We start from the raw sequence: 56,602 nt of genomic DNA on the forward strand, positions 1-56,602 counted from the left end.
TTTATCGAATCTGGCACTTACAAACATGTGCTTGTCGTTGGTGTAGAAAAGCTTTCTCGCATTACCGACTGGGATGACCGCAACACAGCTGTTTTGTTTGGAGATGGAGCAGGTGCTGCTGTACTAGGAACAGTCAGCGAAGGCAAGGGAATTCTATCATTTGAGCTTGGAGCCGATGGAAGAGGCGGGAAGCACTTGTACTTAGATGAAAAAGATCATACAATCATGAATGGAAGAGAAGTATTTAAATTTGCTGTGAGACAAATGGGCGAGTCAAGCGTAAACGTGATTGAAAAAGCTGGACTATCAAAAGAAGACGTAGACTTCTTGATTCCGCATCAAGCAAACATTCGCATTATGGAAGCAGCACGCGAACGCTTAGAGCTGCCAGTTGAAAAAATGTCGAAAACAGTCCATAAATATGGAAACACATCAGCAGCATCCATTCCAATTTCACTATGTGAAGAAATCGAAGCCGGAAAAATTCATGACGGCGATGTGATTGTAATGGTTGGTTTTGGTGGAGGATTAACGTGGGGCGCAATCGCTATGCGATGGGGCCGATAAAAGAGTGGGGTGCACAAATTAATGGATAAGAAACGAGTAGTTGTTACAGGATTAGGTGCTTTGACACCTCTTGGCAACGATGTAGAGACAACATGGAAAAATGCTGTAGCAGGTGTATCAGGTGTTGGCCCGATCACACGTGTTGATTCAAGTGAATATACAGCAAAAGTAGCTGCAGAACTAAAAGATTTTAACATCGAAGATTACATGGAGAAAAAAGAAGCGAGAAAGATGGCACGCTTCACACAATATGCAGTCGTTGCTGCTCAAAAGGCTTTAGAAGATTCACGCCTCGAAATTACAGATGAAAACGCACCTCGTGTTGGGGTATGGGTTGGATCTGGTATTGGCGGACTTGAAACATTCGAAGAGCAATTCGAAGTGTATTCAAATAAAGGAGCAAGACGCGTAAGCCCGTTCTTCGTTCCAATGATGATTCCGGATATGGCGACAGGTCAAATTTCGATTGCACTTGGCGCAAAAGGGGTTAACTCTTGTACAGTGACAGCATGTGCGACAGGAACAAACTCCATTGGTGATGCCTTTAAAGTCATTCAGCGCGGAGATGCAGATGCGATGATTACAGGTGGTACAGAAGCACCATTAACGAAAATGTCGTTTGCTGGTTTCTGTGCAAACAAAGCCCTTTCGACAAATCCTGATCCAGAGACAGCAAGTCGTCCATTTGATAAAAACCGTGACGGATTTGTTATGGGTGAGGGAGCGGGAATTGTTGTTCTTGAAGAATTAGAGCATGCGTTAAAACGTGGTGCGACCATTTATGCAGAAATTGTTGGCTACGGTTCAACTGGAGATGCATACCATATCACAGCACCTGCTCCAAACGGAGAAGGCGGCGTACGTGCAATGAAAGAAGCAATTCGTGATGCAGGTTTAACAGTGGAAGAAATTGATTATATCAATGCCCACGGAACAAGCACACCGTACAATGATAAATTTGAAACAATGGCGATTAAAGAAGTGTTCGGAGAGCATGCGAATCAGCTTGCGATCAGCTCGACAAAATCAATGACAGGTCATTTACTTGGCGCAGCAGGCGGAGTTGAAGCGATTTTCTCTGTTCTGGCGATTAAAGACAGTGTCATTCCGCCAACGATTAACCTTGAAACACCAGATGAAGAATGTGATCTTGATTATGTAGCAAATGAAGCACGTTCAAAAGAAGTACAAGTTGCTTTGAGCAACTCACTTGGTTTTGGCGGGCACAATGCGACAATTATCTTCAAAAAATACGAAGCATAATATGTCTTAAGAAGGCGGCGATCTATAAACAGATCGCCGCCTTTTTGCATATGATGAAAATGGAGGTGTTCAGCGGTATGGGTCTGATTAATACACAATATCTCATCCAACAATCATCATCATTTCAGGAGCTGGCGGCACGTTTTGTCCCTTATTTTAAAGGAGTGGAGAAAAAAGAAGGATCATCTATTCTCGCCCATTTACAACATCACGGAATGGTGCGATCATGGAACGCCTGCCAGGAAATGATCGACAAGCTCAAAGAAAAAGGGTATTTCAAGCTTGTGATGAAAGAATACAAAGCGTTGCAAAAAAAGTGGGGAGGTCCTGATGTCCCTGTCTTTATTTTGCCTGTTAATGAGAGCAGCAAAGAGATCAGAGAACAATTTTACTTTCAATCTGGCATGGCATTTGATGACAAAATCTTTCTTTTTTTATCCCCGCATACACCGAAGGAGCGAATCGGTACGTTGCTGACGCATGAATATCACCATGTATGCAGGTTGCATTTTCTCACGAAAGAAGAAAAAGATTTTACATTCCTTGATACAATCATGATGGAGGGGCTCGCTGAATATGCTGTGTATCATAGATATGGAGAAAGCTATACAGCAAAGTGGACGACTTTATATGACGAATCGCAGCTGCAGCGCATGTACAAGAAATGGGTATCCAGTCACCTTTATCAGAAAGTGCAGGACGACGAAAGGCTGATACAGAATCTCCTTTATGGAAAGGGGAACTACCCCAAAATGCTTGGCTATGCCACTGGATTTTATATCGTGAAAAAGTATTTCGATGAGCACCGAATTAGCGAGGAGTCTATGATTGCGGAGCCAGCGGAAACGTTTTTAAAGGCGATAGAATCATAAAGACAAACATTCACAAAAAAAGTGACATATTACAATTTTACTAAATACTTCTTGATTTCGTCATGCTGATGTAATAATATACAAATATAAATTTTGATAATTCTTTTTATTCTAAAAAGACGGAATTTTTAGATTCGGTTCATTTGATCTATGGAGAAAGGGGCGAATGCATGAGCACACTGCTTGAAGTGCAAAACTTAAAAACCTATTTTTTTCGAAAAAAGGAACCAATACCTGCTGTTGATGGCGTTGATTTTAGTATCAAAAAGGGGGAAACAGTCGCATTAGTCGGTGAGTCTGGGTCTGGTAAAAGTATTACGTCTTTATCCATCATGGGTCTGATTAATGGGACTGGTGGGAAGATAATGGATGGTTCCATTAAGCTTGATGGAAAAGACCTTGTTACATATAGTGAAAAGGAATTGTGCAATATTCGCGGTAATGATGTATCCATGATCTTTCAGGAACCCATGACCTCACTTAATCCCGTCTTAACCATCGGGGAACAAATAACAGAAATCCTCATTTACCACAAAAAACTTTCAAAAAAAGAAGCGACCAAAAAAGCGATTGATTTGCTAAAGCTTGTAGGCTTTTCTAGGCCAGAACAAATCATCAAAGATTACCCGCACCGTTTATCCGGCGGTATGCGTCAACGAGTCATGATCGCCATTGCGCTAAGCTGTGATCCGAAGCTCCTCATTGCGGATGAGCCGACTACTGCGCTCGATGTGACCATACAAGCCCAGGTGCTGACCTTAATGAAAGATTTATGTTCGACCTTTGGTACGTCTATACTTCTCATTACGCATGATTTAGGTGTTGTGTCGGAAGTAGCAGACCGCGTCATTGTCATGTACTGCGGACAGGTTGTTGAAAATGGAACCGTTGACGAGTTGTTTGATCAGCCGCTTCATCCATACACAGAAGGACTGCTTGAATCCATTCCGGTCATTGACGGAGACATTCAGCCATTAACGGCGATAAAAGGAAATGTCCCTGCGCCAGATCAGCTTCCCGCAGGATGCCGTTTTGCGCCTAGATGCCCGAAAGCCATGGAACGATGCATAGGTGAATTGCCCAAACTGACAACCTTTGAAAATGGTAGAAGCGTCAGGTGTTTCTTATATGAGGAGGCAAGCCAAACATGACCCTTGCTGAAAATCAACCATACATGACAGAACGATCTGAGAAAGAAACCATCCTAGAATTAAAAAATATACGAAAACACTTTCCGATTAAAGCTGGAGTGCTGCAAAAGACAGTAGGAGCAGTCAAAGCGGTTGACGGCATCGACTTAAACATTTATAAAGGCGAAACGTTAGGCATCGTTGGAGAGTCTGGATGCGGTAAATCCACATTAGGACGGACGATGATTCGTTTATATGAGCCAACAGAAGGACAAATTCTATTTAAAGGGCAAGATATCTCTCATGTATCTGAATCAAAACTAAGACAATCAACAAGGAAAAACATCCAAATGGTTTTTCAAGATCCCTTTGCATCACTCAACCCTAGAAAAACACTTCGAAGTATCATCAAAGAACCCTACAAAACACATCACTTATATTCCTTAAAAGAAAGAAATGAAAAAGTAGAACAGCTTTTATCCAAAGTCGGTCTTCACCCAAGTTTTGCGAATCGATACCCGCACGAATTCTCCGGCGGACAAAGGCAGCGTATCGGTATCGCTCGTGCACTTGCCATGAATCCTGAAATGATCATAGCAGATGAACCTGTTTCAGCGCTTGACGTCTCCATTCAGGCGCAGGTCATCAATTTGATGGAAGAGCTTCAGGAAGAGTTTGACCTTACTTATCTCTTTATCTCCCACGATCTCAGTGTGGTCCGCCATATTAGTGATCGAGTAGGCGTCATGTATCTCGGCAAAATGATGGAACTTGCGGATAAGCACAGCCTTTACGATGATCCGCTTCATCCGTACACGCAGGCGCTTTTATCCTCCGTTCCAGTCACCCGTAAAAAAGGTCAGGTGAAAAGGGAACAGATTATGCTGCAAGGGGATTTACCAAGCCCTGCAAATCCGCCAAAAGGCTGTGTGTTTCACACAAGATGCCCGCATGCGAAAGAAGTCTGTAAAGAAAAAGTACCACAATTTCAAGAATTAAAAACGAACCACTTTGTGGCATGCCACCTCTACGACGCTTGATCACGCTTGTATGATCTCATCTTTGAGAGGGGGGATGAAACGGGCTTCTGTCATCATTTTTTAAAAAAGATAGGGGGAATTGTCTATGAAAGGTAGAAAGAGAAAGTCCATTTTGGTCAGTTTGCTGCTGATCTTTACATTGATCCTTGCTGCTTGTTCTGGTGGAAATAAAACGTCTGGAGACAGTGAAAAGAAATCGACAGGTAAACCTGTACAAGGCGGTGATCTTGTCATTGGTTCGATTGCGGAGCCTACATTATTTAACTCACTTTACTCAACAGACGTGGCAAGTTCTGATATTGAAGAGAGAATCTATAGCTTTTTACTGCAAACAGATGGAAAGCTTAACCCACAGCTGGCGTTGGCAGAAGATATTAAAGAATCCGATGACGGCAAACAGTTTGATGTGACCATTAGAAAAGGCGTGAAGTTTCATGATGGAGAAGAACTGACTGCTGATGATGTTGTGTTTACATACAGCATTCCGATCAATAAGGATTACAATGGTGAGCGTGGATCAGGCTTTGAAGTATTAGAGTCTGTCAAAAAAACAGGGGACTATTCGGTCGAATTTAAGCTGAATAAAAAAGATCCATATTTTTATAATGTCACGCTAGGAAGCTATGGCATTTTACCAAAGCATATTTTAGGTGATGTCCCTATAAAGGATCTTGGTGAAAATGAATTTAACCGAAAAAATCCAATCGGCTCCGGCCCATTTAAATTTGCTGAGTGGAAAGAAGGGGACTATGTCAAACTAGAAGCTTTTGATGATTATTGGGATGGACGCCCATACCTTGATACAGTCACCATTAAAACGATTCCTGATCAAAATGCAGCCATGGCTCAGCTATCTGCAGGTGATATTGATTTCTTTGCAGTGCCTGGAGCAGAACTGCAAACAGCTGAAAAAGTCAGTAACATCAAAATCGAATCTGATCTAGGGCTAAATTATTCATATATTGGCTGGAATCAGAAAAACGAACTGTTCAAAAGTAAAAAAGTCCGTCAAGCTCTTACCCATGCCATTGATCGTCAAACGATTGTCGATCAAGTGTTAGATGGAGACGGGAAAGTAGCCAATATCCCAGAAAGCCCGCTGTCATGGAACTACCCTAAAAATGAAAATGTCCCAGTATTTGAATTTGATCAAGAAAAAGCGAAAAAGATGCTGAAGGAAGAAGGCTGGGAGGATACAGATGGAGATGGTTATCTTGATAAGGACGGTAAGAAGTTCTCCTTCGTCTTGAAGACGAACCAAGGAAACAAAGTCCGTGAAGATATTGCTGTCGTTGTCCAGCAGCAGCTCAAAGAAATTGGCATTGAAGCAAAACCGCAAATTGTAGAATTTAGTGCATTAATCGAACAAACAACCCCGCCAAAATGGGATTATGATGCGTTATTACTCGGCTGGAGCTTAGCGACATTCCCTGACCAATACAGCATTTTCCATTCAAGTCAGTCTGAAAAAGGCTTAAATAACATTTGGTATAAAAATGAAGAAGTCGATAAACTGCTAGTTGATGCCAAAAACTTGAGTGATCGAAAAGAGTATTCAAAGGCGTATGAAAAAATTTATGAGCTGATTGCAGAAGACCAGCCGTATACGTTCCTTTATTATGCCAACTCACATCGCGCGATGCCATCTAATCTACAAGGCTACTCTTACCACCCGAAAGATGAATATTACAAAATTGAAAAATGGTGGATTGAAAAGTAGTCTACTAGTGAAGAAGGGGAGGGGTCTCCCCTTTTTTCACCATAGTATGGCCATCAGATGAAAAAGGAGTTGTGCACATGGTTACATATATCATTAGAAGGACACTTCTTTCCATCCCGATTTTGTTTGGTATTACGATTTTGTCCTTTGCGATTATGAAAGCAGCACCAGGCGATCCGATGTCACTCATGATGGACCCGACCATTAGTGCCGCAGACCGGGAAGCCTTTATTGATAAGTACGGCTTGAACGATCCTGAATATGTGCAATATATGAAATGGCTCGGTAATATGCTTCAAGGTGACTTTGGCACATCCATTGTAAAAAAAGGAACGCCCGTGGCTGATTTGATTTTTGCCCGGCTGCCAAATACCCTCATCCTCATGATCTTTTCTACATTAGTTGCCCTGATCATTGCCATCCCATTTGGTGTTCTTTCAGCAAAACGTCCGTATACAAAACTTGACTATGGTATTACGGTTACATCATTTATCGGACTGGCTATTCCGAATTTCTGGTTTGGTTTGATCCTTATAATGGTGTTATCAGTGAATTTAGGATGGTTTCCGACCGGGGGTGTCTCTACCTTAAATGCAGATTTTAATCTATTTGACCGGCTTCATCATATTATTTTACCTGCCTTTGTTTTAGCAACGGCTGATATGGCCGGCCTTACACGTTATACAAGGTCAAGTATGCTCGATGTGATGCGGCAGGATTACATTCGTACGGCGCGAGCGAAAGGTTTTAGAGAGAACAAAGTCATCTTCAAACATGGATTGAGAAACGGTCTGATGCCTGTTATTACGATCTTTGGACTCATGATTCCATCCTTTATTGGCGGCGCGGTCGTGGTGGAACAAATCTTCACATGGCCAGGGCTTGGGAAACTGTTTATCGATTCTGCTTTTTCAAGAGATTATCCCGTCATTATGGCGATGACTGTTATCTCTGCTGTGCTCGTGGTCGTTGGAAACTTAATAGCGGATATTCTCTATGCGATCGTTGATCCGCGTATTGAATATTAGAAGGGAGCTGAAGCACAATTGGCACAACCTAATATGGGAACACCTTCTGTTGATCTCAAATTAAAAGAAGGCCTTCCGCCAAAACCAGAGACGATGCTTCGTTTATTTTGCGAGAAATTTTTCAAAAATAAATTGGCGGTTGCCGGCTCCGCTATTTTATTGGTCATTATCTTTTCCGCTATTTTCGCCCCGGTGATCGCACCTTACGCACCGGAACAGCAAGACTTATTGAAACGGCTACAGCCTCCAAGTGCAGAGCATTTTATGGGAACCGACAAGTTTGGCCGAGATATTTTTTCAAGGGTGCTATACGGAGCGAGGGTGTCTCTATTAGTTGGCTTTGTCTCAGTAGTCGGAGCCATCACCATTGGTACCGTCATTGGGGCGGTAGCGGGATACTTTAAAGGCTTTGTCGATTCTGTGCTCATGAGAATGGTGGATGTGGTATTGTCTATTCCAGATATTTTTCTCTTGATCACGCTAGTGACAATTTTTAAACCGGGTATTGATAAATTGATTTTAATCTTTGCGCTGACTGGCTGGACAACAACCGCCAGGCTGATCCGCAGTGAATTCTTGTCACTTCGCACAAGAGAATTCGTACTCGCAGCAAGAACGATCGGAACGAAAAACCATGTCATCATCTTTTCGCATATTTTACCGAACTGTATCGGCCCTATTATTGTGTCTGCTACATTAAAAGTCGGTTCTGTTATTTTAGCTGAGTCGACACTTAGCTATCTAGGGTTCGGCATCCAGCCTCCAACGGCGAGCTGGGGAAACATGCTTCAAGATGCACAAAATTTCTCCATTATGGTGCAAGCATGGTGGTATCCACTGTTCCCGGGTTTACTGATTCTACTTACCGTTTTATGCTTTAACTTCTTAGGTGATGGACTGAGAGATGCCCTTGATCCTAAAAAGCTAAAATAAGGCTCTGTTTTATAGAAGATCGTGAAAGGACTCTGCGAGACATTCTCCTTTTCCCAGGAAATAAAGTCGTCCTTCCGTCAGGACGAAGTTTTAATAAAGTTGGAATAATTTCTCTATCCCTTGCCCATACTGTGGACAACAGTTTTTAAAAAGTGAGGGATTGGTTATGTTATTTCTTCATGACGTATGGGTGAATTGGTTTGAAGGGGAAGAGAATGGCTATAATGTGTGCCATTTTCATGAGTGGCGCAAGGAGGACAGCGTGGAGCTGTTAGATCAAGTACCTTTACTCAAGGTGCAGAGTCCTTTGTTTGATTACATAGAGAATGATCTATCAGAGCTGCCGAAGACGCTGCTAGAGTCTGTATTTGAGAAATCATATATTCGAAAAAATCATGAACGCCGTAAATTAGAGTATTGCTTTGTGGTCACGGACGGGATTAGAATCATCGCTGTGGATACGATTGGTTATTCCATCCCTGTGAGAAAGAGCCGATTGATTCCAAGACAGGAGCAATTGGTGTATGAAATGGTGAAAGATGTGAAGGCAGAGGAGTATGAATTCACAACAGATAGCCTTGAATCGACGAAAGAATATCACATCCTATCATTACCACCGCAGCATATCAGCGGATTAACGAGAAAAGAAAGACAGCTGAAGCAGCTGATGTTTATGGCGCTAGATCAACTAAAGGGGCTTCAAAATCGGGCAGAAATTGCCTATTGGTATACAGAATGGAATCCGCGCATGTACAACCAGATCAAACGAATGTCTTTCGAGGAAATTTGGAACATGCTTTATAACGAAACCATTGATGGATGGTCAGAAAACCATTTAGCCTTTTGTGAAAAAATGATTAAAGGACAGCCATTTTTTGAAAAACTTTGGGAAATGGAAAACGAATCAAAAGTGAATTAGAAAAAGCTTGCAGCTGAATATGCTGCAAGCTTGTTTTATTTGCGTTTCCGGCCAAGACCCATCGCATTCTCCATTTTTTTCAGCATTTTGTTTGCTGCACGGTTAGCCTTTTCAGCACCTTCATCTAAAATGCGGTCAAGCTCATCTGACTCAATGAGTTCATAATAGCGATCTTGAATCGGTTTTAAAGCATCCACGACAACGTTCGCAAGATCTCCCTTAAATTCACCATAACCTTTGCCTTCGTATTTTTGTTCAAGCTCTGCAATCGATACGTTCCCTAATACAGAATAAATCGTCAGCAAGTTGGCAATTCCAGGTTTGTTTTCTTTGTCATATTTGACGATGCCTTCTGAATCAGTCACAGCACTTTTGATTTTCTTTTCAAGCTGTTTTGGCTCATCTAATAAGGTAATGAAGGATTTTTGGTTCGGGTCAGATTTGCTCATCTTTTTCGTTGGGTCAGTTAAAGACATAATCCGAGCGCCTTCTTTTGGAATTTTGACTTCAGGTACAGTGAAGATGTCATTGTACTTTCGGTTAAAGCGTTCAGCAAGCGTTCTCGTTAATTCAAGATGCTGCTTTTGATCTTCTCCTACAGGAACTAAGTCCGTACCGTATAACAAAATATCGCCAGCCATTAATGGCGGATACGTTAATAGTCCTGAAACGACCGCTTCCTTACCAGCAGATTTGTCCTTAAATTGAGTCATTCTTTCTAATTCCCCAATATAAGCGACACATTGTAGCATCCATCCTGCCTGGGCGTGGGCAGGTACCTCTGATTGGATAAACAATGTTGCCTTCTCTGGATCAAGTCCCACTGCCAAATAAAGAGCGGCTAAGCTTCTAATATTTTGTCGAAGGGCTAAACGATCCTGACTCACCGTAATGGCATGCTGATCGACTACACAAAAGTAGCCATTGTAATCATGCTGGAGATCGACAAATTGCTTCATTGCTCCAATGTAGTTCCCCAATGTCACAGAACCGCTAGGCTGAATGCCTGAGAAAATCGTCTTTTTTGTCATACTAAAACCTCTTTTCTTCAATATAAAAAGGCCCACCCATCACTTTTCAACAGAAAAGGGACGAATGAACCGTGGTACCACCCTTGTTATTTCAAATCAGAAATCACTCAAGACGTTGATATCGGAGACTGCTCCGTCTAAGCCTACTCACTCTATCAAGTGTTCGGTTAGCTGCTCCAAAGCCCATTCCATACATGCCATTATCTGCTTGCACCGACCGCAGACTCTCTGTAAATGGTGAATATATGTACTCTTCTTTTTCATCGCAACAGTATGTCTATCTATTATAAAGGATGACCATGAAAAAGTCACGAAGCCTATTTGTGACCTTCTCATCATGTCGTTTGACACTTAAAATTTTAGATAAAAAAGTAACTATCTGTCAGAATTTTTTAAAAAAGGATGATTAATTATATGTATAAAACATTATTCCTGCTGAATTTGTTAAATTGTTTTAATCAATTTACGCTTTAATTTGTTGAAGTGATTGAGACTTTAGTTTATAAAAATCAATCTTTATCCCCATTTACGTTTTTAAAAAATATGTGAAATTGATATTGCAATAAATTATTCTATTCATTATAATGAATTTGTTCACACGTTTGTGCTAGGCTCTTTACATAGTGAAAATTCAGAAAAAACAAAAGAAATAGAAAGTGATTTATTAAGGGACTTTTTTACGCTATTTCTTAAATCTGAATCTCATCTTCTATCGAGACCTTTGAACTAAAAACATATTATAAGGGGGAATACAGTTGAAAAAGCGTTGGTCTGTTGTTACTTTAATGCTTATTTTCACACTTGTATTAAGCGCCTGTGGTTTCAGCGGAAACAAATCAGGCGACAGCACGAGCAGTTCTGGAGAGGCTAAAACAACATTAAATGTGAATATCTCCACTGAGCCTTTTTCTCTACATCCGGGATTGGCAAATGATTCAACTTCAGGAAGTGTCATCCGTCAGACTTTTGAGGGATTAACAAGAATTAACGCTGAAGGTAAGCCAGAAAACGCAATGGCTTCTGATATCAAAACAAGTGATGATGGTAAAACTTATACATTCACACTTCGTGATGCAAAATGGTCTAATGGTGACCCTGTCACAGCACAAGACTTCGAATATGCTTGGAAATGGGCATTAGATCCTAAAAATGAATCTCAATATGCTTATCAGCTTTACTATATTAAAGGTGCTGAAGCTGCTAACAAAGGGGAAGCAAAAGTTTCTGATGTTGGCATTAAAGCAAAAGACGACAAAACGCTTGTAGTTGAGCTAGAGAACCCAACACCGTTCTTTACTGAACTAACTGCATTCTATACGTATATGCCAGTCAACAAAAAAGTGGCTGAAAAGAATAAAAACTGGTACACAAATGCTGGTGAAAACTACGTATCTAACGGACCATTCGTTCTTTCTAAATGGAAGCATGGCGGTTCTATCACACTTGAAAAGAACAATGAATACTGGGATAAAGACACTGTGAAATTGAAAAAGATTAACATGTCTATGATCAAAGATACAAACACTGAACTTAGCATGTTCAAAAAAGGCGAACTTGACTGGGCTGGTTCTCCAACTGGAAGCCTTCCAACTGAGTCTTTAAAAACGTTGAAAAAAGAAGGCGGTCTTGAAATTCAAACGATCGCTGGTATCTATAACTACAAATTCAATACAAAAGTAAAACCTTTAAACAATGCGAACATCCGTAAAGCCCTTGCATACTCAATCAACCGTCAAGCGATCGTTGACAAAATTACGCAAGGTGAACAAGTTCCAGCGATGGCAATCGTTCCTCCAACAATGGAAGGATTCACGGATAACAAAACTGGTTACTTCAAAGATCATGATGTAGCGACTGCAAAAGAACTTCTTGAAAAAGGTGCGAAAGAATTAGGTTATAAGTCAGTTTCTGATCTTCCAACATTGAAATTGTCTTACAACACAGATGAAGGCCACCAAAAGATTGCACAAGCAATTCAAGAAATGTGGAAAAAAGATTTAGGTGTTAACGTTGAACTTGATAACTCTGAGTGGAACGTATACATCGATAAAATCCACAGTGGAGACTACCAAATCGGACGTATGGGGTGGTTAGGTGACTTCAACGATCCAGTGAACTTCCTTGAGCTTTACAAAGATAAAGACGGTGGAAACAATGACACTGGATGGGAAAGCAAAGAGTACAAACAATTATTGAATGATTCTGCAAAAGAAACAGACAAAACAAAGCGTGAAGAAATGCTGAAAAAAGCAGAAAAAATCATCATCGACGATATGCCTGTAGCGCCAATTTACTTCTACACTCAGCTTTGGGTACAAGATCCAAAACTTAAAGGTGTGGTTGTATCTGGACTTGGTGATGTTCAATACAAATGGGCACATTTCGAAAAGTAAGAGTTATAGTGTAAGAGATCTACGGCAAGGATCTTAAGGTATATGGAGGATGTCTCTCCATATACCTTTCTTGCTGATTAGAGAAATTGTTGTAAAATCATGGAGGTGCAATTCCGTTGCTTAAATATATCGGTAAGCGATTAATATATATTTTAATCACACTGTTTGTTATTGTAACTGCAACTTTCTTTCTCATGCAGGCAGCACCTGGTGGTCCATTCTCTGGAGAGAAGAAACTTCCTGCTGAAATTGAAGCAAACCTAAACGAGCACTACGGGTTGGACAAACCCTTATTTGTTCAATACGTGAGCTACCTAGGTTCCGTTGCAAAATTAGATTTTGGTCCCTCATTTAAATATAAAGGACAAACTGTTAATGACTTAATCAGTTCTGGATTCCCCGTTTCCTTTACCCTCGGAATTGAGGCAATTCTCCTCGCATTAGCATTTGGTGTATTGTTTGGGGTCCTTGCAGCGCTCTATCATAACAAGTGGCAAGACTATACGATTGCCATTTTAACGATCTTTGGAATCTCAGTTCCAAGTTTCATCTTAGCGGCGCTATTACAATATGTATTTGCATCTGAGGCAAGCTTTTTAGCGATCTTCCCAGTTGCAGGATGGGAGTCTTGGGCAAGCACCGTACTACCTTCTATTGCACTTTCCTTCATGCCAATGGCATTTATCGCTAGACTTGCACGGTCAAGTATGCTTGAAGTATTAAATAGTGACTACATTAGAACGGCTAGAGCAAAAGGATTAACAAAATCAGCTGTGACGATCAAACACGCCATTCGAAACGCATTGTTACCTGTAATTACTTACATGGGACCAATGGCAGCTTCAGTGTTAACAGGTAGTTTTGTCGTGGAGAAGATTTTTGGTATTCCTGGTCTAGGCTCTCACTTTGTTACAAGCATTACAAACCGTGATTACACCGTCATCATGGGTGTCACAGTCTTCTACAGTATTATTCTATTAGTCAGTATTCTAGTTGTTGACGTCCTCTACGGTATTATTGATCCTAGAATTAAACTGACGAAGGCGAAGAAAGGGGTCTAACACATGGAAGAGATGAGAAAAGATTTATTTGTGCCTGCGACAGCTGACGCAGCAGAATCTGAAAAAATTTCTAAACCTAGTCTATCTTTATGGAAGGATGCCATGCTTCGCTTCCGTGCAAATAAACTTGCAATGGTTGGACTCGCAATCATTTTCATTATTGTGATTCTGGCCATTTTCGTTCCAATGTTTTCGAAATATGATTATTCAACGACAGATTTGCTTAATGCAGATCAGCCACCATCAAAAGAGCATTGGTTTGGTACAGATGATTTAGGTCGAGATATGTTTGTTCGTACATGGGTAGGGGCAAGAATTTCAATCTTCATCGGTCTTGCTGCAGCGCTTCTTGACGTAATCATCGGGATCATCTGGGGAAGTATTGCTGCGTTTAAAGGCGGCCGTACAGATGAAGTGATGATGCGTATCGCAGACGTTTTATGGGCAATTCCAACACTATTAATGGTTATTTTAATGATGGTTGTTCTACCAAAAGGATTATTAACAATTATCCTTGCTATGACAGTCGTAGGCTGGATTAACATGGCACGTATCGTTCGAGGGCAGGTTTTACAATTAAAGAGCCAAGAATACGTTCTTGCAGCACAAACATTAGGTGCGAAAACATCTAGACTTTTATTTAAACACTTGATTCCAAACTCAATGGGACCCATTCTTGTCACAATGACATTAACGATTCCTTCTGCTATTTTCACAGAAGCATTCTTAAGCTATCTAGGGCTTGGTGTACCGGCTCCATTAGCTAGCTGGGGAACAATGGCTTCTGACGGAATTCCGGCCATGACGTATTATCCATGGAGATTATGGTTCCCAGCCGCATTTATCTGTATTACAATGTTTGGTTTTAACGTGGTTGGAGACGGACTAAGAGACGCTTTAGATCCGAAGTTGCGTAAATAAGGAGTGATTAGGATGGAACGTGAACGTATTCTAGAGGTGAAAGACCTTGCAATCTCATTTAAAACATATGGTGGAGAGGTTCAAGCCATTCGTGGTGTGAACTTCCACTTAAATAAAGGCGAGACACTTGCTATTGTAGGTGAATCTGGTTCTGGTAAAAGTGTAACATCACAGGCCATCATGCGATTAATCCCGATGCCGCCAGGTTATTTCAAGCGCGGAGAGATTTTATTTGATGGGCAGGATATTGTCAAGAAAACGGAAAAGCAAATGCAAACTATTCGAGGAAAAGACATTTCGATGATCTTCCAAGATCCGATGACTTCTTTGAACCCAACCATGAAGGTCGGGAAACAAATTACAGAAGTACTTTTCAAGCACGAACAAATCTCAAAAGAAGCGGCTGAAAAAAGAGCCATTGAACTTTTAGAGCTTGTTGGGATTCCAATGCCTGAAAAAAGAATCAAACAATATCCGCATGAATTTAGTGGCGGGATGAGACAAAGGGTTGTCATCGCGATGGCACTTGCAGCCGATCCAAAGCTATTGATTGCTGATGAGCCAACGACTGCACTTGATGTAACCATTCAGGCGCAAATCTTAGAATTAATGAAAGAAATTCAGCAAAAAGTCGAAACATCTATTATCTTTATTACCCATGATCTAGGTGTTGTGGCCAATGTTGCTGATCGTGTAGCCGTTATGTATGCTGGACAGATTGTGGAGACAGGGACTGTTGATGAAATTTTCTACAATCCGAAACATCCATATACATGGGGACTTTTAGCATCTATGCCAAGCCTAGACACAGATGGAGGAGCTGAAGGGAAACTAACGGCAATTCCAGGAACACCACCAGATTTAACAAACCCGCCGAAAGGAGATGCATTTGCACTCCGGAGCGATTATGCAATGAAAATTGACTTTGAACAAGAACCACCAATGTTCAAAGTATCAGATACGCATTATGTGAAATCATGGCTACTTCATCCGAATGCCCCTAAAGTTGAACCGCCTGCTTCCGTAAAGGCGAGAATGCGTGAACTAGAAGGTAGCTACGAAAAACCTGTATTAGTAAAAGAGGGTGAATAGCATGGCAGAAAAACTGTTAGAAATTAAAAATTTAAAGCAACATTTTCATACCGCAAGAGGGACTGTAAAAGCAGTTGATGGTGTCTCATTTGATATTTATAAAGGGGAAACACTTGGACTTGTAGGTGAATCTGGATGTGGAAAGTCGACAACCGGCCGTTCGATCATTAGACTTTATGATGCGACAGATGGCGAAGTTCTCTATAAAGGAGAAAGCGTACACGGAAAGAAATCAAGACAAAAAATGCTTGAATTTAACCGTCAAATGCAGATGATTTTCCAAGACCCATATGCTTCACTTAACCCTAGAATGACAGTGCTTGATATCATTGCAGAAGGTATTGACATTCATGGTCTTGCGAAAACAAAACAAGCACGTAAAGAGCGTGTGTATCAATTGCTTGAAACGGTTGGTTTGAATAAAGAGCATGCGAATAGATACCCACATGAATTTTCAGGCGGTCAAAGGCAGCGTATTGGAATAGCTCGTGCGTTAGCTGTTGAGCCGGATTTCATCATTGCCGATGAGCCAATCTCTGCATTAGATGTGTCGATCCAAGCGCAGGTCGTCAACTTAATGAAAGAACTGCAAGAAGAAAAGGGTTTAACGTATTTATTCATTGCGCATGACCTTTCCATGGTGAAATATATCAGCGATCGTATCGGTGTGATGTATTTTGGAAAATTGGTTGAGCTAGCACCAGCGAATGAATTATATGAAAACCCGCTTCATCCATATACAAAATCATTACTATCTGCGATTCCGCTTCCAGATCCTGATTATGAGCGTACCCGCAAACGAATTAAATACGATCCATCTGTTCATAAAGGAACAAATACGGAATTTCGTGAAGTTAAGCCAGGTCACTTTGTCAGCTGTACTGAGGAAGAATTCAAAGAGATCAAGGCAAAACAATAAGATAAGAAAAGAAGCACTGCGAGGTCAGTGCTTCTTTTTTTATTTTACAAAAAAACAAGATGATGGTAATTTTTATGTAAGATGAGTAAAGCAGGAGGAAATCAAATGTTGTTATGGAAGACCTTTCGCTATTCATGTCTTCACTTTTTTATCGTCACGATGCTTTTTTCAATGTCTTTTTTAACGGAACCAAACGGAGGAAATTGGATGATCGCATTTTTAGTGATCATTTGCATCATTTCGTTTCCGGTTGAATTTGCTGTGTATCGGCGGACGAATAAACAGAAGGAAGAAGTCCGGCGTATGAAGTACATTTACTTCATCATGTTTCAGATCGCCATGACACTTCTTTTATTTGCTTGCTTTCAAATGCTCATGAATCGTTCGATATAAAACTTTTTTGCTTTCTCTTGAAAAAAAGTGAAACCACCAATGGCATTGCTGCGTCTTACTAGTACAGGCGTTTAAATAGCAGGAAATCGGGAATAGATAAGGAAGTGGTTCTTAACTATATCATAAGGAGCGGATCCATGAATTGGTATGAAAAGCTCAGTGAATACTTCCCGATAGAAGAAATGAAGTCAAAAGAGCATATGGAAGCTTTATTAAAGGAAAGAAGTGATATTTATCATAAAGAAGAAGGGCCTCATCATGTGATGATGTACGCTGAATTTGATTCTTTCATCTTTATTGATTATTTATTTGTTTCCAAGGATGCAAGAGGTGAAGGCCTCGGCACAAAGCTCATTCATAAGCTGAAGGAAAAAAGAAAACCGATCTTGCTTGAGGTCGAGCCTGTAGATGAAGATGATGCAGATACTGCAAAACGCCTAAAGTTTTATCAGAGAGAGCACTTCAAGCATGCTGAATCAATTGGTTATAAACGCAGGTCACTTGCAACGAATGAAGTGAACCGCATGGAGATTCTTTATTGGTCGCCTCGTACAGATAATGAGGAAGAAATGATGGAGGCCATGAGAAAGACGTACGAAGGAATCCATACGTATAAAGACGAAGAATGGTATGGACAATCGTATGAGGATGTTGACGATGTGCTGAAGGTCATTGAAAATAAAAAACAAAAAAATATTTTCGATCACTTCGACTAAATGAGAATGTTCAGACATCAAACATCAGCACAAAAAGAATGAAATTGTCTAGTTTTTGTCACAAAAATTGCAAGAAAATCTGTTCACACTTACTTTTTTATAGTATAATCACTATAAAGATTACTTATTTAGAACAATTTTAATTTAAGAATACAGATCAATATTCATTCTACAAATTGAGGAGTGAAGATTTATGGTAACATTATACACATCACCAAGCTGTACATCATGTAGAAAAGCAAGAGCGTGGTTAGAAGAGCACAATATTCCATACCAAGAGAGAAATATCTTTTCTGAGCCTCTTTCAATCGATGAAATCAAAGAAATTCTTCGTATGACGGAAGATGGTACAGATGAAATTATCTCAACACGTTCTAAAGTATTCCAAAAACTAAATGTAAATGTTGAGACAATGCCGCTTCAACAATTGTATAAACTAATCAATGAGCACCCTGGTCTTCTAAGACGTCCAATTATTTTGGATGAAAAAAGACTGCAAGTTGGGTACAACGAAGATGAAATTAGACGTTTCCTTCCTAGAACGGTTCGTACATTCCAACTTCGAGAAGCTCAGCGACTTGCTAACTAATAGACAACACGAAAAGCTGCCGATCATTTGGCAGCTTTTTTTATTTATTTTCAGCTGTTTGTTCGTAAAAGAGACTGGCTAAAATAACGGTTGCGATGGTTAAAAAAGGAAGCAACAATTCAAGGGTTGTGTGCTGCGCCATAAATTCATTCAGTTTTACATCACGGACAATCATTTCTCCGCCAGTAAAAGCTAAAAGGGCACTCCCTCCGTATAAAAGAATCGGAAACTTGGTTAGTGCTGCATGAATCAGCTTACTCCCCCAAATAATAATCGGGACTGAAATCATTAAGCCAAAGGCAGTGAGCACCATGTTCCCCTTAGCTGCCCCTGCAACAGCGATCACATTATCAAGTGACATAAAAAGATCTGCAATCACGATGGTCTGAACAGCACGCCAAAGGGAGCCGCTGCTTTTAATCCGAATGGATTCTTTCTTTTGTTCAATTAACAAATTGTATCCTATATAAAGGAGAAAGAGACCGCCGATAAATTGCAAATAGGGGATGGTCAATAAATAAACGGCAGCACCAGTCATCGTGATTCTCATCAGCACTGCCAAAAGTGTGCCGATCCATATGGCTTTGTTTCGTTTTTCATTTGATAAGCTTCGACTGGCCATCGCAATGATTAATGCATTATCTCCGCCTAATATGAGGTCTATGCCAATAATCATCAGTAAGGATACGATCCACTCTGTTTCCATCCAGTTCACCTCATTTCACTAAAATAGCTCGTACAACCAATATATGAGGACAATTCAAATATATGTTTCTGTAAGTTTTCTCTGCAAAAAATGCGTTTTTATTTCTTTTATTCATGTTTTATCATAAAATAGACAGTACGAAGCAATACCTCATTTCATTAAATGGTTAACATGTAGACGGAACGGGTAAAGTGTAGTAAAGTACTATTAATTGGGAGCTTGTATGTCCCTTCAACATCTTATATAGAAGGGAAGGTTGGCAAAATGGAAATTGAAAGAATAAATGAACATACAGTCAAATTTTATATTTCCTACGGTGATATTGAAGATCGCGGTTTTGACCGTGAAGAGATTTGGTATAATCGTGAGCGCAGTGAAGAGCTGTTCTGGGAAGTGATGGACGAAGTGCACGAAGAAGAAGAATTTGCAGTAGAGGGACCACTTTGGATTCAAGTACAGGCACTTGATAAAGGTCTTGAAATTGTCGTGACAAAAGCCCAACTTTCTAAAGATGGACAAAAGCTCGAATTGCCGATTCCAGAAGATAAAAAAGATCAAACAGATGAAGAAAGTTTAGATGCTCTGCTTGATGATTTTCATAAAGAAGAGCAAGATCAAGAAGATCATAATGAGAAGGACAAAAAACTTCAACTTCAGTTCGTATTGAAAATGGATGACTTTGAAGATTTGATTGCACTTTCTCAATTAAATATGCAGGATTTTACGACAAGTTTATATTCGTTTGAAAACCGTTATTATCTATATGTTGACTTCCACGAGGATTTGTCAGATGAGCAGGTGGAGAATAAGCTTAGTATTCTGCTTGAATATGCTCATGAATCAGTGGTAAGCATCTACAGACTGCAAGAATACGGTCAGCTGATTGTCAAAGAGAATGCGCTTGAAACGATTCAACAGCACTTCTCGTAACAACCAAAAGTCGATTTCTATAGAGGAATCGACTTTTTTATCTGAATGAAAAAGTAAATAAAGTGATCGGCAAGGAGAAAATGAAATGAGAAATGTAGTCAAAGTTCTATTTTTTCTTATCATTACGATAGGTGCTTATTTGATTATCCAAATTTTTGCCGGTGATCTAGCGGTAAGTGTATTAAGTTCCGTCAGTGTTCTATTCACTTTATCGATTATCTTCATCGGGTTTGTCATTTTCTTAGAAAACAGAAATCCCTCTCAAACGATTACGTGGCTTGTGCTGCTTGGGAGCTTTCCGCTTTTTGGGTTTTTGTTTTATATTTTCTTTGGACGCAATATTAAAAAGCGCAGACTTTTTGAAAAGAAAGCGGTACTAGACGAACAGCTTGTCCAGGAAGATGAACGTATCCACAGAGAAGCAATTGAAAAAATGACTCATATGGGTGACCATCAGCAGCTCTTATTTAAGCTGGCCCACAGACTTGGACATACCCCTATTACGTATCGCACATCCTCTAAAGTTCTGACCAATGGAGAAGAAACGTTCTCTCATATTTTTGAAGAGATCAAAAAAGCAACACATCACATTCATCTAGAATATTATATTCTCCGTCATGATGATCTGGGACAAGAATTAAAGGACATTTTAATCGAGAAAGCAAAAAATGGTGTGATTGTCCGCTTTTTATATGATGATGTAGGCAGCCTAAAACTCTCCCGTCAATATATTGCTGACTTAGAAAAGGCTGGCGTGCAGATCGTTCCGTTTTTACCAGTGAGACTGCCCTTATTAAATAATAAAATCAATTTCCGAAATCACCGGAAAATCGTGGTGATTGATGGAGAAGTAGGATTTGTCGGCGGACTTAACATTGGGGACGAATATATGGGCAGAAGCAGACAATATGGATTTTGGCGTGATACCCACCTGATGATTAAAGGTGAGGCCGTTCGTGATTTGCAGCAGATTTTTATGCAGGATTGGTATTACATGACCAATGAAAGATGCTCGGGTGTGGATTATTTTAAAGATTTCAGCCATATGGAGAGTCGAGCAGAAGGCGTACAAATGATTGCGGGTGGTCCTGATAAACAGTGGGAAGTCATTAAAAATCTCTTTTTCTCCATGATTATCTCCGCCAAAAAATCAATTTGGATTGCTTCACCTTATTTTGTACCTGATGATGATATTTTGTCCGCACTGAAAATTGCTGCGTTGAGCGGAGTCGATGTACGAATCATTGCGCCGAAAAATCCAGATAAACGCATCGTATTTCATGCGTCCCGTTCATACTTCCCCGAACTTTTAGAAGCAGGTGCGAAGGTATATGAATATGATCAAGGCTTTATGCATAGTAAGTTTATCATTGTGGATAGTGAGCTAGCATCAATTGGTACAGCAAATATGGATATGAGAAGTTTTCATCTGAACTTTGAAGTGAATGCTTTTCTTTATAAAACAAAAAGCACAGAGAAGCTGGTCAACGACTTCTTAGGTGATTTAGAGCAGTCACATGAAATTGTTCCAGAAGAATTTGCGAAGAGGCCTTTAAGGGTGAGGCTGTTTGAATCAACAGCAAGATTATTATCACCTCTTTTATAAAAATTGTATTTTCCCCCTTTTCTAAAAGGGGGATTTTTTATTTTACTAAGGGAAAGTAGGTTGAAATCGTGTTTTGATACGATAAAAGTTCAGTTTCGATATTCGCTTCCTGATGAGAGAAAAAGCTATAATACGGTCATCAAAGAGCAAGGGGCGAAATATATGAATGCAGCGATCATGGAGAATGGCAAGCTGATTCGCATCACACAACATCTGACTAAAAGGCGGCTAGAGCATGTAAGAGCTACGTGCAAATTTTACTGTCCTGAATGTAGGCAGGAGGTTCTATTAAAGCTAGGTGAGCATCGTGTCCATCATTTTGCACATAAACAGCTCTCGGCATGCCCATTAGCGTCCACCGGTGAAACAGCTTATCATCAGGCAGGGAAAATGGCTCTTAAGGATTGGCTCACGCAGCTTGGATATGAGCCGTTACTAGAGAAATATGTTTCAAACATTCAGCAGCGCCCTGATGTGACCGTTGCTATAGAAAATAAAAGCTATGCCATCGAATTTCAATGTGCAAATATTTCGTGGAAAGAGCTACATAAACGAACGGAAGGTCTCCGTGCTGCGGGGCTCTATCCTATATGGGTCATAGGGGCGAATCGTTTAAAACGAATGGCTGGCCAGCTCTTTTCATTCTCCTCCATTCATTGGGGAATTTTAAGGCAGTCAAAGAATAGGAATCTCATTTTTTATTGCCCAATCCAAAATAGATTCATCCACCTGGATCAACTTCTCGTGTTTCAGCCAACGAAAATATGTGCCTCAATGACCGTTAGACCACCTTCAGCTTATTGCCAACTATCAGCACTCTTGTCTGTTTCCTCGAGCAATCATTTATTGCATAAAGAGTGGCTCAAGTGTATTCGGCAATTTAGGGAGCGACCACCCCGCATTTTAGCAAATGAAAGCAAGCGTTTAAGAACCATTTTTTATGAGCATCATCAAACAGCATGGCCATTTCTACCGACAGAATTATTTATCCCCCTGACAGAAGCATATATCTTTTCAAGCCCTGTTTATGTGTGGCAAGGATGTCTTTATGATTGGATGGTTCGAACAGGAAGGGAACAAGTGACCATTCATCTTCTTTTAAAAGAAATTGAGCGGTGTGTACAGAATAAAGAAGTGAAGCTCCGATATGCCAATGTCACAATAGAAGAAATCAAAGAGGTGATCATTTCATATGTACAGGCGCTTGTGAATCTAGGGTTTTTATACATGACGAAAGAGGGTAATTATCAAGTAACGTCGAATCAAAAGCCTATACGAACAGCAGATGAAGCGATAAAACGAGATGCTTTCTTATTTCATTAGCATGTTTCATGCCCACTTTGATCATGATAAGAAAAAGGTGGTGCTGCTATTGAATAGAAAGAAACGCTTTTTTCTCATTTTTTTAGTTTGTTTGGTATTTATTTCTGCATATGATTTGACAAATATAGTTCAAAACAAAGAAGATAAATACAACACCAATTTCTTTCACTTTCCGAAAGGTTGGTTCAACACAACTCACGCAAGGGGGATTCATATGACTTCACAAAATAACAACAATCATTTACCAGACAGAAGCGAAGTAAAAGAAGAAAACAAATGGCGCCTTGAAGATATTTTTGAAAGTGTCGATTCTTGGAATAAGGAATTCGAAGCTGTAAAAAAAGAAATTCCGAAGCTCGCCCAATTCAAAGGCAAGCTGGCCCATTCTGCTGATGTCTTGTATGAAGCCCTAACATTTCAGGATCAACTTTCTGAAAAGCTTGGCAAGCTTTATACATATGCGCACATGAAATACGATGAAGATACAACAAATTCATCATTTCAAGCTTTAAATGATAAAGCATCCAATTTATTTACACAGCTGTCTAGTACATCTGCCTATATTGTTCCGGAAATTTTATCTATTCAAGAAGATAAGCTGCAGCAATTTATTTTAGAAAAAGAAGAATTAAAACTTTATTCTCACGCTCTCGAAGAAATTAACAAAGAGCGTCCGCATATTTTAAGTGAGGAGCAAGAAGCTTTATTAGCTGAAGCCTCTGAACCCTTATCAACATCGTCCACTACGTTTAGTATGTTTAATAATGCAGATATTTCGTTCCCTTCTGTTAAGGATGAAAATGGAGAAGAAAAGAAAATTACTCATGGCAACTTCATTACCTTTTTAAACAGTGATGATCGTGAAGTGAGAAAGAATGCTTTTAAAGCCGTTTATAAAACGTATGATCAATATAAGAATACTTTGGCGTCTACACTCAGTGGTTCGATTAAAAAGGATAATTTTTATGCGAAAGTACGTCATTACAAATCGGCAAGAGAAGCAGCGTTATCACGCAATAGTATTCCAGAAGAAGTGTATGACAATCTAATTGATACAGTTCATCAATATTTACCGTTATTGCACCGCTACATTGAATTGCGTAAAAAGGTATTAAAGCTTGATGAAGTGCACAATTATGACTTGTATACACCATTAGTAAAAGATGCTGGAATGAAGCTGACCTACGACGAAGCAAAGGATTATATGCTGAAAGGATTAGCGCCATTAGGAGAAGAATATGTTTCAGTATTAAAAGAGGGACTCGATAACCGCTGGGTAGACGTTTATGAGAATAAAGGGAAACGAAGCGGCGCGTATTCTTCTGGAAGCTATGGTACGAACCCTTATATCTTAATGAACTGGCAAAATAATATTGATAATTTATTTACGCTGGCTCATGAATTTGGTCACTCTGTTCATAGCTACTATACAAGAAAGCACCAGCCATATCCGTACGGAAACTACAGCATTTTTGTAGCGGAAGTGGCTTCGACAACGAATGAAGCATTACTAGGCGAATACCTACTCAATCATTTAGACGACAAAAAGCAGCGCTTGTATGTGCTTAATCACTTGTTAGAAGGATTTAGAGGGACGGTATTTAGACAAACGATGTTTGCAGAGTTCGAGCATCTGATTCATGTGAAAGCGCAAGAAGGGGAGGCATTAACGCCAGAGTTTATGACGAACCTGTATTACGACCTGAATAAGAAGTATTTTGGCGACGGTATGGTTGTGGATAAGGAAATAGGATTAGAATGGACGAGAATTCCGCATTTCTATTACAACTATTATGTGTATCAATATGCGACAGGCTATAGTGCAGCTCAGGCATTAAGTAAACAGATTTTAGAAGAAGGGAAACCTGCGGTGGAGCGCTATACAGACTTCCTTAAAGCAGGAAGCTCTGACTATCCAATTAACGTGCTGAAAAAAGCTGGTGTAGATATGGCATCAAAAGAACCAATTGAGGCAGCATGTCAATTGTTTGAAGAAAAATTAAAGGAAATGGAAGAGCTCATCTCAAAAACTGGTGAGTAACGAGAAGACTTCTGTCAGACGTGTGAGTGCAAACTCACCTTTTGGCAGGAGTTTTTTCTTGAAATAAAAAAGACCAGATTGTTGACAAAGGGCTAAAATGAACTTGATTTTAGCCCTTTGACTTCTTTTTAGCGTGATAGAAAACCTTTGCACGCAGGACTGACACCGAATGCGAGGGTTTGCCTACACGCTAGACCTCGTCTATATGAACGAGGTTTGTACATTCAATGATTACGCTTTAAAACCTTTGAAGGTTTTTCGGTGATTCATTCGATAGAGTGTAAAGAGAATGGAAGCGAATAGGAGTGGAGATGTCAGGTAAAGAGGCAGCATCTTCATTAAGCCTAATATATTTAAACAGAAACATAAGCCAATGGCAACAAGTCCAATGGTTGTGCTGCGCATGCAGATCCCCCCATTTTTTTGTTACTTTCACTATATGAAAGTGACAGTCCTCTTATGTTTTGTGACAAAAATATGAACATATAGTATATCGGTTGTCATAAGTCGACAAAATTTGATATACTAAAGATGTGAAATTAATCACATACAAACATTACCCCTTTGTTTGACCGTGAAAAATTTCTCCCATCCCCTTTGTTGTCGTTAAGACATAGTGAAACCGCGCTTATCCCGGCGCGGTTTCTTCGTACTTATAAATAGAACAAGTGTTCTTTTGAGGGTGAAGAAAAAACATGGGTCAGCACCCATGTTCATTCTCACAGCGGTAGACATCAAGATCTGAATGATTGTCTCCTTCTGTATAACGCCAAAACATTTCCTGATGTACTTGTACACGTTCTACCTTTTTAGCGAATGCGAGCTTTTTCATCTCGCGTTCAACTTCTTCAAGGGTCAGGTCATATACAACGGCAATTTCTTTTGCTGATGCAAATTGAAAGTAAGCGATAAACCATTCAATTGGCGGTCGTTCTGAAGGTGTTGGTTTTTCGCCAATCATTTCAAAGAGAATTTCCTCGTAAATATCATAAGAATATGCACCTGAAATCTTTAATCCTTCTTCACCATTTATCGTATTAAAAAAGGCGAAAGTGGGAAGCTCAGACACATCCATTTCAGCTGCGATTTTCATATCACATTGGAGCGCTTTGACAGCACTTTGAGAATGGATATCTCGCTGGAACTCTTCAATGTCCAGTCCAGCCGTTTTTGCATTTTCTAGCAAGACTTGTTCACTGGTGACGTCCTGCTGATGGCAAAAAAGGGATTCTTGAATGAGTCGTAAAAATTTCATTCCGCATTTTCTGCCCTGAAGTTCAGCTGCTTTTAATGCAAGAGAGGCGAGATATGGTGATGTCACAATTTGTTCAGACAACATTTGTTCTTTTTTGGTCTGAGTTTTCGTGGCAAATTTTCCCCACGCTTCGGTCAGTAAATGTTTTTTTCGTTTCCGGTTCAAAGCATTAATACTAGAACTTGTGACCGTTCGTAAAGTGAAGAAACGGCCATATTTCATTTTCAACTTTTTAATTGATGGCTCTAATAACCAGCAGTCCGGGCTGAGAGGATCAATGAATACATAGATTTCAATCGGCTTTTGAGGATGTCCGTGACAATGTGAGAAATATTGCTCATGCGGATTGCAGCTCAAGATCGTCCGTCCTTTTCAGGTATTTGGTTGACCATGTGACGAGCCGTCAAAGACAGTCGCTCAAATAAAAAGTCACGAATATCGCCGGTTAGTCCTACTTGATCCATTGCATCCTCCATGCATTCAAGCCATGCGTCCGCTCGCTCCTCAGTAATCGGAAAAGGGAGATGTCTCGCCCGTAGCATTGGGTGACCATGCTCCTCAGTATAAAGCGGCGGTCCGCCTAAATATTGAGTTAAGAACTGTTTTTGTTTTCTTGCTGTTTCTTTTAAGTCATCCGGGAAAATAGGATGAAGCAAAGGATGACACTTTACATTTTCATAAAAAGTATCAACAAGTTGCGATAGAAGTTCCTCTCCAACCGCTTCGTAAGGTGCGTTAAACGATTGTACCATGTTGACTACTCCTTTAACTCGTAGCTAATAGGATGGCTCACCCTATTGCGAATTTCATGTATTTCAAAAGTGATATTCAGTTTGTTCTATTTTGTTGTTTCTATTCTTGTATACTTATTTTAACAACCTCTACTCAATTCCACAAACAAACCGCTTTGGTCCTTTGGGAATAGTGAGGGAGACAGGTTCCGTGTTCAATTGACCATATCATAACACATTCAGTCAAAAAAGGGTGAAAAGCGACATACAAAAAACCGAAGAGGTTATTCTCTTCGGTTTAGGCGAAATATTGAGCTGTGATTTTCTTTACATAATTTTGTGTTTCTTTAAATGGAGGAATGCCTCCGTACTTATCTACATTCCCTGAGCCTGCGTTATAAGCGGCTAAGGCGAGTGAGACATTTCCATTATATTTTTGCAGCATTTGTTTTAAATACTTCGTTCCGCCTTCAATGTTTTGGGCTGCATCAAAGGCATTGTTCACGCCAAGAGATTTAGCAGTAGATGGCATAAGCTGCATCAGTCCAAGTGCACCTGCATGGCTGACAGCATTCGTGCGATAGCCGGATTCTTGCTTGATCACTGCGTGGATCAGCTTTTCTGGAACTCCGTGCTTTTGAGCCATTTGTGACACGATCTGATTAATCTCTTTTGATGAAGAGCCTGAAACAGCTTTTTGAAGCGGCGGTGTATAGCTATTGTTTAAGACGTTTCCAATGCCATTTGCCGTATTCAATTGATCGTCATTTGCATAAAGAGACTGAGATTGAAGCTGTTCACTGCCTGCTATCGCAGATAGATATGGATTCGTGCGTGCATATTGCGTGTTCGGAGACGTTGATGGGTCCGACCCCATGAAAGCAGAAATGGAAAGCGGGAGACGAGATAATTCTGATCCGCCTAAAAAATCTTGCAGCAGCGACTGGAATGAAGCCTCAGCGCTTGATTCTTGTCCAGCTGTGAGTTGTGTTTGTCCACTATCCGATTGTAACGTTTTGAGTGCTTGCAGCTGCATAAAGGATTGAAGTTGATTGACGTTCATCATGTTCCTCCTTCAAGGAATTTATCTATTCTTTTATTTTCATTTTTTCTTCATAAAAACGAACGACTTTGTTTTTCGTGTGTCTTGGTGGGATCTGAAATTGCTGAAGCAATGCTGTGAAAGCAGCTTGTCCAATGTCTAAATCATTCACTTCAAATTCAAGTTCATAGTCCTCTACTGTTAAATATCGGCTGTGATCCAAAACAATTAAGCCTTCTTTGATCATTTTTTCTGCTCTTGACGTTTCCAGTGAACCAAAATACACGATTTGATCCTTTTGAATGTGAAGGTGTACTAACCTGTCTGCCACTTCACCTTCTGGCAGTTGGAAATGTTCAAGACTAGCGGGAGGATCGATCGTTTGGTGGGTTTCCAAAAGACCGATCTCATGCGGTTCCTTTAATGTGAGGACCCACTGCCCACCTTTTTCTCTCATTCGTAATGCAGCGAATTTGGATTTTATATCAAATTGAGGTGTATCAAAATAATAGTTGGTTTGAGTGAGGAAGTCCTCGTCCTTTAATTGAAAATATTCTTTTAGCTGTTCAAATTCTTCTTTCATTAATAATTGTTTTAGTTCTATCTCAATTTCCTGTGCCATTTTGACATCAACCTTTCATTTAGAGGAAATATGATTATTGTACATGAAAAGCTTCTTTTTTTCTTATTTATTCCTTAAAAAGAGACGTATATAGATGCTAAATGAGGCAAAATGAACAACGAAATGGAGAAATCAAATTTTCTCAAAAAGTTCGGTTTATCAATATTGAACTTGATATGATAAAATAAAGCTGTACTTTGTTGTAAAGGAGATCATGATGCAAAACAGAATTGAAATCACAGAAGCAACTTTAAAAGAAGACAGGCTGATCTTGACGGTCCAGTCAGATGAGCAAATTCAAAAAGCAAAAGCATCAGGACAAATGCTTGTTGATTCTGATCACTTTGCGTTCGTTTACATACTTGAGACTGAGGAGTCTTTTACGTATCTTATTTTAGGAGAACATACATGGGCTCCATTAAAAGAAGCAATGAATCGTGAAATCCCTGTCTATTTGGCGGTGGAAGAGCAAACGCTAGAACTCATTCAACTTCATCAGGAATTAAACTATTTAATCGACAATATTAAAGACAATGCCAATTACGGAGATATGGAAGAGAAAGTGAAGAGCACATTCCTCTGAAATAATTAGGTATTTGGAATTGGGGGAAGTTTCATGGACAAAAAACAATGGGATCAATTCCTCGCACCATATAAGCAAGCAGTCGAAGAATTAAAAGTGAAACTAAAAGGCATCCGAAAACTGTATGAATTTGAGGATGACCATTCACCAGTAGAATTTGTCACTGGCCGAGTGAAACCCGTTGCCAGCATATTGGAAAAGGCAAAGCGTAAAAACATCCCGATGCATGAGATTGAAACGATGCAGGATATTGCAGGGCTTCGCATTATGTGCCAATTTGTAGAAGATATACAAGTCGTCAAGAAAATGCTTCAGTCACGAAAAGATTTCGTGGTTGTAGATAAACGCGACTATATTGCAGAACATAAAGAAAGCGGATACCGCTCGTACCACCTTGTTGTGTTATATCCGCTGCAAACGATCAATGGAGAGAAGCAGCTCCTCGTCGAAATCCAAATCCGTACATTAGCCATGAATTTTTGGGCGACCATCGAGCATTCTCTGAATTATAAATATAGCGGGAATATCCCGGAGAAGGTCAAGCAGCGCCTTCAAAGAGCTTCTGAGGCAGCATCTCTTCTTGATGATGAGATGTCTGAAATCAGAGGGGAAATTCAAGAAGCGCAAGTGGCATTTTCCCGGAAAAAGAAAAACGATAGCTGAGCCTAAGCTTGATCAAATATGATGCTGCCCTCTCATAGCAGCAAGGTGAAAAAGGAGAAGAATTCATGAAATTTGCAGTTTCTTCGAAAGGGAATTCTGTATCTGACACACTCAAAAATAAAATTCAGACCTACTTATTGGATTTTGGAATGGAATTAAATGAAGAGGAACCGGATCTTGTCATTACTGTTGGAGGAGACGGAACCCTTTTATATGCCTTTCACCGCTATAGCAACCGCCTAAATGAAACAGCTTTTGTCGGCGTACATACAGGCCATCTTGGTTTTTATGCGGACTGGGTACCGAGTGAAATTGAAAAGCTTGTGTTAGCCATTGCCAAAACGCCTTATCATATTGTGGAATATCCGATTCTTGAAGTCATCGTCAGGTACAACGATGGGGGCCGGGAAGAAAAATATTTAGCAATGAATGAATGTACGATTAAAAGTATGGAAGGTACACTTGTGGCAGATGTTGAGATTAGGGGTCAGCTTTTTGAAACATTCAGAGGAGATGGTCTTTGTTTGTCTACACCATCTGGCAGTACAGCCTATAATAAGGCACTTGGCGGGGCTATTATTCACCCATCCATTAGGGCGATCCAGCTGGCAGAAATGGCTTCAATCAACAACAGAGTGTTTAGAACGGTCGGTTCGCCGCTCATTTTGCCGGACCACCATACGTGTGTGATCAAACCGATTAATGATGTGGATTTTCAGGTGACGATAGATCATTTGTCGCTGCTGCATAAAGATGTGAAATCCATTCAATGCCGAGTGGCAGACGAGAATGTCCGGTTTGCCCGATTTAGACCATTTCCGTTTTGGAAAAGGGTGCAAGATTCCTTTATCGGCAAAGGAGAATAAGAAAGAGGTTGTTCTCGCTGGAATACTTTAAGATAAACAAAACCATATCAGCCAAAGAAGAAGGCAGGCTGCTGAAGGACTACTTAATCGATCTTGGCATTTCAAAAAGAATGCTGACAGATATTAAATTTGATGGCGGTGACCTTCTGATTAATGGAGAGCATGTGACCGTGAGATATGAGCTGCGCGAGGGAGACAGGCTCACCATTTTATTTCCCGAGGAAAAAGTGAGTGAAGGGCTAAAACCTGCGGCCATTCCGCTTGATATTTTATTTGAGGACAAGCACGTGCTTGTGCTGAATAAAAAGCCATATATCCCATCGATTCCTTCTCGAGAGCACCCTGAGCATAGTATTGCAAATGGGTTGCTTCACCATTATGCTGAGCAGTCCGTTCGGCTGACTGTCCATTTGGTGAACCGTCTTGATCGTGATACTTCTGGTGTCATGTTAGTCGCTAAACATCGCTTTGCACACAGCCTTTTATCAAAGGCGCAGAAAAAAGGGGAAGTCAAGCGAACGTATAGAGCCATTACACATGGCATGATCACGCAAAAGGAAGGAACGATTAGAGCAAAAATTGCTCGAAAAGGGGACAGCATTATTGAACGAATGGTAGATGAGTCTGGTCAGGAAGCCGTAACACATTATACAGTGCGGGCGGTACATACTCATTTAGACATGTCTGATGTGTCCCTCACCCTTGAAACGGGAAGAACTCATCAAATTCGTGTTCACATGCAATTCCTTGGTCATCCGCTTGTTGGAGATACGCTATATGGTGGAACAAGCGAGAGAATAGACAGGCAGGCACTTCATAGTGAAACCCTTGTTTTTCCGCATCCGATAACAGGGGAGTCCATGACATTTTCGGCTCCTTTGCCGGATGATATGAGATTATTGCTTCAGTAAACAAGTAAACCCGGTCACCTGTCATGGTGGACCGGGTTTTTTATTGCGTGAAATGCTGAAACCTTGAATCATCATATGGCATAGATGAAGGAACAGATACTGTATCAAGTTCTGGGTATTTAAGAGCAGAGAGCTGGTGGCCAAAGACGCAGCCTGTATCAATATTAACCGTTCTACCGATAAATCTTGGTTCTTTTACGGGTGTATGCCCGTACACAATCCATGGTTTTCCGTGATATTCCTTTGCCCAGTCCTTCCTGACCGGTCGACCGTCTGGCCATGTTTCTCCGGTGACTGCTCCAAATAATAGATAAGACCTCATCTGTTTGTTCGGTTTTTTGCCAATATCCTTTTCCTTCATCGCTGCGTGTGCAATGATCAGTTCATTCGGAATCAGTACATCATAAAGCGGCGCCTTTTCAAATAAATGTTTAAATTCACGTGATAAAATGGTTTGTTCATCATGGGGCAGGTTTTTGATTTCGTTCACCGTTGTTTCAATGCCATGCAGTAATTTTACGGGATTCCCTTTCAAATAGCGATACAGCTTAAAACAATGGTTGCCAGGCACATAGCGGATTGCGCCCTTAGAGTAGGCGTGTATGACAAATTGCATGACGGCAACTGATTGAGGGCCGCGGTCAGTTAAATCACCAACAAGGGCCAGTGTTCTCTTATCAGGGTGGACAGGTAGTCCATGTTTGAGTTCGTATCCTAGTTTGTGTATGAGGGTAAGCAGCTCTTCGTAGCAGCCGTGGATATCGCCGATGATATCGAATTTCATAAAGGTTCCTCCTGATTTTTTCATCCATTTATCGGATATAAAGAAGTTTGAATTTTAGAAAATATAACGAATGGCTTTCATTTCATTTGGGCAATTGTTAGAATCAATGCTTTAACGTAAAACTTAAAAATTAAACATGAATGTTAGGAGGCTTTAGCCAATGGAGCATACATCTGTTTCATCACTCGTTGTCGTTATTATTGTAGCCTTTTTCACCCCCATTTTATTGCACCGATTTAAGCTGACCATCCCGGTCGTTGTCGCTGAAATCATCATGGGGCTCATCATTGGAAAAAGCGGTCTTCAACTAGTTGTTGAACACGACGCATGGCTAGATACGTTATCCATGCTAGGTTTTATTTTTCTTATGTTTTTAAGTGGACTTGAAATAGATTTTTCTTCTTTTGAATCAAAGAAGAAAGCGCGAGAACTGCCAAATGGTCTAAAAGAACCAAATACATTTAAAACAGCGACCATTATTTTTGTTGGCGTATTTTGTATGTCCTTTATCCTGTCTTATGCGTTTGTCCTTGCAGGATTTATTCAAAATGCCTTTTTAATGACGCTTATTATTTCCACCATCTCATTGGGTGTGGTGGTCCCTACCTTAAAAGAGGAAAAGTTGATGCAGACGAATATTGGTCAAATCATTTTGCTTGTAGCCGTCATTGCTGATTTGGTGACAATGATTTTACTTGCTGTGTTTTCCTCCATTTATGGCGATGGAACAGGGAACATGTGGTTGCTCTTATTATTATTTGCGGCAGGTATTCTTCTTTATTTATTTGGCCGGGTATTTAAGACAAAGTCCATTTTTCAGTCCATGTCAAAAGGAACGGTGCAAATTGGGACAAGAGCCATCTTTACTCTCATTATAGTCTTAGTTGCCTTATCTGAATCACTCGGTGCTGAAAATATTCTTGGGGCTTTTTTAGCAGGTGTGCTTGTGTCTCTTCTTTCGCCTAATAAAGAGCTCGTACAGCAGCTGGACTCGTTTGGCTATGGATTTTTAATTCCGATCTTTTTTGTGATGGTCGGTGTGGACCTGAATATATGGTCACTCTTTAAAGATCCAACCATCATGATCATGATTCCGCTACTGTTTATCGCATTATTGCTTAGTAAACTCGTTCCGATTCTTTATTTAAAAAAATGGTATGACATGAAAAAAGTCATTGGTTCTGGTTTTTTATTAACCTCGACGTTATCCCTTGTCATTGCTGCTGCGACAATTGGTGAGCGGCTTGGTGTCATTGATCATAAAATGTCAGGAGCCCTTATTTTAGTCGCTGTGCTCACGAGTGTTTTAACGCCTGTTTGGTTTAAGGCGTTATTTAAACAAGAACGTGAAACCAATTATAAAAAGCGTGTGACGTTTATTGGCGCGAATCAGCTGACGTTACCTGTGACGCTTGATTTGCATCAGGATGAATATGACATCCGTATTTTACACGTCTTTCAGGAAAATAAAGAAGCCTTGCTTGCTGACTCCATCTTTGAAGTTGAAGCGATTGAACAATATGACGATGATACGCTCAGGCAGGCTGGCATCGGGCAAGAGGATGTGCTCGTTGTGGCTACAGGCAGTGAAACGAAAAATAAGGAAATTGCTTTATTTGCAAAAGAAGAAGGGTCTAAACAAGTCATTGCAAGTGTTAACAAAGCGGAAGCCGAGCTGACTTTAAAGGAAGCAGGGATCGATACCTTTTCTAACTTCCTATCATCTAAAACGGTGCTGAGGGCATTGATTGAAGCACCTGATGCGATTCGCTTGTTAACAAATGAGGATTCTTCTTTGTATCAAATTCAAATGAACAATCATCGGTATCATAATGTCATGCTGCGGGAATTTCCTTTTACCGGCGATTTGGTGTTTGTCCGTATTTTTAGAGGAATTGACAGCTTAGTACCGCATGGGGATACGACGCTTAGAAGCGGTGACCGCGTGCTTGTGTCTGGCTCCCGGGAGTATGTGGCAGGACTTAGAGCCCAATTAGAGTTGCAATGAACCCTTGACCGATGAACAAATCCTGATTAAGATAGAGGTACAACAATATATGTTTGATCCACTAGGGGAGTCCTTTAAAAGGGCTGAGATAAAAGTGTAGACTTTTAGACCCTCATTACCTGAACAGGTTCATACCTGCGTAGGGAAGTGGTGCGGTGTTTGACTATGCTTTTTACAAATTCCAAACCACTTTCCACGCGGAAAGTGGTTTTTTTATATGGAAAAACAGGAGGAGAGGAACATGACATTTTCGAACGAATGTAAAGAAGCAGCAGCTAGATGGTGGAATGGGAGCTTTACACACCCTTTTGTGAAAGGGATTGGTGATGGCACACTTTCACTCGATCGTTTCACTTATTATGTGATGCAGGATTCGTACTATTTAACTCATTTTGCAAAAGTACAGTCGTATGGAGCCGCCATTAGTGAGGACTTACATACGACAGGCAGAATGGCATATCATGCGCAGGGTACGTATGAAGCAGAGCTGTCACTGCATAGAAAGTTCACAGAACTGCTCCAGATCTCTGATGAAGCGCTGGCAAACTTTAAACCTTCTCCAACTGCTTATGCATATACCTCGCATATGTACCGATCTGTGAAAAGCGGTCGTTTTGAAGAAATTTTAGCCGCATTATTGCCGTGCTACTGGCTTTATTATGAGGTAGGAGAAAAACTGAAACAAACAACGCCTGACCATCCGATCTATCAAGAATGGATTTTGACATATGGCGGGGATTGGTTTAAAGAGCTTGTTTTTGAACAGGTGAACCGTTTTGATGAACTTGCAGAAAAAGCGCCAGAACATGTGCGGTCTAATATGAAAGAAAATTTCGTGATTTCGAGCTATTACGAATACCATTTCTGGGAGATGGCGTATGAAAAAGAAATGTGGCAGACAGCATGCTTAGATGGGGTTGGTGCAAATGGAACTCCACGCAGTGACAAATGATACGCTTTCTATCAGGGAGCTCATCAAGCAAATAAAAGACATTGCGTCTGAAGTAGACTTTATTCATATTCGTGAACGATCGAAGGCAGCAGGTGAGCTGGTTCACCTCGTGAAACGACTTCTAGCAGAAGGTGTTCCAAAAGAAAAGCTGATTATAAATGACCGAGTTGACGTCGCGCTGCTGACCAATATTCACCGGGTTCATCTTCCAGGACACAGCTTTTCGCCAAAGGAACTAAGACAAAAATTTCCTCACCTCCATGCGGGAGTATCGGTTCATTCGATAGAAGAAGCCAAAGCAGCAGAGAAGAATGGGGCAGAGTATGTCATGTTTGGGCACGTGTATAATACCGCATGCAAACCCGGACTTCAGGCGAGAGGCATAAAGATTGTGGAAGACATGACTTCTACGCTGTCCATTCCAGTTGTTGTCATTGGTGGAATCACACCAGAACGACTGCCAGAATTGATGCATGTTGATTTAAAGGGAATAGCCGTCATGTCGGGGATTTTTGCTCATCCTCAGCCGCGCAAAATGGCGCAAACATTTTCTGAAAAGCGAAAGGAGAATCCTTATGAACAAGCATTATGATGTTGCAATCATTGGTGGTGGAATCATAGGGATGTCGATCGCTTATCACCTTGCAAAAGCAGGAAAGCAGATTGTCTTATTTGAGGCAAATGAGATCGGGAAGCAAACGACGAGTGCGGCTGCTGGCATGCTGGGTGCACATGCTGAAGGAGAAGGTGATGAAGATATTTTCTTTCAAGTAGGCAGACAAAGTCAGGCTTTATATGAAAAATTAACGGTCGACCTTCAGCATGAATCGGGCATTGATATTCGGACATCAGTGGGCGGGATTATGAAGGTGGCTTTTACAGAACAAGAAAAGCGAGCTCTTTGCCGAATGCAGCATTTGCCCACATTTGAATGGCTTGAAGCAAGCAGCGTAAAAGAACGTATGCCTCAAATTGCAGATGACATCGTAGGAGCAGGCTTGATAGCAGATGATGTACATGTCGAGCCATATGCGGTATGCAGGGCTTTTTGGCAGGCGGCTGTTCGGCACGGAGCGGATGTGAAGGAGTTTACCCCCGTTATCGATGTGAAGAGGGGAAAAGAAACATTGACAGTCAGTACAGCTAAAGGCATCTTCACATGTGATCATCTGACTGTAGCAAGTGGTGTATGGTCAGGCCGTTTTTTAGAAGAACTGGGGTTATCACATTCTCTCTATCCAGTAAAAGGAGAATGCGTGTCTGTTTGGAATAACGGTCCAGCGCTTGCACACACCATCTATCATGATCATTGTTATATCGTTCAAAGGGATAGCGGTAAGCTAGTGATTGGTGCAACGATGAAACCGAATGACTGGCAGGCCGTTCCGACACTTGGCGGTATTGAAGAAGTTATTCATAAAGCATCTCAGCTCATGCCTTCTATTCGAGAGATGCCGATTGATCAATGCTGGGCAGGTCTTCGGCCAGCGACAAGCGACCGGCACCCCTATATCGGAAAACATCCAGAAGACGAGCGTATTCTTTTTGCAACGGGACATTACCGAAATGGCATTTTACTTGCGCCAATTACGGGGGAAATCATTCGCGGCTTAATAGCGGGCGGGTCTGTTCACAAGGAATGGCTTCATGCGTTTCGGATTGGGCGAAAGGAGGCATTGGTCGTATGAAAATTCAATTGAATGGAAGAATGGTTGATTTCAATAAAGAAAATGGAACGATTTTTGATCTGCTATCAGCCTATCAACTTGAAAACCGAGTGGTGATCGTTGAAAAGAACCAAGAAATTATAGATAAAGAAGCCTTTCAACAGGTAAAAATTCAACCAAATGACACGATTGAAATCGTTCACTTTGTAGGAGGAGGATGACACCATGCTGCGCATTGGCGGAAAAACATTTACATCAAGACTATTACTAGGGACAGGAAAGTATCCATCATTTGAAGTTCAAAAAGAGGCGGTCAACGTATCAGAAGCTGAAATTTTGACCTTTGCTGTGCGAAGAATGAACATATTTGAACCATCACAGCCCAATTTTTTAGAGCAGCTCGATTTATCAGCCTATACATTGCTGCCAAATACTGCCGGGGCAAGTACAGCGGAAGAAGCGGTGCGGATTGCCCGTTTAGCGAAAGCTTCTGGACTGTGTGACATGATCAAAGTAGAAGTCATTGGCTGTTCAAGGTCTCTTCTGCCAGATCCAGTCGAAACGTTAAAAGCATCTGAAATGTTATTAGAAGAAGGTTTTATCGTGCTGCCCTATACGTCAGATGATGTGGTGCTGGCAAGGAAATTAGAAGAACTTGGTGTCCATGCCATTATGCCAGGTGCTTCTCCAATCGGTTCAGGTCAAGGGCTTTTAAACCCTCTGAATCTATCGTTTATTATCGAACAGGCAAAGGTGCCAGTTATTATTGATGCGGGTGTAGGTTCTCCGAAGGATGCTGCTTATGCGATGGAATTGGGCGCTGATGCTGTATTACTGAATACAGCCGTGTCTGGCGCAAAGGACCCTGTGAAAATGGCTAAAGCAATGAAGCTGGCGATTGAATCCGGAAGACTCGGTTTCGAGGCAGGCCGTATTCCACTCAAAAACTATGGAACAGCCAGCAGTCCGCAGGAAGGAATGCCAGCATTTTGAGCACACGTTATTCACGCCAAGAGCTTTTTAGGCCGATTGGAACAGAAGGACAAAAACGGCTACATGCCTCAAAGGCCGTCATTATTGGGGCTGGGGCACTTGGAACAGCGAGTGCTGAAATGCTTGTCCGTGCCGGCGTAGGATCTGTCACCATTTTGGATAGAGATTATATTGAATGGAGCAACCTGCAGCGTCAGCAGCTATACACAGAACAAGATGTTCTTGATCGGCTGCCAAAGGCTGTGGCTGCTGAGAAAAGACTCAAGCAGGTGAACAGTGACGTTCATGTGAGAGGAATCGTCATTGACGTGACCGCTCAAAATATTGATGAGTACGTCAGCGGGGCATCCATCATCGTGGATGCAGCGGATAATTTTGAGGTGAGAATGATTGCGAACGATGCAGCCGTCAAACATCAAATTCCGTTCCTTTACGGAGCCTGTGTAGCAAGCTACGGTATTCAATTCACAGTGATTCCTGGTGAAACACCATGTTTACACTGCCTGCTTGAGCATTTACCTGCACAAGGCATGACATGTGATACAGCAGGAATTATTAGTCCAGTTGTGCAGCAGGTTGCGGCCTATCAAGTGGCGGATGCACTGAAGCTTTTAACAGGACACCAAATCACGCCGGTATTAAGATCGTTTGATTTATGGACAAACGAGCGATCTGATATTCGATCCGTTACATCTTTAAAAAAGAAACAATGTCCAAGCTGCGGTCTTAAGACATATCCATTTCTCTCATATGATCAAAGAGCAAAAGCAGATGTATTATGTGGACGAAATACTGTACAAATTCGCAGTGCACTAGGGGCACCCCCAGCGCTGCATGAAGTAGCCCGTCAGCTAAAGAAAGCAGGAATGGATGTGCTGGAAAATCCTTATTTGCTTTCGTGTCAGAAGGATGAGTACAAGCTTGTTTTATTCAAAGATGGCAGAGCGCTTGTCCATGGGACAAATGATATTGCGAAAGCGAGAACGATTTATCATCAATGGATTGGCTAATGAGAGGGTGAGATGACATGACGATTAAAAAAGCATTAACCATCGCAGGTACTGATTCTGGTGGTGGAGCAGGTATTCAAGCAGACTTGAAAACCTTTCAGGAGCTTGGTGTGTACGGAATGTCCGCCATTACGGCCATTACAGCTCAAAACACACTTGGTGTTCACGGTATTTATCCACTGTCTATCGAGGCGCTCGAAAGTCAAATTGATGCAGTAGCAGAAGACTTGTTGCCAGATGCCGCTAAAACAGGGATGCTGTGGAGTGCTGAAATGATCAGTGTCGTTGCTGAAAAAACGAAGCAATATGACTTAAAACTAATTGTCGATCCAGTCATGATTGCCAAAGGGGGCGCCTCTTTATTAAATGAAGATGCGGTCTCTGCTATGAAAACACAGTTACTGCCTGTCAGTTATGCAGTCACACCGAATCTTCCTGAGGCAGAAGTGCTGACAGGCATGCGCATTCAGACAAAAGAAGATCGCCATAGAGCAGCAGAACGACTTTATGAGCTTGGCACGTCCTATGTTGTGATTAAAGGAGGTCATAGTCCTTCAGGCGGCCTCATTACAGACCTTTTGTACGATGGAAAAAGCTTTTTTGAACTCACGAATGAACATATTGATACACCACATACACACGGAACAGGCTGTACATTTGCAGCGGCATTAACGGCAGAAATAGCAAAAGGTCGTTCCATGAAAGAAGCCTTTGAAACGGCAGAAACCTTTGTCCATGAGGCGATCAAATTTCCTCTGAATATTGGCGCTGGGCACGGACCGACTAACCACTTTGCTTATCAGCAAAACAGAGTCAAAGCATAAAAAGAAGACTGTCTTCACTTGTGAGGACGGTCTTTTTTCTGAAATAAAAACTTTCTTTCAACGGAAATTGTCAATATCTCATGATATGTGATAAGATTATGATCAGGTACTAATACTATGTCTTGAAAAAATAGGAGGCTTTAATACATATGAACTTTTCTTTAGAAGGCCGTAATATTGTGGTGATGGGTGTTGCCAATAAACGAAGCATCGCTTGGGGAATTGCTCGTTCACTTCACGAAGCAGGAGCTCGTTTGATTTTTACTTATGTTGGAGATCGTCTGGCAGAATCAGTGAAAGAGCTAGCAAGCACGCTAGAGCGTGATGATTCCATTATTCTTCCTTGTGATGTGACAAGTGATGAAGAAATCGAAAAGTGTTTTGCAACGATTAAAGAAAAAGTACAAGTCATCCATGGTGTTGCACATGCGATTGCATTTGCGAACAAGGAAGAGCTTGTCGGTGAATATTTGAACACGAACCGTGAAGGTTTCCTTTTAGCGCACAACATTAGTGCCTATTCACTAACAGCTGTAGCAAAAGCAGCACGTCCGCTCATGACAGAAGGTGGAAGCATTGTCACACTTACTTACCTAGGCGGAGAGCGCGTTGTATCTAACTACAATGTCATGGGTGTAGCAAAAGCATCCCTTGAAGCAAGTGTGAAATACTTAGCTGCTGATCTTGGAGCGGAAGGTATCCGTGTGAACAGCATTTCTGCTGGTCCAATTCGTACGTTATCTGCAAAAGGAATCAGCGGCTTTAATACCATCCTAAAGGATATTGAAGAGCGTGCACCGCTTCGCCGTACAACGACTCCTGAAGAAGTTGGCGATACAGCACTATTCTTATTCAGTGATTTATCCCGCGGCATGACAGGTGAGAATCTTCATGTTGATTCTGGCTTCCATATCATTGCCCGCTAAATAAATGAATGACTTGCAGCATACCGGTGATTGGTATGCTGTTTTTTATTTTTCTTCTGATTTGGGGTGTCCTCTCATATATATAAGGAATGAATCATTCGGGAGGGATCAGTATGTCAAATAAAGGTGATGAGAATCAAAAGCCGCTTATGTATATTGTTCAGCCGAGCTATGATGAATCAGCGCCGGCCATGCAAAATATTGTGAGAAAGCGAAAGAAGTCTGAAAAACCTTCAGAAACCAAAAAAAGCGCCAAAGAGGATGCAATTGAAGAGAGCGTGCAGGAACCTGTATCACAGGAAGTAAAGCAGAAAAAAGAAGAGCCGCCAGCGCTACAGCAAGAGCAGGAGATCAATCAAGAAAAAGAGAATTTACAAAATCGAGAGCCAGTACAAGAACAAGAAAAACAGCCAGAAGGCGTATTACATGAAACAAAAGAAGAACCAAGAAGAAAACGAGTGAAAAAGCCGTTAAGCCAAATGAATATTGAGGAGAAAGTCGATTTTCTTACAAGTCTGCCGCATAATATGCCGAGAGCGCTTTGCCTGATTGAAGCCGATGGGAAAACATATAGAGGGATCATCATGGAGAGAAAAGACAATTTGGTCGTCATCCGCACAGCAGGCGGCGGTAATCCAGTGGAATTAGCGATTGGTGATATTTCTTCTATTCATCCACTTGGTTTTTAATGAACATAAAAAAAGTCCCATAACGGGACTTTCAGCGTGAAGAGAAAGTGAGGGTTTTTAAGACAAGATGTCCACAAAACCCTCATTTTTGTCTTTTGAACTGTCCGAGAAACGATATATGGTGTTTTTCATTTGGGATTTATTCAATATACGGTGTATTTAAAACTACAAAAAAACTGTCGAGATTTTCTCGACAGCCTGAAAGTCCCATAACGGGACTTTTTTTGTTAGCAGCTACGGTTGATGAGTCTTGGATTTAAGCACTCGATTGCGCAGAAGCAGTCAAGGTCTACTTCAATGCAATACTTTGATTTTTCTAAACGGAACACATCACATACGGAATCTTTATCTGTAAAATCTAAAATATGACGATCTTTGTCAAATGCAATAAGCAAGCTGAGTGTTGCGCAGTGATCAGAGATGTGTTCGACTCTGAAAAATGCAGTGCTGAAGCAAGGGCCAGCATCTACTTCTCCGACGTTTCCGAATGCGACGAATGGCTTTGATTTTGAGGTAAATAGAACAAATGGGACAGTGTCACCTAATGAATGTGATGGAGAAAGGAGATTGCTGTAACAGCTAGTCGGGCAATCCTCTTCGACGGCATTTTGTAAGTCGTTTATGTTTTCAACAGCCTCTGCTACACAGTTCCATGAATGTTTGCGGCTCATATTCAACCCTCCTATACAAGGAAATTTGTTTGAGTGTTTGAGCACTGTCATCATCATCTACAAGCTTTATGATGTGTCTCGCCGGTTGATGCATCTAATGTCAATCAATGCGGAAGCGGTCGCCATTTGCTGACTGCTCCGCATGATTGGTTGTCATTCGTGAGGAAGGGGATGCTTTGACTCATGACAAGTTAGATGAGCGGCCGATTGGTTTAGCCGTGGTGATGATGCTTTTTATCTTTTGTTGGCATGACTCTGTCGACAAGTTCTGGATTTAAACATTGGATCGCGCAGAAACAGTTCAAATCAACTTCGATACAAAAGTCCGCTTTTTCTAAACCAAAGAAGTCAGGATCGCAAGGGTGACAAACGCTTAGCGTATGTCCGTGTACATCAACAGGTCTTAACACAGATAATGTGGCACAGCAGTCATGCAATTTTTCAACCCGGAAGAAAATGGATTCGAAGCATTGGCAATCGTCAACAAATCCTCCAATGTTTCCGAAAGTAGAGAACAATCCGCCCTTTTTATCAAAAAGTAAAAACGGAATCGTATCTTTTCCAGAAACTGTCGGGCTTAATAAATTACTGTAGCAGCTCGTAGGACATTTATCTTCTACAGCTTCCTGCTCTGCTAAAATCTTATCAACCGCATCGCATACACAGTTTTCATCATGTCGGCCATGGTGTTTTCCGCAGCTCATGGATTTCAGCTCCTTTAACAAGGTATTTGACTTTAGTCCTTAACAACATATGTATGCGCCCTCTAGTTGGTGTGGGTAAATGACTATTTATCTTTGTTGTATTTTTAGAAAAAGGAAAAGCAGAGCTTTTCGCTCTGCTTTTGGACATTAGAGGATACCGATTGCAACAATTGTCGCAACAAGTGTTTGAGTAAGCGTTTGGATGGCGATAGAGATGTCCGCATCGATTGTTGAGACTGTAACGTTTCTAGAGTTTTCGATAACAAGTTTTTGGCGGTTTGTTTGTTTATGGCTAGCTGCTTGCAAGAGATCTTGTGTAACGCGGTCAGCTAGATCACCGTCTGCGATTGAGATGTTTGTAATGGTAATGATCGCTGTTTGAACAGCTGCTTGGATAGATGCTGCAACCTGAGCATCAACAGAAGAGACGTTAATGTCACAAGAGTCTCTAACGATAATGACTTCCTCAGATGTCTGCTTTGTGACACTCACTTGATCAAAGTCTTGCAAGACGTCTTCATCATCATAATAGTGGCCGTCACAAACTGCTTTTCTTTCGTAGTTATGGTGGTAATCGCCGTGGTGTGAACAGTTACGATCTAGAGCGACCCAAGAGTATGGTTTAGAATCCATTTCTTTTCCTCCTTCCGTTTACTTTATTAAATGCTGGAATGATTGGTTTTGTCTCGGGCATTTATCCTAGCAGGCAACCCATTTTTATTTAATCGTTATTTTGCTGCGCTTGACGGCGCTGCTGGATACGATCTCGAAGTGAATTTCGTTTAGGGCGCACTTGTGGTTCAGGCTCAACCTCTTCTGCATGTTTTGCTGCCTCTGCCTGACGCTTTTTCTCTTGCTGCTGCTGTACGAAATCATCTGCTTTCTTTTGTAAATCCTGAACCAGCTTCAAAATCATCTTTCTTTGATCTTCTGAAAGGTTTGCTTTTTGATCATCTGTGACATTATTTTTGTTTAAAATATCACTCACAAGAAGGCTTGTTAGTGGATCAACATCAGTGTTGATTTGAAACTCCTTTTTTTCGTTCTCTTCAGCCACGATTATTTCACCTCTTTCATACGTGATGTTAGAAAAAGAAAGGGTCAAAGAATGCCGGCTTCAACTAAAAGTACATTCAATGTTTGGGTGAGAATTTGGACGGAGTTCATAATAGATGCATCTGATAATGTAATCGTGACGTTATAGCAATTGATGATTTGGATCACAGTCTTCTTTTGGACTGTCACTTGTTGTGAGGCTAAGAGCTGATCTGTGATGTCTGCAGCCAATTCATCATCTGGTACAAGAATTTGAATTAAAAGAGTAATGATTGTCGTTACGGTCGCTTGAAGGGAGAGTGCGGCTGTTACATCTGTTTTATGAATCGTGACATTTTCGGAATCCTTGATCTCGATGAAATCATCATAATTGCTGATTAATTCGTTTAACAGTTGTGTGTATAATAAATCAGCACTTTCTTCAATAGACAATACTTTCACTCCTTTCTTATCTATACATTATTTAATGCAGCAGAGGCTCAAGGTGGAATCGGAAAGCATGAAAAAGTACAACCCAATTTTATTTGCACTCGATTCATCATGGTGGTCTTTCTTTTTGCATATATAAAGAAAGGACGGAAAAAGAAGAATGAAGGAGGTGGAGGTTCCATGAGCGGCGCTTTGTCATTTGCTATATTTGCCCTCGCATCCTTTAGGCTGACGAGATTGATCGTGTTTGATACGATTACAGCCCCCTTTCGCCGTCTATTTCATGAAGAGCAAGAAGAGGTGAACGAACAAGGCGAAGTCGAGACCTATATCGTCATTAAGGGGAAGGGACTGCGATCTTGGATAGGAGAGCTGTTAAGCTGTTATTGGTGTACGGGTATATGGTGCACTGCTGCTTTACTTGCGATATACATATTTTTTCCTGTCATCAGCATGTGGCTTAATTTACTATTAGCGATTGCCGCCGCAGCAGGCTTGATTGAAGCAGTCGTGTCGAAGCTTGTGAAATAAACAGGCATTCTGATCAGACACGCTTAAAGAAAATGCATATACTAACATGGAATAGGAAAGGAAGGGTTGCGATGAAACCAACTGAAACACCGTCACATATGCTTCAAGGGTATCCAGCGCAGTCAAATCAACAATCTGTATATACGAAGAAAATCAAGAAGACTGGCTGCGGCTGCGGGAAGAAAAAGAAACCTCAATAGGGAAAAACAAAAGCCGGATTTATCCGGTTTTTTTGTTGCCCTTTTTTTGGGTGATGCATATGTAAGAGAGAAGGGGTGACCAGAATGGATGCATTCGAACAATTAATCGGTTCCTTGTTCACTAAACCCCATGATGGGAAAGAGCAAGCGCACGAAAAAGCTGAAATGGATCTAGCGAATAAAGCGAAGGATCTTGAAGAGCACTTAAAAGCATTTGGCGAGAAAATGGATACTTTTGCGAAAGAAACAGAAGCATTCATGATCCGTCATGGAGAGGCAGATTACGTCTTTAAACAGCAGAAATAAAAATTCCGCACTTTTTTATGTGATCGTCCAAACCATTTCATGTATTTTTCATATTTTGTAAGGGAGAAGAGGAGGTGCTTAAATATGAGTTGTTACGGTTACGGTGGCGGTTATTGCGGAGGTTATGGTGGCGGCTACGGCGGCGGTTATGGTTCAACTTTTGTTCTTGTCGTCGTGCTTTTCATCCTTCTAATCATCGTTGGTGCTTCTTTCTTTAACTAAACAGTAAGAAGGTGAGGGAAGCAATAGGGAAGCCTTTTGCTTTCCTTTCTCTTTGCTAACAAGGCAGCAGGATAGGCACATATCTCGCCTATTTTCATATAGTAAGGTGATTACTCCACAAAGAGGAGGCAAAGGAATGGATAATAAGTTCTTTAAAAGCGTGGAAAATAAAACAGGTGTAAATATGAATGATGTCTTTAAGCTTGCAGGTTCTTTGCAAAACGCGAACTTTAAAGATGAGAATACCGTTCGAGGTGTCATTAAAAAAGTGGCGCAGCTTGCAAACAAACGTGTACCTAAAGAAATGGAAGACAAAATCGTTCAATCGATTACAAGTGGAAAAGAAAAACTTGATTTTAATACAATCGCTAAAATGATGAATAACAAAAAATAAACAACAGGCTCTCCATTTAAAGGGGGGCCTGTTGTTTTTGTGTGAATAATTCACGATTTTTCTTTAAAAGAGGGTACAAAAAGCGGGAGCGGTGAGTAGTTTTTCCTCTTCTATATGATGGAACGGATAGATAAAGGGATAGTTCTGCTCTCGTCATGGCAACGTATAATAAGCGCCGCTCCTCTTCAATGGCTTCTTCATCACCGTTTCTCAGCTCATCAAGTGCAAAGTCATGAGGGAGCGCCCCATCAACCACGCTCGTGATGTACACTGTTTGGAATTCTAGTCCCTTCGCACGGTGGATCGTCATGAGCTGAACGCCTAGTTCATCTGATTTTTCCTTTTCAGCAGATTTCATATGTTCGGCATGAGCGAGGAAGGCTTCAATTGTTTCAAATCGTTTCGCCGCTGTTTTCACATCTCGTACATCATCTGTTCCTTTTTCAAGCACATTCGTATCATTCACACGTTTTTTTAAATAATCACCAAGTCCCATCCTTTGTTCAATAAACGCTACAGCTTCAGATGGCTTTAACGATTTTAACGTTTGAAACAGAGGAACGATCGATTGCAGTTTTTTGCGCTGAAACGGCTGAATGTCTGTTAGCTTTCCAAGTGCCTCTACCATAGAACAATCTTCCGTAATGGTCAGTGCCTTCATGGTATTCAGTGTTTGCTGCTTTAAAAAGAAAACGGGCAGCAGCAGCTTCATTGCGGCGACATCATCTGCATCCTGACTTAGCGAAAGAAAAGCGAGCAGCACCCGAACAATTCTTCTGCTATAAAAGGCTTTTACGCCAGCATCGGTTTGATACGGAATCGCCGATTGATGAAGACGTTCATAAATCGCACGGCCTCCTGTATTCGTTCTAAACAGCACGCAAAAGTCATTCGGTTTTGCACCGTTTTTAATTTTCTCCTGAATATCTGCTATGATCATGGTCGCTTCCTCTTCCTCGTCATATGGATAAAAAAGAGTCGGCGGAATTTTCTCCACGCGAACGGCTTTTAACGTTTTCTCGTAACGATGCTGGTTCTTCTTAATAATGGCGTCTGCACTTGCGACAATCGTATGATGAGAGCGGTAATTTGCATGTAAATGGACGATCTCGGCCGAAGGATAGTCCTGTTTGAAGTCAAGAATAAAAGCAGGATTGCTTCCTCTAAATGCATAGATGGCTTGATCATCATCGCCTACACAAAATAGCTGCTCGGATTCTCCAGCTAAAAGCTGGATTAATTGATATTGTACGGGATTAATATCTTGAAATTCATCTACTAAAATATACTTGAATCGTTCTTGATATTGTTTGAGCAATTCAGGCTGCTTAGTCAGCATGTGTAAGCAGGCAATCGCCATGTCATCAAAGTCAAATTGTTGATTTTCACGCTTTTGCTGTTCGTATGACTGATAGATTGTCCACATTTGCTTTTCCTTTTCATCTTTCAGCTCAGGAAGTTCGTCTGGTAAAAAAGCATTTTTCCAATAGCCGATTGATTGCAGCACTTGATCGGTTGGATAGTCTTTTTCATCAAGTCCTTCATGCATGATCGCTTTGCGAATATACTGCTCTTTTTGCCAGTCGAATTTAATCAAATGCTGTCCGTTCCATTTGCCCCGATCATCGTGAAGCAGCATTTTATAAAATAGACTGTGGAATGTGCCTGTCACAACTTGGCTCGCCTGTGATGGATGAAGCTGATACTGCATACGCAATCTTTCTTTCATTTCACTGCTTGCTTTTGTGGTGAAGGTCACGAGCAGGATATGGTGAGCAGGGATTTGATGGTATGACATCAGATAAGCTGCTCTAGCCGTCAGTACCCTTGTTTTCCCGCTGCCGGCGCCAGCCAGCACAAGCATAGGGCCGTCTTTGTGTGTGACAGCTTGAAGCTGCGGTGCGCTAAAGGTGATGTGGGGAAAGAGGTCAATGGTATGCACTTCTTCATTCTTTTCTAAATGAAAGGTTTCGCCAAATTGAATGGCCCTTGGTTCCTGCCAGTCATACGATTCTTCTGTTTGTGAGATGATCTGTTTGCCGGTTGGAAAGCGAAAGCCGCCAAGTTCTTTGTAGGATGCATGTTCCTCTCGTTCAGCCGGTTTCTTTTCCTCTTGTTGTTCTCTTTTTTCGCAAATCTCTTGCTGAGATATTTGCTTATGGATAAAGGCAGGTTCTTCATGTATATTTAATCTAAAAAAGACGGGTTGTCCGCAATATGGGCAAGATAAATGCCCTTTTTTGCCCTCATCATGGAGGAATTGATAGTGTTCTCTCGAATATGTATGTAATGAGATCGTTCGATCATGTCGTCGTGCGCATTTCAAAGCTAGTCCTCCAATAGTCAATCAATCTTAAAAAGAAACACATCTAATCATATCAAATGAGGCGTGTTTCAAACAGTCATAATTAGGGAATAGTAGAGTAGAAGAGAAGCAAAGGAGGCGTTCTTGATGGGATATATAGCCCCGATTCAGCCGGATCTGTATTTTCAATATATCAATCGTCCTGCTCCTCAGGATAAAGAAGACTATGCGAAAGTGACGAAGGTCACCCGCACCTTTCATGACAAGGTATACAGAGAGCTGGAGAAAAAAGAGGACTTAGTGACAGAAGCGGAAACGAAAGTACAGCAAAAAAAGCGGGAACGTTTTGTACGAGATATGTTTATGGAAGAAGGCAAGGGCGTTCATATCAATACTTACGTCTAAATGACTGCGCTTTCTTCCTGAGCGAACGAGATGGAATCAATAGAAAGCCAGAGCATCCATGATGCCCTGGCTTTTTATTTTCGTTAAAGGGATAGTGTTTTTGTCATTTTGACATGTGTAATCCCTGCTTCTTCAAACGGTTCTGAAACGGCTTTGTAGCCTTTCTTTTCGTAGAAGGGAAGAGCTTGGACTTGTGCATGCATGACAGCTTCTTTCGCCCCGTTTGCCATCGCTTCAGACTCAAGTGCTTCTAAAAGCTGGTGGCCAAGGCCGAAAGAGCGCGCCTCTTTTAATACACAAATTCGTTCAAGCTTTGCCTTATGACCTTCAATTATGCGCAGTCTAGCAGCAGCTTGTGGTTTGTTGTCATCATTATAAATGACAAAGTGAATGGCTTCGTCCTCAAGTTCATCAATTTCGATCTCTAACGGGACTTCTTGTTCTTTTACGAAAACTTCTTTTCGAACATAATAAGCATCTTCTCGTTGTGTTTGTTCTTTTACGATGACTGTATTCAAATGTCTTTAACCCTCTTCTCCTAAGATAAATGTTTCATAAACGGTCCAAGAACCGTTCTCTAATTGATATAAAAGGTGGAAGCGGTCAACCGTTTCCTCGTGGTCAATTTTTCTCAGCTTTAATGTGCCTAGAACGTCTGAATGCTCATCGTCTGATAATTTTTGAGCCACTGTCACATGCGGGACAAATGCATATTCAGGTGTACCAGCAAGCGGATCAGTGTACAACTTTTCATTGAGAGCCATTAATTCTTCGTTCGGTTCTACTTTCATATAAATGACGTTGTTTACAGGAGCGAATGAACTGAATTTTTTAATACGTAACGTAATAGGAGAAGCATTTTTTGCGTACTCTCGCAAGGTGGAGACGACCTCAGCTGCTTCTAGATCCGTTAATTCAAAAGGTGTTCTTAATGTTAAATGAGGCGGTATGAGAGCATAGTTCGGATCATAACGTTTCCGATAAGAGTTCGCAATGTCTTGCAATTTTTTTGATGGAAATATAACAACTCCGTATTTCATCATGTTCCCTCCTGATTAAGAAAGTATTTATTATTTTTTATTATAACAAAATTCAGTTGATTAACGAATATGGGAGCATTCTTTTTAACGAAGGTGAAATGAGTGGCTGCCAAAACGTCCATTTATGATCGCCTTCGAATGTCTCAAATAAATAATCCGCACCGGATTTCTCCAAAAGAATCTTTAATTCTTCGTTCGGCTGAATAAAGTCTAGCACTTGCCCATCTGTCGTTTTCACAGCAGTTTCTTCTAACCCGATTTGATGGATAATGGCATAATGAGCAAGGGATGATGACTGTTCGACTTCTTGCAAGACCGACTCATCAACGTAAGGAGACTGCAAAATCAGTCCGCCAAATAACGAAGGATAATCAATGGCTGTCATAAGTGAGATCGTAGCACCTAATGAATCACCAATAAATGTTCGACCTGATCCAACTTGATACGTTGGATAGTGTGCATCAATATAGGGAACTAGTTCATTTGCCAAAAAGCGTTTATACGCCTCGAACTTTGGTCCGTCTGGATGATACGTATTTCGCCTTTCGGTGACATTTTCATATGGGACACCAATGATAATCGAGCGTTCCATTTCTTTGTTTTGCATTAATTCTTCCGCTTGTCTGCCTATTTTACCTAAGCGGAAATAATCATGACCATCTTGTGCAATGATGACATGATATGTATAAAGGGGGGAGTAATTGACTGGCAAATAAATCAAAATGGTCATATCTGCCCCAAGTTCTTTTGACTGTAAGGTTTCTTCTTGAATGATGCCTGTTTTCTTCACCATAATCCATTCCTCCAGCTAACCAAATTCATCATAAGTGAAACGTTTCCATTCATTGTAACACGAAAAACAGCGTTGTTCCTATATGCTAACATGCAATCAAATCGGCTGACATACAATCTAGTGCAAAATACAGAAAATTTTAATTAATCGTTACATTTTCCCTTGAAAAATGAGGTTTAATGCGTTACAGTATTAAGAATTAGAACAGACAGACAACACATTCTTATCGTGAGAGGTGGAGGGACTGGCCCTTTGAAACCTCAGCAACCGGTATGCATCACTTCATGTGATGTACCAAGGTGCTAAATCCAGCAAGCAGCTTTTTTGCTTGGAAGATAAGAGGAAGCGATTAAACCCCTTCTTCTTATGAAGAAGGGGTTTTCTGTTTTGAAATTAGATTTTTACTTAGGATGGTGTCAAATGACAGAACATGTGGAAACGAAGTTAGCGCAAATTGGAAACCGCAGCGAAGAGACGACTGGTACTGTCAGTCCTCCCGTTTATCTTTCAACAGCTTACAGACATAGAGGCATTGGGGAATCAACAGGATTTGATTATATTCGGACGAAAAACCCAACAAGGCAGCTTGTAGAAGATGCGATTGCTTCACTCGAAGAAGGAACGGCCGGTTTTGCCTTCAGTTCGGGAATGGCTGCCATCCAAACGATCATGGCGCTGTTTGAGAGCGGGGATGAACTCATTGTTTCATCAGATTTATATGGTGGTACATACCGTCTATTTGAAAACGAATGGAAAAAGTACGGACTGCGCTTTGTTTATGATGATTTTTCAGATGAAGACTGTTTACGCTCTAAAATGACGCCAAATACAAAAGCCGTCTTTATTGAAACGCCAACAAACCCACTCATGCAGGAAGCGGATATTCAAAAGGTTGCGAAAATCGCAAAAGAACACGGTGCATTGGTCATTGTGGATAACACCTTTTATACGCCTGTCTTGCAAAAACCGATTACACTCGGAGCGGACATTGTCATTCATAGTGCTACCAAATATTTAGGCGGACATAACGATGTTCTTGCCGGACTTGTCGTCACAAAAGGAGAGCAGCTATCAGAAGACATGTTCCAGCATCAAAACGCCATCGGAGCGGTTTTATCTCCATTTGACTCATGGCTTTTAATGAGAGGAATGAAAACATTGGCGCTGAGAATGCGCCAGCACGAGGCAAATGCGAAGGAATTAGCTGACTTTCTAAAGCAGCAGCCGGAAATTCAAGATGTGCTTTACCCAGGAAAGGGAGGCATGCTGTCATTCCGAGTAGCCAAAGAGGACTGGGTCAATCCATTTTTAAAGAAGCTGAACACCATTTGTTTTGCTGAAAGCCTTGGCGGAGTCGAAAGCTTCATTACGTATCCTGCAACGCAAACGCACATGGATATTCCAGAAGAGATTCGCATCGCAAACGGTGTGTGTAATAAGCTGCTCCGTTTCTCTGTTGGGATTGAGCATGTGGAGGACCTAAAAGCAGACTTAAAACAGGCACTATCAAATGTGAAAGAGGAGGTACACACGAAATGACCACACATGATTGGACACTCGAAACACAACTTGTTCATAATGCGTTTAAAACAGACCGCTCAACAGGTGCAGTCAGTGTACCGATTCAACATGCATCGACGTTTCACCAAAGCAGCTTCGATGACTTTGGTCAATATGACTACTCCAGATCAGGCACCCCTACACGTCAGGCATTAGAGGATACCATTGCAGCGCTAGAAGGAGGAACGAGAGGGCTTGCTTTTGCGTCAGGTATGGCAGCCATTTCAACCGCTTTTCTTCTATTGTCAAAAGGAGATCACGTCCTTGTCACAAGAGATGTGTACGGCGGGACTTTCCGAATGATCACCCAAGTTCTTTCAAGATTTGGGATTGAGCATACCTTTGTGGACATGACCAATTTGAATGAAGTGAAACAAGGCATTCAATCAAATACAAAAGTCATTTACATGGAAACACCGTCAAACCCTACACTTGGTATTACGGATATTGAAGGTGTCGTACAGATTGCGAAAGAGCATGACTGTCTGACTTTCTTAGATAATACGTTTTTAACGCCTGCGCTTCAGCGTCCGCTGGACCTCGGTGTAGACGTTGTGCTGCACAGCGCAACGAAATTTTTAAGCGGCCACAGTGATGTACTGTCAGGCTTAGCCGTGGTGAAAGATGAGAAGCTAGGAGACGAACTTTATTCGCTGCAAAACTCCTTCGGGGCGGTACTTGGCGTACAGGATTGCTGGCTTGTGCTTAGAGGATTAAAGACCCTTCAAGTCAGATTAGAAAAAGCCAGTCAAACCGCATTGGATCTGGCTTCATTCCTCAAAGAACATCCTGCGGTCAAAAAAGTATATTACCCAGGATTAGATGATCACCCAGGGGCAGACATTCAGCGGAAGCAGGCGAGCGGTGCAGGTGCTGTTCTTTCATTTGAATTAGAAAACCAAGCGGCTGTCAAAGAATTGGTCGATGGCGTTACATTACCTGTATTCGCCGTCAGCCTCGGAGCAGTCGAATCCATTCTTTCCTATCCGGCCAAAATGTCACATGCCGCTATGCCAAAAGAAGAAAGAGAAAAAAGAGGCATCACCGATGGTTTACTTCGATTAAGTGTGGGCGTAGAAAACGGAGAAGACCTCAAAAGGGACTTCAAACAAGCACTAGATCAACTAAAGCCCGTCCTTGTGAACCAATCATAAAAGTTAGTGAAAAGCCGGTGCAGATACCGGCTTTTTGCCTTTTTTGAACAAAACCATTGACGATTGACGATGATGGTTATATAATAGAGACTGTCAGTAACAGAAAGCCCAGAACTGATACATAACCCGATTCCGTAGCTCAGCTGGGAGAGCGCTACCTTGACAGGGTAGAGGTCGCTGGTTCGAGCCCAGTCGGAATCATCGTTTAAACCCTTGCCTAGCAAGGGTTTTTTGTTTTTTTGACAACGAATATTTGTTCTGTTTCTTTTGATTGGGGACGAATTGGGGACGAACTTTATCCGCCAGATTGTTTCTCAATATTTTTAGGATCAAAATGATTAAAGTGTTCTGCAGTGTTAAATTCTAATTTGTTTGTGACATGACCATAAATATCTGAGGTTGTTTTAGCACTGGCATGTCCGGCTCTTTTCTGAATAGCATTAATGCTCTCACCTGCCTCTATAAGGAGAGCGACCATTGTATGTCTTAAATCATGTAGTCGAATGTTTTTTAATTTGTGTTTGTTTTTGATTTTTGACCATTTGGAAGTAGGGGTTGTGTAATAGTAAGGCTCACCAAAACCATTATGAAATAAATATTGGTGATCATCACCTTCCCATAAGTCACCAACTAATAGTTTTTCTTTTTTCCACATGATATGGTACTGCTTTAATTCATCCATATACCAGTTAGGCATCTTTACAAAACGTTTAGAACTTCTTGTTTTAGGTTCTTTAACATAGGGTTTGCCATCAACTGTCTTTGAAATTGAACGATTAATATGAAAACCTCCGAGATCCCAATCAACATCTAAATGCCATTCAAGTGCAAGACCTTCACCGCGTCTTAGACCGCCGATCATAGCAGCTAAAAAATAAAGTCTCCATTTAATATCAACTTCTTTATACAAAATTTTTATACATTCAGCAGCTTCGTCAGATTCAAAATAGTTCATTTCTTGCTTTTCATGTTCTGGTTGAGGAAGTCCTTTCATAGGATCAACCTTAATGATCTTCCATTCTTCAGTTGCAGTTTTAAAAACAACTTGTAAAATTTTAAAAATGTCCTGTATAGTGGCTCCGCTTAAACCTCCAGGTTTCCCATCTTTTCGTGCGCCATCTTTTTTTAAACTGTCTAAAAAATCTACAATATGAAGGCTTTTTATTTGTTCCATTTTTTTATTGCCAAAGACAGGGAGAATGTGATTTTTTAAATGTCTCCAATATACATCGGAAGTAGTGAGAGAGTATGGTTTTCCGCTCTTTTGATAAAGCTTCTTCTCTTTCCACTTAGCGATAAAAGATTCAAATGTTAATTTTTCAGGTTCTATGTATTCTTCAGAAGAAACTTCGATTTTAAATTGATAGAGCTGGTCTGAGAGATACTCTTGCAACCTTCTTTTCGTCTTTAATAGTTTAGTATCTTCTATGCGAATGGTTTTAGTTTTTTTCTTTCTTTTTCCGTTTATATCGTGACCAGCTTCAACAATTAATCTAAAAGAATTGTTTCCTCTTTTTTCAATGCTAGCCATATAAAACACCCCTTGTCTGAGAAAAAGTTTTTTGATAATAAAGATTTAAACGGTGATTTGCAAATTCAGGAGTAACGTTAAAAATATTAGAAACTTTCAAGACAGCGAGTTCAGGTCTTTTGGGTAAATCCAAATCAATTAACATGAATGTTGGGATACAAAAATGATAAGCAAAATAATTCGCTTGTCTTTCTTGATAGATATTCCATAAAGTTTTAGTCAAATGAAAATTAGTGAACTTGCTAGATTGTCTAACTATATGGCAAAGTTCATGAGCGAAATCCTGCCATTGTTTCTCTTTAGATAGTTTTTTATTTAGAAAAATAGTGTACAGGTTGTTAATTTCTACATAATGACTTGTGTCATTAACATAAAATATCCAAATGTCTAGATCATTAGCTATTTTGTGTTTATCTAATTGTGAAGGTTCAGTTATGCCAATATTATTAAGGAATGACTCAATCCAATCTTCTAAATGACTATTTATATATCTCAATGTTAATAAGCCCCTTTCTAAAAGAGAATGCTCTTAGATGAGTTAGAAACATATGTTCTGTTTTGGTGTAAAAATAAAAGCCCAATATGGGCATTGTTTATTTAGTTTTAAAGAATAGTTTACCTGAAGTAGATATACTTTTATAAGCTATTAAAAAATCATCGTCTTTTTTTACTTGATTCACTATATAACCTTCAAGTGAACCACCGTTATATACTTCGCCTTCAAATTCTTTTGGCACAACAGTACCAATTTCCTCAGAATAAGGAGAACCATCACTACTAAAAAAGTCAAAGTTAAGAATTGGACTGAATAGTATAGGTTCATCATCTGTTTCAGAATTTGTCATCTTCACTTTGACCTTAACAAGTGCCCATTCAAAACCCTTTTTAGGTTGAGAAACTGTGCTATTCCTCTTATATAAAACATTAAATGCTTTATCTCCTCGAATAACCTCTTCTACATTCATCTTTAATTCAGCAGTATATTCATTATCCGATGCACTAATGTAATCGTCGAAATATATTGGTTTTTTTAAAGGTATAGGAGCAGTTCGTGTTCCATCAGCTTCTTTTTTAGTTTTCTTCTTAGCAGATGAACCCTCATTAGATTCCTGTTTATCGCTTTTTTCATTTGATTCATTTACTTTTGTATTCTGTGAATTACACGCTGTTAAAGACGTTGCTATTAAGAAAATAAGTACATAAAAAAAAGTCTTTTTCAAAATATGCGCCCCTTTCATGAAATACATGTATGAAAGTAATTGAATTCTTTTATTTAGTCACCATAGAAGTCATTCTGCTTATCCCCTGGTTTACGACCTTCCTGAAGTCTTAGTGCTCTTTCAATTCTTTCAATTCTCTTTTCTATATCAGAATTTCCATCACTTGCAGCAGTAGACGCGTTGCCTGATCTCAGAAGTTGTTCTGCTTCAAACCTATAATCTTTCCCGGTTAGCAAATAATCTGTGGATACCCCAAAAACCTCAGCAATTTTCACAATTTCAATATCAGTTAAAGGACGAGTTCCTTTTTCTATTCTGTTCATTACACTGACATTCATATTGATTTTTTGAGCCAACTCTTT

64 protein-coding genes, 1 tRNA gene, 1 pseudogene, 2 riboswitches and 1 other annotated feature (2 of these 69 cut by a window edge) are annotated in these 56,602 nt (G+C 40.7%); of the genes and pseudogenes, 45 read left to right on the forward strand and 21 right to left on the reverse strand.

All coding sequences use genetic code 11. The features are described from left to right. From NST57_RS05865 to NST57_RS05905, 9 genes are all read left to right on the forward strand, one after another. Positions 1–567, forward strand: partial view of a beta-ketoacyl-ACP synthase III gene (locus tag NST57_RS05865; protein WP_024720058.1) — the 3' portion only. The gene continues 372 nt to the left of window position 1, outside the view; only the last 567 of its 939 coding nucleotides appear in the window; the start codon falls outside the window, past its left edge; the stop codon is at positions 565–567. A gap of 21 nt (positions 568–588) precedes the next feature. Beyond that, positions 589–1,830: a beta-ketoacyl-ACP synthase II gene (gene fabF, locus NST57_RS05870; RefSeq protein WP_060780964.1), complete on the forward strand. Its 1,242-nt coding sequence runs from the start codon at positions 589–591 to the stop codon at positions 1,828–1,830. 77 nt (positions 1,831–1,907) lie between these two features. Further along, on the forward strand, positions 1,908–2,702 hold the full coding sequence (locus tag NST57_RS05875; RefSeq protein ID WP_341298234.1) for a DUF2268 domain-containing protein: 795 nt from the start codon (positions 1,908–1,910) through the stop codon (positions 2,700–2,702). 170 nt (positions 2,703–2,872) lie between these two features. Beyond that, a complete protein-coding gene (locus tag NST57_RS05880; RefSeq protein WP_341298235.1) occupies positions 2,873–3,853 on the forward strand; it encodes an ABC transporter ATP-binding protein in 981 nt (326 codons plus the stop codon). Positions 3,854–3,876: 23 nt separating this feature from the next. Next, complete coding sequence (locus NST57_RS05885; protein WP_341299188.1) at positions 3,877–4,872, forward strand: ABC transporter ATP-binding protein; 996 nt, start codon at positions 3,877–3,879, stop codon at positions 4,870–4,872. Positions 4,873–4,957: 85 nt separating this feature from the next. After that, positions 4,958–6,592 carry an ABC transporter substrate-binding protein gene (locus NST57_RS05890; protein WP_142154769.1) on the forward strand — a complete coding sequence of 545 codons (1,635 nt, stop codon included), beginning with the start codon at positions 4,958–4,960 and terminating at the stop codon, positions 6,590–6,592. Positions 6,593–6,669: 77 nt separating this feature from the next. Continuing rightward, on the forward strand, positions 6,670–7,620 hold the full coding sequence (locus NST57_RS05895; protein WP_007499031.1) for an ABC transporter permease: 951 nt from the start codon (positions 6,670–6,672) through the stop codon (positions 7,618–7,620). 33 nt (positions 7,621–7,653) lie between these two features. After that, a complete protein-coding gene (opp4C, locus tag NST57_RS05900; RefSeq protein WP_081114822.1) occupies positions 7,654–8,553 on the forward strand; it encodes an oligopeptide ABC transporter permease in 900 nt (299 codons plus the stop codon). Positions 8,554–8,719: 166 nt separating this feature from the next. Then, on the forward strand, positions 8,720–9,472 hold the full coding sequence (locus NST57_RS05905) for a YjbA family protein (RefSeq protein ID WP_008348490.1): 753 nt from the start codon (positions 8,720–8,722) through the stop codon (positions 9,470–9,472). Between the two features lie 35 nt (positions 9,473–9,507). Here NST57_RS05905 and trpS read toward each other — a convergent pair whose 3' ends face one another. Beyond that, positions 9,508–10,503: a tryptophan--tRNA ligase gene (gene trpS / locus NST57_RS05910; RefSeq protein WP_008348488.1), complete on the reverse strand. Its 996-nt coding sequence runs from the start codon at positions 10,501–10,503 to the stop codon at positions 9,508–9,510. Positions 10,504–10,556: 53 nt separating this feature from the next. Beyond that, positions 10,557–10,776 (reverse strand) — a binding site (T-box leader). Between the two features lie 482 nt (positions 10,777–11,258). On the opposite strand from trpS, the gene NST57_RS05915 reads away from it, so the two are divergent. The 8 genes from NST57_RS05915 to spxA all read left to right on the forward strand — a co-directional run bounded on the left by NST57_RS05915 (position 11,259) and on the right by spxA (position 18,587). Then, positions 11,259–12,896 carry a peptide ABC transporter substrate-binding protein gene (locus NST57_RS05915; protein ID WP_007499024.1) on the forward strand — a complete coding sequence of 546 codons (1,638 nt, stop codon included), beginning with the start codon at positions 11,259–11,261 and terminating at the stop codon, positions 12,894–12,896. 116 nt (positions 12,897–13,012) lie between these two features. Further along, a complete protein-coding gene (locus tag NST57_RS05920; RefSeq protein WP_007499022.1) occupies positions 13,013–13,957 on the forward strand; it encodes an ABC transporter permease in 945 nt (314 codons plus the stop codon). Positions 13,958–13,960: 3 nt separating this feature from the next. Further along, entirely contained in the window at positions 13,961–14,878 is a 918-nt protein-coding gene (locus NST57_RS05925; RefSeq protein ID WP_113747597.1) for an ABC transporter permease, read from the forward strand. 12 nt (positions 14,879–14,890) lie between these two features. Then, positions 14,891–15,970: an ABC transporter ATP-binding protein gene (locus NST57_RS05930; RefSeq protein WP_007499018.1), complete on the forward strand. Its 1,080-nt coding sequence runs from the start codon at positions 14,891–14,893 to the stop codon at positions 15,968–15,970. A gap of 1 nt (position 15,971) precedes the next feature. Next, positions 15,972–16,889: an ABC transporter ATP-binding protein gene (locus NST57_RS05935; RefSeq protein ID WP_142154770.1), complete on the forward strand. Its 918-nt coding sequence runs from the start codon at positions 15,972–15,974 to the stop codon at positions 16,887–16,889. Between the two features lie 105 nt (positions 16,890–16,994). Further along, positions 16,995–17,282 carry a hypothetical protein gene (locus NST57_RS05940; protein ID WP_341298236.1) on the forward strand — a complete coding sequence of 96 codons (288 nt, stop codon included), beginning with the start codon at positions 16,995–16,997 and terminating at the stop codon, positions 17,280–17,282. Positions 17,283–17,419: 137 nt separating this feature from the next. Further along, on the forward strand, positions 17,420–17,998 hold the full coding sequence (locus tag NST57_RS05945; RefSeq protein WP_341298237.1) for a GNAT family N-acetyltransferase: 579 nt from the start codon (positions 17,420–17,422) through the stop codon (positions 17,996–17,998). A 193-nt stretch (positions 17,999–18,191) separates the two neighbouring features. Beyond that, positions 18,192–18,587 carry a transcriptional regulator SpxA gene (gene spxA, locus NST57_RS05950; protein WP_003211421.1) on the forward strand — a complete coding sequence of 132 codons (396 nt, stop codon included), beginning with the start codon at positions 18,192–18,194 and terminating at the stop codon, positions 18,585–18,587. A gap of 40 nt (positions 18,588–18,627) precedes the next feature. Here spxA and NST57_RS05955 read toward each other — a convergent pair whose 3' ends face one another. Then, positions 18,628–19,293: a YjbE family putative metal transport protein gene (locus tag NST57_RS05955; RefSeq protein WP_142154773.1), complete on the reverse strand. Its 666-nt coding sequence runs from the start codon at positions 19,291–19,293 to the stop codon at positions 18,628–18,630. 177 nt (positions 19,294–19,470) lie between these two features. Between NST57_RS05955 and NST57_RS20340 the strand changes: the two are divergent. The 5 genes and pseudogenes from NST57_RS20340 to pepF form a co-directional block, all read left to right on the forward strand. Continuing rightward, positions 19,471–19,576 (forward strand): annotated as a pseudogene (locus tag NST57_RS20340) (adaptor protein MecA); the annotation flags it as partial. Then, positions 19,558–20,223 (forward strand): adaptor protein MecA, encoded by a 666-nt coding sequence (gene mecA, locus NST57_RS05960; RefSeq protein ID WP_008348474.1) that lies wholly within the window; start codon positions 19,558–19,560, stop codon positions 20,221–20,223. The pseudogene NST57_RS20340 and the gene mecA, both read left to right, overlap by 19 nt. A gap of 85 nt (positions 20,224–20,308) precedes the next feature. Continuing rightward, positions 20,309–21,829: a cardiolipin synthase gene (gene cls / locus NST57_RS05965; protein WP_024720122.1), complete on the forward strand. Its 1,521-nt coding sequence runs from the start codon at positions 20,309–20,311 to the stop codon at positions 21,827–21,829. Positions 21,830–21,889: 60 nt separating this feature from the next. After that, a complete protein-coding gene (locus tag NST57_RS05970; RefSeq protein WP_341298238.1) occupies positions 21,890–23,152 on the forward strand; it encodes a competence protein CoiA in 1,263 nt (420 codons plus the stop codon). 214 nt (positions 23,153–23,366) lie between these two features. Beyond that, positions 23,367–25,193, forward strand: coding sequence for an oligoendopeptidase F (gene pepF, locus NST57_RS05975; protein WP_341298239.1), 1,827 nt, complete (start codon positions 23,367–23,369; stop codon positions 25,191–25,193). Positions 25,194–25,424: 231 nt separating this feature from the next. Here pepF and NST57_RS05980 read toward each other — a convergent pair whose 3' ends face one another. The 5 genes from NST57_RS05980 to NST57_RS06000 all read right to left on the reverse strand — a co-directional run bounded on the left by NST57_RS05980 (position 25,425) and on the right by NST57_RS06000 (position 28,843). Further along, positions 25,425–25,598 (reverse strand): hypothetical protein, encoded by a 174-nt coding sequence (locus tag NST57_RS05980; RefSeq protein ID WP_008348466.1) that lies wholly within the window; start codon positions 25,596–25,598, stop codon positions 25,425–25,427. A gap of 295 nt (positions 25,599–25,893) precedes the next feature. Continuing rightward, positions 25,894–26,805 (reverse strand): ClpXP adapter SpxH family protein, encoded by a 912-nt coding sequence (locus NST57_RS05985; RefSeq protein WP_007499002.1) that lies wholly within the window; start codon positions 26,803–26,805, stop codon positions 25,894–25,896. Further along, the gene (locus NST57_RS05990) at positions 26,802–27,200 is read right to left on the reverse strand and encodes a globin domain-containing protein (protein WP_007499001.1); all 399 of its coding nucleotides are present in this window, start codon (positions 27,198–27,200) and stop codon (positions 26,802–26,804) included. Before NST57_RS05990 ends, NST57_RS05985 begins: the two co-directional genes overlap by 4 nt. A 277-nt stretch (positions 27,201–27,477) precedes the next feature. Continuing rightward, on the reverse strand, positions 27,478–28,242 hold the full coding sequence (locus NST57_RS05995) for a transglycosylase SLT domain-containing protein (protein ID WP_142154779.1): 765 nt from the start codon (positions 28,240–28,242) through the stop codon (positions 27,478–27,480). 25 nt (positions 28,243–28,267) lie between these two features. After that, positions 28,268–28,843 (reverse strand): CYTH domain-containing protein, encoded by a 576-nt coding sequence (locus tag NST57_RS06000; RefSeq protein ID WP_142154780.1) that lies wholly within the window; start codon positions 28,841–28,843, stop codon positions 28,268–28,270. A 217-nt stretch (positions 28,844–29,060) separates the two neighbouring features. On the opposite strand from NST57_RS06000, the gene NST57_RS06005 reads away from it, so the two are divergent. The 4 genes from NST57_RS06005 to NST57_RS06020 all read left to right on the forward strand — a co-directional run bounded on the left by NST57_RS06005 (position 29,061) and on the right by NST57_RS06020 (position 31,866). Beyond that, positions 29,061–29,426, forward strand: a complete 366-nt coding sequence (locus NST57_RS06005; protein WP_163116651.1) for a UPF0738 family protein — start codon at positions 29,061–29,063, stop codon at positions 29,424–29,426. A 33-nt stretch (positions 29,427–29,459) separates the two neighbouring features. Then, positions 29,460–30,089, forward strand: coding sequence for a GTP pyrophosphokinase (locus NST57_RS06010; RefSeq protein ID WP_008348457.1), 630 nt, complete (start codon positions 29,460–29,462; stop codon positions 30,087–30,089). A gap of 65 nt (positions 30,090–30,154) precedes the next feature. Beyond that, positions 30,155–30,955 carry an NAD kinase gene (locus NST57_RS06015; protein WP_008355343.1) on the forward strand — a complete coding sequence of 267 codons (801 nt, stop codon included), beginning with the start codon at positions 30,155–30,157 and terminating at the stop codon, positions 30,953–30,955. Between the two features lie 17 nt (positions 30,956–30,972). After that, complete coding sequence (locus tag NST57_RS06020) at positions 30,973–31,866, forward strand: RluA family pseudouridine synthase (protein ID WP_341299189.1); 894 nt, start codon at positions 30,973–30,975, stop codon at positions 31,864–31,866. A 40-nt stretch (positions 31,867–31,906) separates the two neighbouring features. Here NST57_RS06020 and prpE read toward each other — a convergent pair whose 3' ends face one another. Further along, positions 31,907–32,650 carry a bis(5'-nucleosyl)-tetraphosphatase PrpE gene (prpE, locus tag NST57_RS06025; RefSeq protein ID WP_341298240.1) on the reverse strand — a complete coding sequence of 248 codons (744 nt, stop codon included), beginning with the start codon at positions 32,648–32,650 and terminating at the stop codon, positions 31,907–31,909. A gap of 160 nt (positions 32,651–32,810) precedes the next feature. Between prpE and NST57_RS06030 the strand changes: the two genes are divergently transcribed. The 10 genes from NST57_RS06030 to NST57_RS06075 all read left to right on the forward strand — a co-directional run bounded on the left by NST57_RS06030 (position 32,811) and on the right by NST57_RS06075 (position 41,719). After that, complete coding sequence (locus NST57_RS06030) at positions 32,811–34,658, forward strand: cation:proton antiporter domain-containing protein (protein WP_142154784.1); 1,848 nt, start codon at positions 32,811–32,813, stop codon at positions 34,656–34,658. A gap of 53 nt (positions 34,659–34,711) precedes the next feature. Continuing rightward, a riboswitch (TPP riboswitch) is annotated at positions 34,712–34,821 on the forward strand. Positions 34,822–34,899: 78 nt separating this feature from the next. Further along, complete coding sequence (gene tenA / locus NST57_RS06035; protein ID WP_341298241.1) at positions 34,900–35,610, forward strand: thiaminase II; 711 nt, start codon at positions 34,900–34,902, stop codon at positions 35,608–35,610. Continuing rightward, positions 35,585–36,202: a thiazole tautomerase TenI gene (tenI, locus tag NST57_RS06040; protein ID WP_341298242.1), complete on the forward strand. Its 618-nt coding sequence runs from the start codon at positions 35,585–35,587 to the stop codon at positions 36,200–36,202. The genes tenA and tenI overlap by 26 nt, the downstream gene beginning before the upstream one ends. After that, complete coding sequence (gene thiO / locus NST57_RS06045; RefSeq protein ID WP_341298243.1) at positions 36,186–37,298, forward strand: glycine oxidase ThiO; 1,113 nt, start codon at positions 36,186–36,188, stop codon at positions 37,296–37,298. Before tenI ends, thiO begins: the two co-directional genes overlap by 17 nt. Next, positions 37,295–37,498: a sulfur carrier protein ThiS gene (thiS, locus tag NST57_RS06050; RefSeq protein WP_341298244.1), complete on the forward strand. Its 204-nt coding sequence runs from the start codon at positions 37,295–37,297 to the stop codon at positions 37,496–37,498. The genes thiO and thiS overlap by 4 nt, the downstream gene beginning before the upstream one ends. A gap of 4 nt (positions 37,499–37,502) precedes the next feature. Then, positions 37,503–38,270 carry a thiazole synthase gene (locus NST57_RS06055; protein WP_007498979.1) on the forward strand — a complete coding sequence of 256 codons (768 nt, stop codon included), beginning with the start codon at positions 37,503–37,505 and terminating at the stop codon, positions 38,268–38,270. After that, positions 38,267–39,280 carry a thiazole biosynthesis adenylyltransferase ThiF gene (locus NST57_RS06060; protein WP_341298245.1) on the forward strand — a complete coding sequence of 338 codons (1,014 nt, stop codon included), beginning with the start codon at positions 38,267–38,269 and terminating at the stop codon, positions 39,278–39,280. Before NST57_RS06055 ends, NST57_RS06060 begins: the two co-directional genes overlap by 4 nt. A 17-nt stretch (positions 39,281–39,297) precedes the next feature. Beyond that, positions 39,298–40,104: a bifunctional hydroxymethylpyrimidine kinase/phosphomethylpyrimidine kinase gene (gene thiD, locus NST57_RS06065; protein ID WP_142154788.1), complete on the forward strand. Its 807-nt coding sequence runs from the start codon at positions 39,298–39,300 to the stop codon at positions 40,102–40,104. 149 nt (positions 40,105–40,253) lie between these two features. Further along, positions 40,254–41,030, forward strand: coding sequence for an enoyl-ACP reductase FabI (fabI, locus tag NST57_RS06070; protein WP_142154789.1), 777 nt, complete (start codon positions 40,254–40,256; stop codon positions 41,028–41,030). A 113-nt stretch (positions 41,031–41,143) separates the two neighbouring features. Continuing rightward, positions 41,144–41,719 (forward strand): CotO family spore coat protein, encoded by a 576-nt coding sequence (locus tag NST57_RS06075; protein WP_249855761.1) that lies wholly within the window; start codon positions 41,144–41,146, stop codon positions 41,717–41,719. Between the two features lie 227 nt (positions 41,720–41,946). Here NST57_RS06075 and NST57_RS06080 read toward each other — a convergent pair whose 3' ends face one another. The 5 genes from NST57_RS06080 to NST57_RS06100 form a co-directional block, all read right to left on the reverse strand. Next, entirely contained in the window at positions 41,947–42,390 is a 444-nt protein-coding gene (locus NST57_RS06080; protein WP_008348434.1) for a CotY/CotZ family spore coat protein, read from the reverse strand. A 212-nt stretch (positions 42,391–42,602) separates the two neighbouring features. Beyond that, on the reverse strand, positions 42,603–43,094 hold the full coding sequence (locus tag NST57_RS06085; protein WP_008348432.1) for a CotY/CotZ family spore coat protein: 492 nt from the start codon (positions 43,092–43,094) through the stop codon (positions 42,603–42,605). 147 nt (positions 43,095–43,241) lie between these two features. Then, entirely contained in the window at positions 43,242–43,727 is a 486-nt protein-coding gene (locus NST57_RS06090) for a spore coat protein (RefSeq protein ID WP_142154791.1), read from the reverse strand. 88 nt (positions 43,728–43,815) lie between these two features. Then, the gene (locus NST57_RS06095; RefSeq protein WP_008348429.1) at positions 43,816–44,151 is read right to left on the reverse strand and encodes a hypothetical protein; all 336 of its coding nucleotides are present in this window, start codon (positions 44,149–44,151) and stop codon (positions 43,816–43,818) included. A 44-nt stretch (positions 44,152–44,195) separates the two neighbouring features. Then, on the reverse strand, positions 44,196–44,582 hold the full coding sequence (locus tag NST57_RS06100; RefSeq protein ID WP_341298246.1) for a spore coat protein: 387 nt from the start codon (positions 44,580–44,582) through the stop codon (positions 44,196–44,198). Between the two features lie 177 nt (positions 44,583–44,759). Here NST57_RS06100 and NST57_RS06105 point away from each other — a divergent pair, with 177 nt between their 5' ends. From NST57_RS06105 to NST57_RS06125, 5 genes are all read left to right on the forward strand, one after another. After that, on the forward strand, positions 44,760–45,110 hold the full coding sequence (locus tag NST57_RS06105; RefSeq protein WP_008348424.1) for a DUF1360 domain-containing protein: 351 nt from the start codon (positions 44,760–44,762) through the stop codon (positions 45,108–45,110). 71 nt (positions 45,111–45,181) lie between these two features. Continuing rightward, a complete protein-coding gene (locus tag NST57_RS06110; RefSeq protein WP_008348422.1) occupies positions 45,182–45,310 on the forward strand; it encodes a hypothetical protein in 129 nt (42 codons plus the stop codon). A gap of 84 nt (positions 45,311–45,394) precedes the next feature. Continuing rightward, positions 45,395–45,616, forward strand: a complete 222-nt coding sequence (locus NST57_RS06115) for a hypothetical protein (protein WP_008348420.1) — start codon at positions 45,395–45,397, stop codon at positions 45,614–45,616. An 84-nt stretch (positions 45,617–45,700) separates the two neighbouring features. Then, positions 45,701–45,838 carry a YjcZ family sporulation protein gene (locus NST57_RS06120; RefSeq protein ID WP_008348419.1) on the forward strand — a complete coding sequence of 46 codons (138 nt, stop codon included), beginning with the start codon at positions 45,701–45,703 and terminating at the stop codon, positions 45,836–45,838. A gap of 136 nt (positions 45,839–45,974) precedes the next feature. Continuing rightward, entirely contained in the window at positions 45,975–46,232 is a 258-nt protein-coding gene (locus NST57_RS06125) for a stage VI sporulation protein F (protein WP_008348417.1), read from the forward strand. A 16-nt stretch (positions 46,233–46,248) separates the two neighbouring features. On the opposite strand, the gene NST57_RS06130 is transcribed toward NST57_RS06125, so the two are convergent. After that, positions 46,249–48,558, reverse strand: a complete 2,310-nt coding sequence (locus tag NST57_RS06130) for an ATP-dependent helicase (RefSeq protein ID WP_341298247.1) — start codon at positions 48,556–48,558, stop codon at positions 46,249–46,251. A 126-nt stretch (positions 48,559–48,684) separates the two neighbouring features. Here NST57_RS06130 and NST57_RS06135 point away from each other — a divergent pair, with 126 nt between their 5' ends. Next, on the forward strand, positions 48,685–48,942 hold the full coding sequence (locus NST57_RS06135; RefSeq protein ID WP_008348414.1) for a hypothetical protein: 258 nt from the start codon (positions 48,685–48,687) through the stop codon (positions 48,940–48,942). An 83-nt stretch (positions 48,943–49,025) separates the two neighbouring features. On the opposite strand, the gene NST57_RS06140 is transcribed toward NST57_RS06135, so the two are convergent. Genes NST57_RS06140 through NST57_RS06150 form a run of 3 tightly spaced genes read right to left on the reverse strand, consistent with a single transcriptional unit; the run spans position 49,026 to position 50,775 of the window. Continuing rightward, positions 49,026–49,460, reverse strand: a complete 435-nt coding sequence (locus NST57_RS06140; RefSeq protein WP_142154794.1) for a GNAT family N-acetyltransferase — start codon at positions 49,458–49,460, stop codon at positions 49,026–49,028. 6 nt (positions 49,461–49,466) lie between these two features. Continuing rightward, positions 49,467–49,982, reverse strand: coding sequence for a YjcG family protein (locus NST57_RS06145; RefSeq protein WP_142154795.1), 516 nt, complete (start codon positions 49,980–49,982; stop codon positions 49,467–49,469). Between the two features lie 52 nt (positions 49,983–50,034). Further along, positions 50,035–50,775 (reverse strand): alpha/beta hydrolase-fold protein, encoded by a 741-nt coding sequence (locus NST57_RS06150; RefSeq protein WP_142154796.1) that lies wholly within the window; start codon positions 50,773–50,775, stop codon positions 50,035–50,037. A 220-nt stretch (positions 50,776–50,995) separates the two neighbouring features. After that, positions 50,996–51,117, forward strand: a riboswitch (SAM riboswitch). Between the two features lie 78 nt (positions 51,118–51,195). Here NST57_RS06150 and NST57_RS06155 point away from each other — a divergent pair. The 3 genes from NST57_RS06155 to NST57_RS06165 all read left to right on the forward strand — a co-directional run bounded on the left by NST57_RS06155 (position 51,196) and on the right by NST57_RS06165 (position 53,690). Beyond that, positions 51,196–52,314, forward strand: coding sequence for a methionine biosynthesis PLP-dependent protein (locus NST57_RS06155; protein ID WP_341298248.1), 1,119 nt, complete (start codon positions 51,196–51,198; stop codon positions 52,312–52,314). Next, the gene (gene metC / locus NST57_RS06160) at positions 52,311–53,489 is read left to right on the forward strand and encodes a cystathionine beta-lyase (RefSeq protein ID WP_341298249.1); all 1,179 of its coding nucleotides are present in this window, start codon (positions 52,311–52,313) and stop codon (positions 53,487–53,489) included. The genes NST57_RS06155 and metC overlap by 4 nt, the downstream gene beginning before the upstream one ends. Positions 53,490–53,617: 128 nt before the next feature. Further along, positions 53,618–53,690: transfer RNA gene (locus NST57_RS06165), tRNA-Val, on the forward strand. Between the two features lie 94 nt (positions 53,691–53,784). Here the strand turns inward: NST57_RS06165 and NST57_RS06170 are convergent. The 4 genes from NST57_RS06170 to NST57_RS06185 form a co-directional block, all read right to left on the reverse strand. Then, the gene (locus tag NST57_RS06170; protein WP_341298250.1) at positions 53,785–55,020 is read right to left on the reverse strand and encodes a tyrosine-type recombinase/integrase; all 1,236 of its coding nucleotides are present in this window, start codon (positions 55,018–55,020) and stop codon (positions 53,785–53,787) included. Then, positions 55,013–55,516, reverse strand: a complete 504-nt coding sequence (locus NST57_RS06175; protein WP_341298251.1) for an ImmA/IrrE family metallo-endopeptidase — start codon at positions 55,514–55,516, stop codon at positions 55,013–55,015. Before NST57_RS06175 ends, NST57_RS06170 begins: the two co-directional genes overlap by 8 nt. A 97-nt stretch (positions 55,517–55,613) precedes the next feature. After that, the gene (locus NST57_RS06180) at positions 55,614–56,240 is read right to left on the reverse strand and encodes a DUF4352 domain-containing protein (RefSeq protein ID WP_164512166.1); all 627 of its coding nucleotides are present in this window, start codon (positions 56,238–56,240) and stop codon (positions 55,614–55,616) included. 53 nt (positions 56,241–56,293) lie between these two features. Further along, positions 56,294–56,602 carry the 3' portion of a helix-turn-helix domain-containing protein gene (locus NST57_RS06185; protein WP_241218554.1) on the reverse strand. It continues 57 nt past the right edge of the window, so only the last 309 of its 366 coding nucleotides appear in the window; its start codon lies beyond the right edge, outside the window; its stop codon occupies positions 56,294–56,296.

The sequence above is a fragment of the Bacillus sp. FSL M8-0077 genome, assembly GCF_038050255.1.
GTDB lineage: Bacteria > Bacillota > Bacilli > Bacillales > Bacillaceae > Bacillus > Bacillus altitudinis.

Coding starts and splice junctions, on each gene's coding strand:
- fabI (WP_142154789.1), top strand. CDS start 40,254: ATGAACTTTTCTTTAGAAGGCCGTAATATTGTGGTGATGGGTGTTGCC.
- spxA (WP_003211421.1), top strand. CDS start 18,192: ATGGTAACATTATACACATCACCAAGCTGTACATCATGTAGAAAAGCA.
- NST57_RS06080 (WP_008348434.1), bottom strand. CDS start 42,390: ATGAGCCGCAAACATTCATGGAACTGTGTAGCAGAGGCTGTTGAAAAC.
- NST57_RS06030 (WP_142154784.1), top strand. CDS start 32,811: ATGGAGCATACATCTGTTTCATCACTCGTTGTCGTTATTATTGTAGCC.
- NST57_RS06090 (WP_142154791.1), bottom strand. CDS start 43,727: ATGGATTCTAAACCATACTCTTGGGTCGCTCTAGATCGTAACTGTTCA.
- NST57_RS06110 (WP_008348422.1), top strand. CDS start 45,182: ATGAAACCAACTGAAACACCGTCACATATGCTTCAAGGGTATCCAGCG.
- pepF (WP_341298239.1), top strand. CDS start 23,367: ATGACTTCACAAAATAACAACAATCATTTACCAGACAGAAGCGAAGTA.
- NST57_RS05955 (WP_142154773.1), bottom strand. CDS start 19,293: ATGGAAACAGAGTGGATCGTATCCTTACTGATGATTATTGGCATAGAC.
- NST57_RS06115 (WP_008348420.1), top strand. CDS start 45,395: ATGGATGCATTCGAACAATTAATCGGTTCCTTGTTCACTAAACCCCAT.
- NST57_RS06005 (WP_163116651.1), top strand. CDS start 29,061: ATGCAAAACAGAATTGAAATCACAGAAGCAACTTTAAAAGAAGACAGG.
- NST57_RS06000 (WP_142154780.1), bottom strand. CDS start 28,843: ATGGCACAGGAAATTGAGATAGAACTAAAACAATTATTAATGAAAGAA.
- NST57_RS05935 (WP_142154770.1), top strand. CDS start 15,972: ATGGCAGAAAAACTGTTAGAAATTAAAAATTTAAAGCAACATTTTCAT.
- NST57_RS05995 (WP_142154779.1), bottom strand. CDS start 28,242: ATGAACGTCAATCAACTTCAATCCTTTATGCAGCTGCAAGCACTCAAA.
- NST57_RS05890 (WP_142154769.1), top strand. CDS start 4,958: ATGAAAGGTAGAAAGAGAAAGTCCATTTTGGTCAGTTTGCTGCTGATC.
- NST57_RS05930 (WP_007499018.1), top strand. CDS start 14,891: ATGGAACGTGAACGTATTCTAGAGGTGAAAGACCTTGCAATCTCATTT.
- opp4C (WP_081114822.1), top strand. CDS start 7,654: ATGGGAACACCTTCTGTTGATCTCAAATTAAAAGAAGGCCTTCCGCCA.
- NST57_RS06145 (WP_142154795.1), bottom strand. CDS start 49,982: ATGAAATACGGAGTTGTTATATTTCCATCAAAAAAATTGCAAGACATT.
- NST57_RS05925 (WP_113747597.1), top strand. CDS start 13,961: ATGGAAGAGATGAGAAAAGATTTATTTGTGCCTGCGACAGCTGACGCA.
- prpE (WP_341298240.1), bottom strand. CDS start 32,650: ATGAAATTCGATATCATCGGCGATATCCACGGCTGCTACGAAGAGCTG.
- NST57_RS05875 (WP_341298234.1), top strand. CDS start 1,908: ATGGGTCTGATTAATACACAATATCTCATCCAACAATCATCATCATTT.
- NST57_RS06155 (WP_341298248.1), top strand. CDS start 51,196: ATGACAGAACATGTGGAAACGAAGTTAGCGCAAATTGGAAACCGCAGC.
- NST57_RS06075 (WP_249855761.1), top strand. CDS start 41,144: ATGTCAAATAAAGGTGATGAGAATCAAAAGCCGCTTATGTATATTGTT.
- NST57_RS05905 (WP_008348490.1), top strand. CDS start 8,720: ATGTTATTTCTTCATGACGTATGGGTGAATTGGTTTGAAGGGGAAGAG.
- thiO (WP_341298243.1), top strand. CDS start 36,186: ATGAACAAGCATTATGATGTTGCAATCATTGGTGGTGGAATCATAGGG.
- NST57_RS05885 (WP_341299188.1), top strand. CDS start 3,877: ATGACAGAACGATCTGAGAAAGAAACCATCCTAGAATTAAAAAATATA.
- thiD (WP_142154788.1), top strand. CDS start 39,298: ATGACGATTAAAAAAGCATTAACCATCGCAGGTACTGATTCTGGTGGT.
- NST57_RS05940 (WP_341298236.1), top strand. CDS start 16,995: ATGTTGTTATGGAAGACCTTTCGCTATTCATGTCTTCACTTTTTTATC.
- fabF (WP_060780964.1), top strand. CDS start 589: ATGGATAAGAAACGAGTAGTTGTTACAGGATTAGGTGCTTTGACACCT.
- NST57_RS05945 (WP_341298237.1), top strand. CDS start 17,420: ATGAATTGGTATGAAAAGCTCAGTGAATACTTCCCGATAGAAGAAATG.
- tenI (WP_341298242.1), top strand. CDS start 35,585: ATGGAACTCCACGCAGTGACAAATGATACGCTTTCTATCAGGGAGCTC.
- NST57_RS06085 (WP_008348432.1), bottom strand. CDS start 43,094: ATGAGCTGCGGAAAACACCATGGCCGACATGATGAAAACTGTGTATGC.
- NST57_RS06125 (WP_008348417.1), top strand. CDS start 45,975: ATGGATAATAAGTTCTTTAAAAGCGTGGAAAATAAAACAGGTGTAAAT.
- NST57_RS05895 (WP_007499031.1), top strand. CDS start 6,670: ATGGTTACATATATCATTAGAAGGACACTTCTTTCCATCCCGATTTTG.
- NST57_RS06135 (WP_008348414.1), top strand. CDS start 48,685: ATGGGATATATAGCCCCGATTCAGCCGGATCTGTATTTTCAATATATC.
- NST57_RS05990 (WP_007499001.1), bottom strand. CDS start 27,200: ATGGTACAATCGTTTAACGCACCTTACGAAGCGGTTGGAGAGGAACTT.
- NST57_RS05980 (WP_008348466.1), bottom strand. CDS start 25,598: ATGCGCAGCACAACCATTGGACTTGTTGCCATTGGCTTATGTTTCTGT.
- cls (WP_024720122.1), top strand. CDS start 20,309: ATGAGAAATGTAGTCAAAGTTCTATTTTTTCTTATCATTACGATAGGT.
- NST57_RS06055 (WP_007498979.1), top strand. CDS start 37,503: ATGCTGCGCATTGGCGGAAAAACATTTACATCAAGACTATTACTAGGG.
- NST57_RS06015 (WP_008355343.1), top strand. CDS start 30,155: ATGAAATTTGCAGTTTCTTCGAAAGGGAATTCTGTATCTGACACACTC.
- NST57_RS06150 (WP_142154796.1), bottom strand. CDS start 50,775: ATGGTGAAGAAAACAGGCATCATTCAAGAAGAAACCTTACAGTCAAAA.
- tenA (WP_341298241.1), top strand. CDS start 34,900: ATGACATTTTCGAACGAATGTAAAGAAGCAGCAGCTAGATGGTGGAAT.
- NST57_RS05880 (WP_341298235.1), top strand. CDS start 2,873: ATGAGCACACTGCTTGAAGTGCAAAACTTAAAAACCTATTTTTTTCGA.
- NST57_RS06170 (WP_341298250.1), bottom strand. CDS start 55,020: ATGGCTAGCATTGAAAAAAGAGGAAACAATTCTTTTAGATTAATTGTT.
- NST57_RS06120 (WP_008348419.1), top strand. CDS start 45,701: ATGAGTTGTTACGGTTACGGTGGCGGTTATTGCGGAGGTTATGGTGGC.
- mecA (WP_008348474.1), top strand. CDS start 19,558: ATGGAAATTGAAAGAATAAATGAACATACAGTCAAATTTTATATTTCC.
- thiS (WP_341298244.1), top strand. CDS start 37,295: ATGAAAATTCAATTGAATGGAAGAATGGTTGATTTCAATAAAGAAAAT.
- metC (WP_341298249.1), top strand. CDS start 52,311: ATGACCACACATGATTGGACACTCGAAACACAACTTGTTCATAATGCG.
- NST57_RS06010 (WP_008348457.1), top strand. CDS start 29,460: ATGGACAAAAAACAATGGGATCAATTCCTCGCACCATATAAGCAAGCA.
- trpS (WP_008348488.1), bottom strand. CDS start 10,503: ATGACAAAAAAGACGATTTTCTCAGGCATTCAGCCTAGCGGTTCTGTG.
- NST57_RS06105 (WP_008348424.1), top strand. CDS start 44,760: ATGAGCGGCGCTTTGTCATTTGCTATATTTGCCCTCGCATCCTTTAGG.